At 61.2% G+C, this 51,062-nt stretch carries 46 protein-coding genes (1 of these 46 cut by a window edge); 22 read left to right on the forward strand and 24 right to left on the reverse strand.

Annotated elements, in window-relative coordinates:
• On the forward strand, positions 1-445 hold the 3' portion of the coding sequence (locus CLV74_RS14480) for an SDR family oxidoreductase (protein ID WP_106266084.1). The gene continues 287 nt to the left of window position 1, outside the view; 445 of the gene's 732 nt are visible here — the last part of the coding sequence; the start codon falls outside the window, past its left edge; its stop codon occupies positions 443-445.
• Between the two features lie 35 nt (positions 446-480).
• The gene (locus CLV74_RS14485; RefSeq protein WP_106266086.1) at positions 481-1,209 is read left to right on the forward strand and encodes an SDR family oxidoreductase; all 729 of its coding nucleotides are present in this window, start codon (positions 481-483) and stop codon (positions 1,207-1,209) included.
• 42 nt (positions 1,210-1,251) lie between these two features.
• On the opposite strand, the gene CLV74_RS14490 is transcribed toward CLV74_RS14485, so the two are convergent.
• Entirely contained in the window at positions 1,252-2,127 is an 876-nt protein-coding gene (locus CLV74_RS14490) for a DMT family transporter (RefSeq protein ID WP_106266088.1), read from the reverse strand.
• A 96-nt stretch (positions 2,128-2,223) separates the two neighbouring features.
• Between CLV74_RS14490 and CLV74_RS14495 the strand changes: the two genes are divergently transcribed.
• On the forward strand, positions 2,224-3,093 hold the full coding sequence (locus CLV74_RS14495) for a LysR substrate-binding domain-containing protein (RefSeq protein WP_106266091.1): 870 nt from the start codon (positions 2,224-2,226) through the stop codon (positions 3,091-3,093).
• A gap of 309 nt (positions 3,094-3,402) precedes the next feature.
• Here the strand turns inward: CLV74_RS14495 and CLV74_RS14500 are convergent, their stop codons facing one another.
• The 5 genes from CLV74_RS14500 to CLV74_RS14520 form a co-directional block, all read right to left on the reverse strand.
• Complete coding sequence (locus CLV74_RS14500) at positions 3,403-4,332, reverse strand: SMP-30/gluconolactonase/LRE family protein (protein WP_106266093.1); 930 nt, start codon at positions 4,330-4,332, stop codon at positions 3,403-3,405.
• Positions 4,329-5,258: an ABC transporter permease gene (locus CLV74_RS14505; RefSeq protein ID WP_106266096.1), complete on the reverse strand. Its 930-nt coding sequence runs from the start codon at positions 5,256-5,258 to the stop codon at positions 4,329-4,331. The genes CLV74_RS14500 and CLV74_RS14505 overlap by 4 nt, the downstream gene beginning before the upstream one ends.
• Positions 5,255-6,178, reverse strand: coding sequence for an ABC transporter permease (locus CLV74_RS14510; protein WP_106266098.1), 924 nt, complete (start codon positions 6,176-6,178; stop codon positions 5,255-5,257). The genes CLV74_RS14505 and CLV74_RS14510 overlap by 4 nt, the downstream gene beginning before the upstream one ends.
• Positions 6,178-7,587, reverse strand: a complete 1,410-nt coding sequence (locus CLV74_RS14515; protein ID WP_106266101.1) for a sugar ABC transporter ATP-binding protein — start codon at positions 7,585-7,587, stop codon at positions 6,178-6,180. The genes CLV74_RS14510 and CLV74_RS14515 overlap by 1 nt, the downstream gene beginning before the upstream one ends.
• Before the next feature lie 77 nt (positions 7,588-7,664).
• A complete protein-coding gene (locus tag CLV74_RS14520) occupies positions 7,665-8,672 on the reverse strand; it encodes an ABC transporter substrate-binding protein (RefSeq protein WP_106266103.1) in 1,008 nt (335 codons plus the stop codon).
• Between the two features lie 241 nt (positions 8,673-8,913).
• Here CLV74_RS14520 and CLV74_RS14525 point away from each other — a divergent pair, with 241 nt between their 5' ends.
• On the forward strand, positions 8,914-10,119 hold the full coding sequence (locus tag CLV74_RS14525; protein WP_106266105.1) for a GAF domain-containing sensor histidine kinase: 1,206 nt from the start codon (positions 8,914-8,916) through the stop codon (positions 10,117-10,119).
• Positions 10,116-10,832, forward strand: coding sequence for a response regulator transcription factor (locus CLV74_RS14530; protein ID WP_106266107.1), 717 nt, complete (start codon positions 10,116-10,118; stop codon positions 10,830-10,832). The genes CLV74_RS14525 and CLV74_RS14530 overlap by 4 nt, the downstream gene beginning before the upstream one ends.
• Positions 10,833-10,839: 7 nt before the next feature.
• On the opposite strand, the gene CLV74_RS14535 is transcribed toward CLV74_RS14530, so the two are convergent.
• Complete coding sequence (locus tag CLV74_RS14535; protein ID WP_146134965.1) at positions 10,840-13,767, reverse strand: Hint domain-containing protein; 2,928 nt, start codon at positions 13,765-13,767, stop codon at positions 10,840-10,842.
• A 430-nt stretch (positions 13,768-14,197) separates the two neighbouring features.
• Between CLV74_RS14535 and CLV74_RS14545 the strand changes: the two genes are divergently transcribed.
• Entirely contained in the window at positions 14,198-16,120 is a 1,923-nt protein-coding gene (locus CLV74_RS14545; RefSeq protein WP_106266115.1) for an FAD-binding monooxygenase, read from the forward strand.
• 68 nt (positions 16,121-16,188) lie between these two features.
• Here the strand turns inward: CLV74_RS14545 and CLV74_RS14550 are convergent, their stop codons facing one another.
• On the reverse strand, positions 16,189-17,202 hold the full coding sequence (locus CLV74_RS14550) for a TRAP transporter substrate-binding protein (RefSeq protein WP_106266117.1): 1,014 nt from the start codon (positions 17,200-17,202) through the stop codon (positions 16,189-16,191).
• 157 nt (positions 17,203-17,359) lie between these two features.
• The gene (locus tag CLV74_RS14555) at positions 17,360-18,733 is read right to left on the reverse strand and encodes an NAD(P)H-dependent oxidoreductase (RefSeq protein ID WP_106266119.1); all 1,374 of its coding nucleotides are present in this window, start codon (positions 18,731-18,733) and stop codon (positions 17,360-17,362) included.
• A 259-nt stretch (positions 18,734-18,992) separates the two neighbouring features.
• On the opposite strand from CLV74_RS14555, the gene CLV74_RS14560 reads away from it, so the two are divergent.
• From CLV74_RS14560 to CLV74_RS14570, 3 genes are all read left to right on the forward strand, one after another.
• Entirely contained in the window at positions 18,993-19,886 is an 894-nt protein-coding gene (locus tag CLV74_RS14560) for a LysR substrate-binding domain-containing protein (RefSeq protein WP_106266121.1), read from the forward strand.
• Between the two features lie 95 nt (positions 19,887-19,981).
• On the forward strand, positions 19,982-20,857 hold the full coding sequence (locus CLV74_RS14565) for a dioxygenase family protein (protein WP_106266124.1): 876 nt from the start codon (positions 19,982-19,984) through the stop codon (positions 20,855-20,857).
• A 102-nt stretch (positions 20,858-20,959) separates the two neighbouring features.
• A complete protein-coding gene (locus CLV74_RS14570) occupies positions 20,960-21,850 on the forward strand; it encodes a LysR family transcriptional regulator (RefSeq protein ID WP_106266127.1) in 891 nt (296 codons plus the stop codon).
• A 91-nt stretch (positions 21,851-21,941) separates the two neighbouring features.
• Here the strand turns inward: CLV74_RS14570 and CLV74_RS14575 are convergent, their stop codons facing one another.
• From CLV74_RS14575 to CLV74_RS14625, 11 genes are all read right to left on the reverse strand, one after another.
• Positions 21,942-22,640 carry an ABC transporter ATP-binding protein gene (locus CLV74_RS14575; RefSeq protein ID WP_106266129.1) on the reverse strand — a complete coding sequence of 233 codons (699 nt, stop codon included), beginning with the start codon at positions 22,638-22,640 and terminating at the stop codon, positions 21,942-21,944.
• Positions 22,633-23,376 carry an ABC transporter ATP-binding protein gene (locus CLV74_RS14580; protein WP_106266132.1) on the reverse strand — a complete coding sequence of 248 codons (744 nt, stop codon included), beginning with the start codon at positions 23,374-23,376 and terminating at the stop codon, positions 22,633-22,635. The genes CLV74_RS14575 and CLV74_RS14580 overlap by 8 nt, the downstream gene beginning before the upstream one ends.
• A complete protein-coding gene (locus CLV74_RS14585; RefSeq protein ID WP_106266135.1) occupies positions 23,369-24,373 on the reverse strand; it encodes a branched-chain amino acid ABC transporter permease in 1,005 nt (334 codons plus the stop codon). The genes CLV74_RS14580 and CLV74_RS14585 overlap by 8 nt, the downstream gene beginning before the upstream one ends.
• Positions 24,374-24,376: 3 nt before the next feature.
• Complete coding sequence (locus CLV74_RS14590; protein ID WP_106266137.1) at positions 24,377-25,240, reverse strand: branched-chain amino acid ABC transporter permease; 864 nt, start codon at positions 25,238-25,240, stop codon at positions 24,377-24,379.
• A 58-nt stretch (positions 25,241-25,298) separates the two neighbouring features.
• On the reverse strand, positions 25,299-26,474 hold the full coding sequence (locus CLV74_RS14595) for an ABC transporter substrate-binding protein (protein WP_106266140.1): 1,176 nt from the start codon (positions 26,472-26,474) through the stop codon (positions 25,299-25,301).
• Between the two features lie 40 nt (positions 26,475-26,514).
• On the reverse strand, positions 26,515-27,291 hold the full coding sequence (benD, locus tag CLV74_RS14600) for a benzoate diol dehydrogenase BenD (RefSeq protein WP_106266143.1): 777 nt from the start codon (positions 27,289-27,291) through the stop codon (positions 26,515-26,517).
• Positions 27,288-28,310 carry a benzoate 1,2-dioxygenase electron transfer component BenC gene (gene benC / locus CLV74_RS14605; protein WP_106266145.1) on the reverse strand — a complete coding sequence of 341 codons (1,023 nt, stop codon included), beginning with the start codon at positions 28,308-28,310 and terminating at the stop codon, positions 27,288-27,290. Before benC ends, benD begins: the two co-directional genes overlap by 4 nt.
• 89 nt (positions 28,311-28,399) lie before the next feature.
• Positions 28,400-28,924 carry a benzoate 1,2-dioxygenase small subunit gene (benB, locus tag CLV74_RS14610; RefSeq protein WP_106266147.1) on the reverse strand — a complete coding sequence of 175 codons (525 nt, stop codon included), beginning with the start codon at positions 28,922-28,924 and terminating at the stop codon, positions 28,400-28,402.
• Positions 28,925-28,937: 13 nt separating this feature from the next.
• Positions 28,938-30,326 carry a benzoate 1,2-dioxygenase large subunit gene (benA, locus tag CLV74_RS14615; protein WP_106266149.1) on the reverse strand — a complete coding sequence of 463 codons (1,389 nt, stop codon included), beginning with the start codon at positions 30,324-30,326 and terminating at the stop codon, positions 28,938-28,940.
• 486 nt (positions 30,327-30,812) lie between these two features.
• Entirely contained in the window at positions 30,813-31,520 is a 708-nt protein-coding gene (locus CLV74_RS14620) for an FkbM family methyltransferase (RefSeq protein WP_106266151.1), read from the reverse strand.
• A 189-nt stretch (positions 31,521-31,709) separates the two neighbouring features.
• Positions 31,710-32,678, reverse strand: coding sequence for a substrate-binding domain-containing protein (locus CLV74_RS14625; RefSeq protein WP_245888559.1), 969 nt, complete (start codon positions 32,676-32,678; stop codon positions 31,710-31,712).
• Positions 32,679-32,956: 278 nt separating this feature from the next.
• Here CLV74_RS14625 and CLV74_RS14630 point away from each other — a divergent pair, with 278 nt between their 5' ends.
• From CLV74_RS14630 to CLV74_RS14650, 5 genes are read left to right on the forward strand one after another with little or no spacing between them, the layout of a single operon-like run.
• Positions 32,957-33,991: an ABC transporter substrate-binding protein gene (locus CLV74_RS14630; RefSeq protein ID WP_106266155.1), complete on the forward strand. Its 1,035-nt coding sequence runs from the start codon at positions 32,957-32,959 to the stop codon at positions 33,989-33,991.
• Positions 33,992-34,048: 57 nt separating this feature from the next.
• Complete coding sequence (locus CLV74_RS14635; RefSeq protein WP_106266158.1) at positions 34,049-34,828, forward strand: ATP-binding cassette domain-containing protein; 780 nt, start codon at positions 34,049-34,051, stop codon at positions 34,826-34,828.
• A complete protein-coding gene (locus tag CLV74_RS14640) occupies positions 34,825-36,063 on the forward strand; it encodes a sugar ABC transporter permease (protein WP_106266161.1) in 1,239 nt (412 codons plus the stop codon). Before CLV74_RS14635 ends, CLV74_RS14640 begins: the two co-directional genes overlap by 4 nt.
• 10 nt (positions 36,064-36,073) lie before the next feature.
• Positions 36,074-36,799, forward strand: coding sequence for an SDR family oxidoreductase (locus CLV74_RS14645; RefSeq protein ID WP_106266163.1), 726 nt, complete (start codon positions 36,074-36,076; stop codon positions 36,797-36,799).
• A gap of 1 nt (position 36,800) precedes the next feature.
• Positions 36,801-38,366 (forward strand): FGGY-family carbohydrate kinase, encoded by a 1,566-nt coding sequence (locus tag CLV74_RS14650; RefSeq protein WP_106266165.1) that lies wholly within the window; start codon positions 36,801-36,803, stop codon positions 38,364-38,366.
• 31 nt (positions 38,367-38,397) lie between these two features.
• Here the strand turns inward: CLV74_RS14650 and CLV74_RS14655 are convergent, their stop codons facing one another.
• The 4 genes from CLV74_RS14655 to CLV74_RS14670 are packed head-to-tail and all read right to left on the reverse strand — an operon-like array spanning position 38,398 to position 42,536.
• Entirely contained in the window at positions 38,398-39,441 is a 1,044-nt protein-coding gene (locus CLV74_RS14655) for a Gfo/Idh/MocA family protein (RefSeq protein ID WP_106266167.1), read from the reverse strand.
• Positions 39,441-40,604, reverse strand: coding sequence for a Gfo/Idh/MocA family protein (locus CLV74_RS14660; RefSeq protein WP_106266169.1), 1,164 nt, complete (start codon positions 40,602-40,604; stop codon positions 39,441-39,443). Before CLV74_RS14660 ends, CLV74_RS14655 begins: the two co-directional genes overlap by 1 nt.
• A 12-nt stretch (positions 40,605-40,616) precedes the next feature.
• Entirely contained in the window at positions 40,617-41,528 is a 912-nt protein-coding gene (gene iolE, locus CLV74_RS14665) for a myo-inosose-2 dehydratase (RefSeq protein ID WP_106266172.1), read from the reverse strand.
• A 3-nt stretch (positions 41,529-41,531) separates the two neighbouring features.
• Positions 41,532-42,536: a Gfo/Idh/MocA family protein gene (locus tag CLV74_RS14670; protein ID WP_170108070.1), complete on the reverse strand. Its 1,005-nt coding sequence runs from the start codon at positions 42,534-42,536 to the stop codon at positions 41,532-41,534.
• A 116-nt stretch (positions 42,537-42,652) separates the two neighbouring features.
• Here CLV74_RS14670 and CLV74_RS14675 point away from each other — a divergent pair, with 116 nt between their 5' ends.
• From CLV74_RS14675 to CLV74_RS14710, 8 genes are all read left to right on the forward strand, one after another.
• A complete protein-coding gene (locus CLV74_RS14675) occupies positions 42,653-43,660 on the forward strand; it encodes a LacI family DNA-binding transcriptional regulator (RefSeq protein WP_170108071.1) in 1,008 nt (335 codons plus the stop codon).
• 80 nt (positions 43,661-43,740) lie between these two features.
• On the forward strand, positions 43,741-44,775 hold the full coding sequence (locus CLV74_RS14680; protein WP_106266178.1) for a LacI family DNA-binding transcriptional regulator: 1,035 nt from the start codon (positions 43,741-43,743) through the stop codon (positions 44,773-44,775).
• Positions 44,776-45,122: 347 nt separating this feature from the next.
• Positions 45,123-46,061, forward strand: a complete 939-nt coding sequence (locus tag CLV74_RS14685; RefSeq protein ID WP_106266180.1) for a substrate-binding domain-containing protein — start codon at positions 45,123-45,125, stop codon at positions 46,059-46,061.
• A 111-nt stretch (positions 46,062-46,172) separates the two neighbouring features.
• Positions 46,173-47,246: an ABC transporter permease gene (locus CLV74_RS14690; RefSeq protein ID WP_106266182.1), complete on the forward strand. Its 1,074-nt coding sequence runs from the start codon at positions 46,173-46,175 to the stop codon at positions 47,244-47,246.
• 9 nt (positions 47,247-47,255) lie between these two features.
• On the forward strand, positions 47,256-48,044 hold the full coding sequence (locus tag CLV74_RS14695; protein ID WP_106266184.1) for an ATP-binding cassette domain-containing protein: 789 nt from the start codon (positions 47,256-47,258) through the stop codon (positions 48,042-48,044).
• Between the two features lie 157 nt (positions 48,045-48,201).
• On the forward strand, positions 48,202-49,101 hold the full coding sequence (locus CLV74_RS14700; protein ID WP_106266186.1) for a sugar phosphate isomerase/epimerase family protein: 900 nt from the start codon (positions 48,202-48,204) through the stop codon (positions 49,099-49,101).
• Between the two features lie 12 nt (positions 49,102-49,113).
• Complete coding sequence (locus CLV74_RS14705) at positions 49,114-50,124, forward strand: Gfo/Idh/MocA family protein (protein ID WP_106266188.1); 1,011 nt, start codon at positions 49,114-49,116, stop codon at positions 50,122-50,124.
• An 8-nt stretch (positions 50,125-50,132) separates the two neighbouring features.
• On the forward strand, positions 50,133-50,918 hold the full coding sequence (locus CLV74_RS14710; RefSeq protein WP_106266191.1) for a TIM barrel protein: 786 nt from the start codon (positions 50,133-50,135) through the stop codon (positions 50,916-50,918).
• Positions 50,919-51,062: the final 144 nt, after the last annotated feature.

A 51,062-nucleotide genomic window follows, 5' to 3' on the forward strand; every position in this document is an offset into this window, starting at 1 on the left:
TGAGGGTTATGAGACCGTCATGGGCATCAACCTGCGGGCTGCGCTGATCTGCGCTCAGGAATTCGCTCGCGCCCGTGTGGCCGCTGGCGGTGGCGGGGTGATCCTCAATGTCACCTCAATCGCGGGCCATCGGGGCTTTCAGAGCCACATGGTCTATGCGGCCTCGAAAGCGGGGCTTGAAGGCGCGACCCGCGTCATGGCCCGTGAACTTGGGCCCCACGGCATTCGCGTGAATGCCGTCGCCCCCACTGTCACCATGACCGAACTGGCCGCCGCCGCGTGGTCTGACCCTGCCGCGAAAGACCCGATGATGGTGCGCCACCCCATCGGCCGCTTTGCCGAGGTCGACGACGTGGCCCGATCGATCCTGATGCTGATGGGGGACGATGCGCCGATGGTTACTGGCGCGGTGCTGCCAATCGATGGCGGCTTTCTGTCTGTCTGATCCCTTTTTACCCGATTTTTGAACGGAGAACTGAAATGGCTGAACGCCTGAACGGTAAAATCGCCGCCATCACCGGTGCGGCCTCTGGTATTGGTCTGGCGACCACCAAAGCGCTGCTGGCCGAAGGGGCCACTGTGGTCATGGTGGACCGCGATGCAGCGGCGCTGGAAAAGCTGATCGCTGAGCTAGGGGACAAGGCCATCGCGCAGATCACCGATCTGCTGGATACGGCCAGTTGCGATGCGATGGTCCCTGAAATTCTGGAGAAGGTGCCACATATCGACATCCTCTACCTGAACGCAGGCACGTATATCGGTGGCGATCTGGACCAGACCGATGCGGCCAGCATCGACCGGATGCTGAACCTGAACGTCAATGCGGTGATGAAGAACACCCTTGCCGTAATCCCCCATATGAAGGGGCGTGGCGTGGGCGATATCTGGGTCACATGCTCGGTCGCGGGGCATAGCGCCATCGCGTGGGAGCCGGTCTATTCCGGCTCGAAATGGGCGATCACCTGCTTTGTGCAGACCATGCGCCGCCAGTTGCGGGAGCATGGTATCCGCGTGGGGCAGGTCTCGCCCGGTCCTGTGATTTCGGCCCTGCTGGCCGATTGGCCGGAAGAGAACCTGCGCAAGGCCAAGGAAAGTGGATCACTGATTGAACCTGATGAGGTCGCCGATGCGGTGGTCTTTGCCCTGACGCGGGGCCGGAACGTGACGATCCGCGATATGGTCGTGCTGCCTACCAATTTCGACATTTGATGATTGGCATTGCCCCTCTGGTGACAGAGGGGCAGTGTGGCGTCAGGCAACCGCAGACATGCGCCGCACGCCAGAATAAGCGTTGAAAAGGATGGCCATCAGCACAATCGCTCCGCCAGCAAAGGTGGCTGTGCTGGCCGTCTCGCCCAAGACCAGCCAGACCCAGAAGGGGGCCAAGAGGACCTCGGTGTTCGACAGCAGCGTTAGTTCCGCCGAGGGGACCACGCGGCTGCCCAAGGCATAAAGGGTCATGCCGCCCGCCATTGTCACTGCGCCCATAAGCAGGCACCACATCAGGTCCGTAGCGGGAATGATCAGCGGTGCCCCTTGGGCCGCCGCCCCATGGGCCCCTGCGGCAACGGCGAAGATCGCGCCAAGGATCACTGCGGGCAGGCTACTTTGTGCCCGTTGCCAGCGCAGGGAAACACTGAAGGCCGCAAACCCCAGCGAGGCCGAAAGCGCCGCGATGTTGCCGGTTAGAGCGCCGCCAGACAGCCCTTCGCTGACCATCACGAAGATTCCCACTAGCGCAAGGGCAATGGCGCCCCAAGTGCGTGGCGCCACGGTCTCGGCCAGCACAATCTTTCCAAGGATCGCCGCCAGAAAGGGCGATGCAGCCAGCAAAAACGCGGCATTCGCCACCGTCGTGGTCTGGAACGCAAGGATCGAGCCGCCCATTGCCACTACCAGACCCACGCCGCCCAGAACGCCCGCCAGTCCCACTGTGCGCAAGGCTTGCCAAGGGGCGCGACGCTGGGACCAAGTGAGATAGGCCAGCAAGACCGGAATCATCGCAGCCGAGCGCCACATGAGAACGGTCCATGTTCCCGCAACCTCGATCTGGCGGATGATCAAGGGTTGGACGGACCACATAAGCCCTGCGGTCAAGACGATGACCATGCCTGTTCCGTAGCGCATGTGATGCCTCCTGTGTCTGTGTGGGTCCATGTAAGGGCTAGGCAAAGGCTCAATCAAACGAATAGAATTGAGGTGATGCTTCAGGAAAATTGAATTATGTCCGAACCGTTAGATTTAACCCTGCTGCGCAGCTTTGTGGCTGTGGTCGAATTGGGCAGCATCCAGCTGGCCGCTGTACGAGTAGGACGCAGCCAGTCTGCGGTGAGCATGCAGATCAAGCGGTTGGAAGAGGACGTGGGCTGCGCCTTGTTCCAGCGCGACGGGCGCAATCTGCGCCTGAATGTGGCTGGCGATGATCTGCTGCTGCACGCCCGCCGCCTGTTGCGCCTGTCTGATGAGGCGTTGGCCAGCCTGCGCCGTCCCGACACCGCCGGTATTGTGCGCTTTGGTCTGCCCGAAGATTACGCCGAGCATCTGGCCCTGCCTGCCATCGCGCGGTTTCAGGAAGAGTTTCCTTTGGCAGAGGTTCAGTTGACCTTCGATTCTTCGCCCGATTTGCTGCGGATGTTGGATCTTGGCCAGATTGATATGGCTTTGGTGACGCGCGCGCCTAACCAGCCCTTTGCCGTCCTGCGGCGCGAGCCCTTTGTTTGGGCGGCGGCCCCTGAACACAGCATCTGGCTGCGCGATCCGATTCCGGTTGGTGTTTTCGAGGCCGGAGATATTGCTCGCCGCGTGGCCTTGGAAGCACTGCAAGCGGTTGACCGGCCCTATCGCGTGGTGGCCACGACCCACAGTGTTCTGGGGTTGGTGGCGATTGCGCAAGCGGGGCTTGGGGTGATCGGGCTGGTAGAAAGCTCGGTTCCGCCTAATCTGGTGCGTCTGACCGAAGAGGATGGCCTGCCACCTATGCCGAGCTTTGATCTGAGCCTGATCCCCGGCCCCGGCGAGCCTGCGCCGGTGGTGCGGCTGTTGCAGGAGTTCCTGTTGCGCGAGTTGCGCAATGACGGGGGCGTGGGCGCTTAGACTTTGATCGTTGTGCCGCTTGGCTGGCCTGAGCGGGGCTCTGCCCCGCACCCCGAGGTATTTATGCCAAGATGAACCTAGCGGGTTTTGGACTTTGGGGGGCGTGGGGGAAAAGAAAAAGGCGACACACAAGGGAGGAGGAGATGTGTGCCGCCTGAATTTTCAAGACACCGTCAGGGAGGAGGAGAGACGCTGTCTACCTCTTAACGATAGCCCGAGACGCATGTTTGTCCAAACGGTTTTTCTGCAATGCAGCAATGCGCGTGCGGCATGGCCGCTTTTTTAGGCATGATGTTCTGGTTGTTGGAGTTATTGACCTTTGCCACGCGTCCAAGGCTCGGCCCCTTGGGTGTCGACGAAGACGCGGTAGACGGATGTGGTGGCGGTGATGAACAGGCGGTGGCCGTCATAGCCGCCAAAGCAGATGTTCGAGACCAGTTCGGGCACCAGAATTTTACCCAAGAGGGCGCCGTCGGGGGCAAAGCAGTGGACGCCATCAGCGGCTGAGGACCAGAGGTTGCCTGCGCGGTCGCAGCGGATCCCGTCGGGCAGGCCATTGTCGATGGTGGCAAAAACGCCTTGGTCGTTGAGGGTGCCTTGGTTGACGGAGAATTTCCGGATCACTGAGGGCACGCTTTCGTCATGGCTGGAGCCGCTTTCGGCGATGTAGAGCGTCTTTTCATCGGGGGAAAAGCACAGGCCGTTCGGTTGGGTGAAATCGCCGACCGCGACGCTGAGGGTGCCTTCCGCTGTCAGGCGATAGACGTTGCGGGCGGTTTGTTCGGGTGTGGCGCGGTAGCCTTCGAAATCCGAGATGATGCCGTAGGTGGGATCGGTGAACCAGATCGTGCCATCGGAGGAGACCACCACATCATTGGGCGAGTTCAGGGGCTTGTCTTCAAAGCTGTCCGCTAGCACGGTTAGCGATCCATCATGTTCGGTACGCACCACATCGCGGGCGCCGTGGCGGCAGCCGATCAGACGTCCTTGTCGGTCCCGTGTGTTGCCGTTGTTGAAGCCGGACTCGCCTCGGTAAAGGGTGACGCCCGTGGATTGGGACCACATCATGATCCGCCGTGAGGGGATGTCCGAGAAGAGCAGCGCGTCGCGATCACCGAACCAGACGGGGCCTTCGGTCCATGTAAAGCCGGTGGCGATGCGTTCCAGCTGCGACATGGGGTGGGTGAGGGCGCGGAAGCGGTCGTCGTGAACTTCGAGGTGGGGGGGAAGTGTGATCATTGGCGGCTTCTCCGGGTGCTGGCTGCGATGACGATGGCGATGATGATGGTGCCGGTCAGGACGCTTTTGATGCCGGCGCCTGCGCCGTAGCTGTTCAGCATCGAGACTACGAGGAACATGAAAAGCGCGGCGCCTATGACGCCGGGCACGTTTGAGTTGCCCCCTGCGATGGACGAGCCTCCGATCACGACGACGGCGATGGACATCAAGAGGTACTCGGCCCCCATATTCAGGGCGGCGCCCCCCGAAAAGCTGGCCAGAAGGTAGCCCGCCAGCGCGGCGAAGACGGCGACTGACAGGTAGGTTGCGGCGCGCACGGCTTGCACGGGTATGCCTGCCAGACGTGCGGCCCGTGCGTTTTGCCCCGAGGCCAGCAGCCAGCGTCCCCAGATGGTCCGTTCAAGCAGCAGCCAGACAAGGATGGCAAGGCCAAGGGCGATCCATGCAAGGTTCGGTACGCCAATAAACCGGCCGGTCGAGAAATCTGCCAGCCCTTCGGGGGGTTTGATCCGCAGCCCTCGGTTCGACCAGATGGCCAGCGATTGATAGATCAGGGATGCGGCCAGCGTGGCGATGATCGGCGGCAGGCGCAGCAGCCAGATCAGCACGAAATTGGCGCAGCCCATGGCCAGACCGGTGGCCAGCGCCACGGCAAGGCCCAGAAAGGCGGTGCCGTCTGTGGTCCCCATAGCCTTCAGTGCCAGCGTTCCGGCCAGCGTCATGCAGGCGGGGATCGAGAGGTCTACGTTGCCCGGCCCCAGAGTGATCACCAACATTTGCCCCAGCCCGACGATGGCGGCAAAGGCGCCGAATGAGAGCGCCGCATAGGCCAGCTCTCCGGCACCGCGGCCGGAGGTCAGAAGGACCGTGGCGGCGAATGCCAGAGCGGCGGCGGTCCACGCCCAAACCCAAGGTTTCATGGTCATGTTGCGGCCCCTTTGCGCGAAAACAGCAGGCGGGCGGTCAGCACAAGGATCAGGATCGCCCCTTGTGCGCCGATCTGCCAGTCCGGTGACAGCCTGAGAAACGACAGGAACGAGGCGGCCAGTGTCAGGGTCAGCGCTCCGATCACCGCGCCCGTGGGTGAGACCTTGCCGCCCGTGAACTCGCCCCCGCCAAGGATCACGCCTGCGATGGACAGCAGCGTATAGCGCAGGGCGATATTGGCATCGGCGGAGGTGGTCAGCCCCACCAGCGCCATACCGGCGAGAACTCCGAAAAGGCCCGACAGCCCGTAGGCGGTGGCTTTTAGCGCGGTGACGTTCCAACCTGCCCGCGCGATGGATCGGGTGTTGCCGCCAAGACCGCGCAGCACTGTGCCCAGTTTGGACCGGATCACCAGCAAGTGGGTCAGGGCGGCGATGATGATCGCGGCCAGCACGGCCATAGGGATGAAGGGCGGTTTGATCGTCATCAGCGTGCGGATCCACGCGGGCGAGGCCCCGCCAGGGGTGGGCAGCAGGAACAGCGCCAGTCCGCCCCAGACAAAGGACATCCCCAAGGTGACCACGATGGCGGGTAATTCCAGCATATGGATGACCGCGCCCATGGCTGCATAGGTCAGGATCAGCGCCATCAGCACCAGCACCCCAATCAGCGGGGCATCGTTCAGCCATGTGGCCGTGACACAGGCGACAAGGCTGACGAAAGCCCCAAGCGACAAATCAATGTCGTTCACCATGATGATGATCATCTGCGCGATGGTCGCCAGCGCGATGGGGACCGCCAGATTGAACAGCAGGTTCAGGCCGAAATAGCTCATGGCGCGGGGCTGCATCCAGAAGGTCAGGCACAGCAGCACGGCCAATGAGATAACAGGCAGCAGAATGCGATAGCGGGCCAGCATCAAGAGGCCTCCATCATCTCGAACGAGGCTTCAAGGATGCGGTCTTCGGTGATCTGATCGCCGGTCAGTTCGGCACTGATCTGGCTGTCACGGAAGACAAAGACACGGTCGCATTGGCAGACCTCTTCGGTCTCGGTCGAGTACCACAGGAAGGTGCGGCCCTTGGCGGCCTCGGCGCGGATGATGGCGTAGACATCCTGTTTGGTGCCCACATCCACCCCGCGCATGGGATCATCCATGACGATGATTTCAGCGTCCGAGGCCAAAGCGCGGGCGAACAGCACCTTTTGCTGGTTGCCGCCCGACAGAGATAGGATCGGGTTGGTCAGGTCATTGGTGCGGATGCCGATGCGCTGTTTCCATTCCTCGGCCAGACTGCGTTCGGCGGCGGTATTTACAAAGCCGCCCTTCCCATCGCGCCCCAGTACAGAGATCGAGATATTGCGCAGGATCGACCATAGGGGCAGCACCCCGTCACGAGGCCGGTCGCCGGCCACAAAGACTGCCCGTGCGCCGCGGCCTGCCCGCCAGTCGGATGTTTGCGCCAGATAAAGCCGCGCTAGGGCGGCGGCTTGGCCGTGTCCGGCCAGACCGGACAGCCCGACCACCTCGCCGCGGCGGGCCTCTAGCCCTTCAGCGCGGATGACAACTTCTCCGTGGGCGATGCGGGTGATGGTGGATTGCGTGCCCTCGGCTGCCACATGACCCATGGCATCCACTAAGCCTTGGCGGCTGAAGTCTTGAGCGGGCCGGTCGGCCACGACCTTGCCGTCCTTCAAAACTACGATGCGCGAGGCCACAGCGAAGACCTCTCCCAACATATGCGAGATAAAGATCACCGCGCCGCCCGCCGCGCAGAAGGCGCGGACATGGGACAAGAGCTGGCGGGCGATGCCTTCGTCCAGTGACGATGTGGGCTCGTCCAGAATGACCAGTTTGGCGCTGCCTCCGCGCGGGGCAAAGCCGATGGCGATCTCGACCATTTGTCGCTCGGCGATGGTTAGTTGGTCCACCTCGGCGTCGGGATCAATGTCGTGATCGGGAAAGACCGTATCAAGGCTGGCCAGTATCTCGGCGCGGGCAGGGCGGCGCCAGCCCCGTCCTTTCAAGCCGGAATGGGCGATAGACAGGTTCTCGGCCACGGTGAGGTTCGGGCAGAGGGACAGTTCCTGAAAGACCGACCGTACGCCTTCGGGTCCGCCGGGAAAGGTCACTTCGCCCGATGAAGGGGCAAAGCTACCGTTCACCAGATTGACCAGCGTCGATTTGCCGGCGCCGTTGTGGCCCACAAGGCCCAGACATTCGCCCGGGGCCACCGACAGCGATACGCCGTTCAGCGCTTTTACGGGGCCAAAATGTTTCGCCGCGTCGCGCAAAGCTACGACGGCGGTCCGTTCCAAGTCTGTCATGTCGTCTCCGAAAGGCGATGGCGGCCATAGATGCTCTGCCCCCAAGGCGGGGCAGAGCGTTTTCGGGCAGGGCGGGGTTATTTCGCCCCGGCGATGACCGCCTTCGCATCGTCAAGCGAATAGCTGACGTTCGCGACCGAGCCTTCGGGCGTGGTTTCCAGCGCCGCATCCAGACCGTCCTGATTGATGGTCAGGAAGGGCACGGTCAGTTCTTTGGGCACCTCTTCGCCCGCCAGAATCTGCTGTGCGACCCAGAACGCCAATGAGGCAACACCCGGCGCGATCGAGACCGACATGGTTTCATAACCATTGGCATCGCGCTGCTCGGCCCACCATTTCAACTCGTCCTGACGGTTGCCCATGACGATCAGCGGGGTGGGGCGGCCAGCGGCGGCGAACGCCTCGGCGGCGCCGTAGCCGTCCCCGCCTTGGGTCACGACCGCAACGATATCGGGCAGCGAGGGCAGAATGCCCGCGACGGCCTTTTGCGCCACGTCCTGCGCCCAATCCCCGTGGACCGCGCCAACGATTTCAAATTGCGAGTGCTTGGCCACGCCTTCGTGGATGCCCTTGCTGATAGCGTCATCGGTGGACACACCCGCTAGACCGCGAATTTCCAGCAGGTTGCCCCCTTCGGGCAGGCGGCTGGCTACATAGTCCATTTCCTGACGGCCCATTTCGACGAAATCCACGGCGATCCGCCATGCGCAGGGCTCGGTTACGATGCTGTCAAAGCTGATCACTTTGACGCCCGCGTCGCAGGCCTCTTTCACCGCGCCGTTCAGAGCGGTGGGCGAGGCGGCGTTCAGCAGGATCGCGTCATAGCCCTGAAGGATCATGTTCTGGATCTGGGCGGCTTGCTCGGTGGTCTGGTTTTCCGATGTGGTAAAGGCGTCGGCGGCGGCGACCACCCCGTCGGCAACCGCTGCGCTGGCGGTTTCCTCAAAGGTTTGCAGCATCGCCTGCCGCCAAGAGTTGCCCGCATAGTTGTTGGACAACGCGATGCGCTTGTCCGCCGTGCCCTCGGCGTAAGCCGCACCAGCCAAGAGGGCCAGCGTCGCGGCCCCGGTCATAATGGTCTTCATTGTCTTCCTCCCTTGCGCCGCAGCGCTCTGCCGGTCTGGCGGCGTCCTCCCCGACATGTGCCAGAACCTAGGCGGATCGTGCTGATGCCCTGAAAAGTTGTAAAGGCACCCAGCCGCAGACCTTATGCGGGAACCCGCAATGCTCTTGCGGGTTTAGGTGTTTTCTTTTTCAATTTTACCGCGCAGACTTGCGCAGTCGCGCAGAACCATAGGGAGAGTGGGTCGCGCGGGGAGAGAGGACATGAGCCATCACGACACGAAAGGCTGCCAGAGCGAACATGTTCTGGCGCGGATCGCCGGACGGCTGGCGCAGCAGACCGACGTGCGCACCGCTTTGATGGCGATTGAACGGGATATCGCGGCGCTGATTCCCTTTGTGCATTGTGATATCTGCCTGCTGGACCGGCCCGGATGGGTGGTCAGCCATGAGGTTGGCATCCGCACCCGCTGGTCGCGGGCCTCGGGGCGGATTGATCATGCGCCGATCCGAGAATTGCTGTTCGGCCAGTGTGATTTCATGCTGACCTCGGACGCGACCTGCGATCTGCGCTTTACCTATCCCGGAGCGGCCTGTGAGCCGATCCTGAACCACCAGTTGCGCAGCCGCGTGCATGTGCCGCTGCGGGTGAAGGGGCAGTTGATCGGGGCGCTGAACCTCTCGGACCGGCAGGTCGGGACTTATGGTGCTGGCACCGTGGCGCAGGCGCAAGAGATCGCCGATGTTCTGGCGCCATGGTTCCACATCCTGCATCTGTCGGACAAGGCGCAGCGCAGCGGGCAAGGGGGCGCGATGGGCCCAAGCAGCGAAGAGGGGCTGCGCCGCGGCGCGCTAGAGTTGACCCAAGCGATGGAGCACGAACGTCAGCGCATCGGCATGGATCTGCATGACCAGACCTTGGCCGATCTGTCGCGTTTGCTGCGTGAAGTCACTGCCGAGGCCCCTTTGCCCCGCGCCGAACTGGCCGTCCATCTGCGCGAAACCATCACCGGCCTACGGCGCATCATTGATGAGGCGGTGCCAACGTTGCTGGAACTGTTCGGCTTCACCCACGCGGTGCGGGTGCACCTTGAGCGGGCCTCGGGCGAAGCAGTTCAGGTGGACGTGCAGGACCTGACCCACGGGCTGCCCGATACACTGGACACCACCGTGCGCAGTGCCCTGTTCCATATCACCCAAGAGGCGATCAATAACGCCACGACCCACGCAGGCGCAGGGCGGATCACTGTGAACATCGATCAGCCAACCGCCACCAGCCTGACCGTCACCGTCAGCGATGACGGCTGCGGGATACCGGCGGCCCCTGCGCGGCAGTCGGGCTTGATGCATATGCGCACGCGGGCGCGGCTGATCTCGGCCGGATTGGACATTCTGCCTGATCACGGCACCACGGTGCGCGTCACTCTGCGCGTGCCGAACCAACAGCAAACGGGAAAGGGTGCCGCATGAAGGTGCTTTTGGTCGAAGATGACCAGTTCCACGCCTCATACATGGAAGACGTGCTGGTCGAGACCCTGCCCGAGGTCACCCAGATTTTCCACGCGGTGAATGGCCAAGAGGCCGAGCGTGAGGCCCGCGCTATGTCGATTGAAGCCGTGGTGATGGACCTGCGTATGTCCCAGTGCAACGGGATCGAGGCGGCGCAGATCCTCTGGCAAGAGCGGGCCGACACCCGCATCCTCTTCTGGTCGAACTACGCGGATGAGGCTTATTTGCGCGGCATTAGTGCCATTGTGCCGGAAGACAGCGCCTATGGCTATCTGCTGAAAACCGCCCCCCGAGACCGGTTGAAACTGGCCCTGCGGGCGGTGTTGGTGGAAGGGCAGATCATGGTGGATCGGGAAATCCACCGGTTGCAGCGGCGCACGTCCTCGCCCCGCAATACGCTGGATGACAGCGAATTTGCGGTGCTGTTGGACCTGAGCCTTGGTCTGCAAGACCGCATGATCGCCGAACGTCAGGGCATGTCGTTGCGCACGGTGCAGAACCGGCTTTTGTCCCTTTATGACAAGCTGGGGGTCGAGGATGTCTCGGACGATGAGACACCCATCAACAAGCGCGTCCGCGCCCTGAACCGTGCCTTGATCACGCGCACCCTGAACATCGAAACTCTGGAAACCGCCGAGCGCGAATTCGAGCGTTGGCAATCGTCCCGCGCCTAGCCGGTCTTTAACCGGCCTGACGCAGGGCGCTTAGGTGATCGGGCAGTTGTGAGGTGCGCGAATAGTCCCTTGCAGGTGCGCCATATGCAACGCCTGTGGGTAGGTCGGCCAAGTCCCCGAACAGCTCGAACACCTCATGGCGGGCGGCGGCGTCCATGCTGCCAAGGGCGGTTTGGCCGGGGTAGAGGCTTTCGCTAGGGACGCCGTTGGCAAAGATCACCTCATGCTGGTCGAACAGCAGGTGCATGTATGTCACCGCGCGGCAACCAAGCATCTGGCGCACCGCGCCGCCGGGCAGGCGGGCAAGATGGATGGCCCGATAGAGGATCTCATCCCCGCCGCGGGTGTCGGTCTTTAGCAGAACCCCATGCTGGGGCGAGACGATCAGATCGCGGTCAAACCCGAAAAACTCGTGCCGCAGCAGGATGGGGCGCAGATGGGGCTGTGCGTCCAACTCTTGCGCGTCCAGAGTGCGCTGGCCTACCCAAAGCAAGGGTTTCACGCCATTATCGCGGGTGACGACCAGATCACCGGGGGCCAGCGTTTCAATCGGCACATCGCCCGACGGGGTGCGGATCAAGGTGCCGGGGGTGAAGCACACAACGCCGGTATTGTCGTTGCTAAAGGTCGCGCCGGTGGCGGTGGCACCGGTGACGGTCAGCGAGCCCGCACCGAATTGCAGGTTGTCCGAATAGTCGACCGCCTTGCCTTGGGTGTCGGTGGTGTTCGACTGGTTCAGGATGCCGTCGTCTGCTTGGTCCGCCCAGATTTCCTTCAGTGTGTCGTAGTGGCCCGACAGATCCAGAAAGTCGTTGTTGGTGCTGTCGCCATCGAAAAGCGCACCGGTGTTGCCGGTGTTGAAATCGCTGATGGTGTCATTCCCGCCCGAGATGACAAAGGTGTCATCGCCTGCACCGCCGGTCAGAACGTCACTGTCCAGCCCGCCGTCCAGCGTGTCATTGCCCGCGCCACCATCGATGGTGTCATTGCCTGCGCCGCCGGTCAGACTGTCATTGCCCGCCGCGCTGACCAGATCGGGATCGTTCAGGCCTGTGTCGATGATCGCAACGCCGCTGTCGGCTTCACTGGCCGAAACCAGCAGCCCGCCCGCGATGTCGATATCTTCGGAATCCGCAAGCTCGGCACCGCCTTCGCCAGCATCATTGATCACATGGGTCTGGGTGAGCGTGACCGTTCCATCGCCGTTGACGGTCGGTTTATAGAAGAACAGGCCGCCCTGTTCGCCGCCAACAACCAGCGCACCGCCGTCGTCCGAGGGCATGAACCCCATCGATGAGATATCGGTGACGGTGTTGTCTAGCTGACCGACAAGGGTCAGGTCATAGCTGGTGGTGCCATCGACGCGGAAGATCACCACATCATCATCGGTGCCGCCTACGAACAGATAGGTCTTGCCACCAATCTCGCCAAAGGCTCCGGCCGAGACGTTCCAAAGGCCGGTCTCATTGGGGGCGATCAGGTCGCGTGACAGGCTTTCACCCGCCGGATTGGTGTCACCCGCGCCCGCCGCGTCATCGGCCCGCGCATCCTGCAAGGTCAGCTGGCCGCTGCTGTTCAGGGTCCAAAGGGCGATGCCGTTCTCGGACCCGCCCGAGATGACAAAGGTCTTGCCACTGCTGTTGGTAAAGCTTTCCAGCAGGGACGAGGAACTCTGCCCGCTTTCGGCCAGAAAATTCTCGCCCGCGCCGCCTTGGTCGTATTTGATATCGGTCTGGGTCAGCAGCCCGTCAGAGCCAATGCGGTAGACCGTCATCGCATCGGCCATGCCACCCGCTGTGGCCAGCAGATAGGCGTTACCGCCGACTTCGACCGCTGAAAGCTCGCCCACTTCGTCCAGATTGCTGCCGCTGATGCGGTTCACAAAAGTAAGCGTGCCCATGCTGTTCACGCTAGAGATACCGATGGTGTCCGTGTCGTGGTCAGCGGTGTAGACGTAGCTGGCACCAGTGCTAAGCGTGATGCTGGCCATTGCCTCGATGTTGTGGAAGCCGTTGCTGTGGTCCGCTTGTGTGACCTTGCTGATCTGGCCGCCAAGGATCTGGCCATAGGTCGCCGAGGTCGGGTCGTTGTCGACCTCATAGCTGGCGATGCCGTCTGTGGATGCCAGACGCTCGGACGAGATCAGGATGGTCTTGCCGTTCGCAAGCTCTAGCAGTTCAACCGCGCGGGTCTGCCAGGATTCCGTCTGGCCATTGTCCTGAAGGTTGTCCGAGTTCACTGGGTTCAGCGTGCCATAGGTCGCGCCGCCTTCGGTGTCGCCATAGATCACGTCGGCCCCGTCGCCGCCTGAAATCGTATCGGCCCCGCCGCCACCTTCGATGGTGTCGTTGCCCGCGCCGCCGCTGATCACATTGTTGGTGCCGTCGATCTGGTCCCCATGCACGTCCACATGGCCAAGACGCAGGTTGTCCCCAAGGCTGGTGCCGTCCACCACACCGTTGGTAAAGCCGTTATCGATCCGGTCAGCGGCCATCAGCGCGTCATTCAAGACGACTTCATTCAAGGTCACCGAAGCAATCGGTTTTTCCGCAAGTGCGGCCTGCTCGGCCTCACCGCCGATAGGGTTGGGAAGGATATAGGTTTGGCCGGTGGTGGTTTGTCCGATGCGGATATTATAGCTGATCGAGGTGCCGTCGGTGAACGTCACCGTCGATTGGTAAACCGCGATGCCGTCAAACGTGTAAGTCGTGCCATTAACCGAGAATTGCTCATTCGCCGCATTGTTATTGGTGTCGTAACTATCCCCGACACTTCCAACTGTTGACAGGGTTTGCAGCGAATTGGCCAGAGGGTTGCCAAGACTTCCGAAGGTCAGCCCGCGCAACGCAGTGGCATTTCCCGAAATGTTATCGCCTTCGTTGACATCGATTTGGGTTAGAACACCAAGATAAATGACATCAAAAGTTCTCGACACGGGTCTTCCCTTCTAGTTCCATAAGCTTTCTGCCCGCGAAATCGCTCCGCAGGTTTCTTGGCCATCGGACTAGGAAACGACGCTCAAATGGGCGGTTTTATTGGGACGGGCTTATCCCATACGTAATTGAAAATTACATATGAACGGGTGGCTGAGGCATACGTTTGGCCGTATCCGACGCGCTGCGCTTGGCGCGGTATGGGCCGTTGTACCGGAACTTCAACGCTGAAGCAGGCCGGAATCAAGCCGGTTCGAACGGGTGGATGGCGTTGCGCTGCAGGTTGGTTATGCGGGATTTTCTAGTCGAAAACCTTTCCAACATACTGAGATATCTAGAATTATATTTAGATAGTATGTATACATATTTTTATTTGACGAAAGATGATAAGTACAGTTATCAATGAAGGATCAACCAAGGGGAGGTAGGGCGATGCAATTCTACATGGACGGTTTTCGTGGGGGCGACCCTGATATCAAGAACGCAGCACCAAACCGCCGAGACCGGACGCCTTTTGCACCCCTGCCGGAAAAGGTCGATGTGCTGATCGCAGGCTGTGGTCCGGCGGGGCTGTGTCTGGCGGCGCAACTGTCCCAGTTCCCCCAGATCGACACCATGATCGTCGAGCGCAAGCCCGGCCCGCTGGAAAAAGGGCAGGCCGACGGGATCAACACCCGCACGATGGAAATGTTTCAGGCTTTCGGTTTTGGCGAGAAGGTGAAACGCGAAAGCTATTGGGTCAACCAGACCACCTTCTGGACGCCGAACCCCGAAAACCCCGACCACATCCAGCGGGTCGGGCGGGTGCAGGACGTGCCGGATGACAGCTCGGAGATGCCGCATACGCTGATTAACCAAGCGCGTGTGCATGAGCTGTTCCTCGATGTGATGAAAAACGCGCCCTCGAAACTGGTGCCTGACTATTCGTGGCAGGTGGCGGATTTGACCATTGATCCAGATGCGGAAGATTACCCCGTGACCGTGATCCTTGAGAACACCGGCATCAACGCGGGCGACCGCAAGATCGTGCGGGCGCGCTATGTGGTGGGCTGCGACGGGGCGCGGTCCAGCGTGCGCACGGCGATTGGCGGCCAGCTGCACGGGGATGCGGCCCATCAGGCGTGGGGCGTGATGGATATCCTTGCCAACACCGATTTCCCCGATGTGCGCCAGAAGTGCCTGATCGCCTCGCAGAAGGAAGGGAACATCCTGATCCTGCCCCGCGAAGGCGGCTATCTGTTCCGGATGTATGTGGAACTGGACAAGCTGAACCCGGATGAGCGGGTCGCCAACCGCAACCTCAAGGCCGAGGATATCATCGCGGCGGCCAACCGGATCATGAAGCCCTACACCATCGACGTGAAGCAGGTGGTCTGGTGGTCGATCTATGAGATCGGACACCGCCTGAGCGACCGTTTCGATGATGTGCCCGAGGGCGTGGATCGCAATCCTTGCGTCTTTACGTCGGGGGATGCCTGCCACACCCACAGCCCCAAGGCGGGGCAGGGGATGAACGTGTCCATGCAGGATACCTTCAACCTTGGCTGGAAGCTGATCCACGTGCTGACGGGCCGTGCTGACGCCAGCCTTCTGCGCAGTTACTCCAAAGAACGCTGGGTCGAGGCTAAGCGCCTGATCGACACCGATCATGCGTGGTCGCGCATCATGTCCGCCCCTCCGGGTCAGTCGGAACTGGACGGCGCGGGCATGCCCCGTTTCCAAAAGCAGTTCATTGAGAACCTCGAATTTACCGGTGGTTTGGCGGTGAAATATGACCCCTCGGCTCTGACGGCGCAGCCGGTGCATCAGGATTTGGCCAGCGGCCAGCAGATCGGCCGCCGCTTTCATTCCGCCCCTGTTGTGCGGGTAGCCGATGCCATGCAGATGCAATTGGGTCATGCGGCAGAGGCCGACGGGCGCTGGCGCATCTATGCCTTTGCTGGCGAGGGGGATAGCTCGGAGGCAGGCTCGGGCATTCACAAGCTGGCCGATTGGTTGGAACATGATCCGGCCTCGCCCGTGGTCCGGCACACCCGCAAGGATGAGGATATCGACGCGATCATCGACGTGCGGGCCATATTCCAGCAGACATTTGACCAACTGGCCTATGAGGACATGCCGAGCCTCTTGAAACCCAAGAAGGGCAAGCTGGGGCTGCAGGACTATGAAAAAGTCTTCTGCACTGATCACAAAGGCATGGGCGATATCTTTGACATGCGCGGGATCGACAGGGCGAAAGGCTGCATGATCGTGGTGCGCCCCGACCAGTATATCGCCAACGTCCTGCCGCTGAACGGCACTGCGGAACTGTCGACCTTTTTTGATGGCATCCTGTTGCCCGTGGGCGCAGATTGATCCACCGTCATAGACACCCAAAAGGGTCGCGAGGCATCCCGCGACCCTTAATTTACGTCATGAAACGCTTATTTGTTGCCCAAGCCGATCCGCGCGATAAAGGCTTTGTGGCTGTCCACCAGACTCTGGGTTTCGGGGGTTTTCTTGGCCCATTCGTCCCAGCGGCCAATCGCGGCTTCACGGAAGGTAGCGCGATCCTCAGCGGACCAGTCATAGATCGTGACGCCTTGCTCGGGCAGCTTGGCGAGCGCCTCGCCGTTCTCGACGATGGTCAGAGCCATCAGTTTCAGCCCCAATGAATCCATTGCAGTACGCATGATCGCCTGCTGGCTCTCGTCCAGCGACTCCCACACGCTGGTCGAACAGGCCAGATGGTCCGCCGACATGGAATGGAAGCCCGGATAAGTGGTGTGCTTGGCGATGTCATAGATGCCAAGACCCACGTTATTGGCCAACGTCGAGGCATCGGCCCCGTCAATGATCCCCGTCTCAAGCGAGGTGAAAATCTCGGTAAAGTCCATCACCAGCGGCGTCGATCCGAGGGCGGCGAAAATTTCCGACTCCATGCCGGGGGGCGAGCGGAACTTGAAGCCCTTCAGGTCTTCGATCCCGTTCAGAGGGCGGGTCGAGTTCAGGCTTTCCTGACCACCCAAATAGCCGCCGACAAAGGTCATGCCTTCGGGGCCGTAAAGGGCGTTGATCGCCTCGGCGCCGCCGCCGTATTTCAGCCAAGCGTGCCACTGGATCGGCGTGTCATAGCCGCCCATGGTGTCGGCCACGAACTGGTAGGCGGGGTTCAGGCCGGTCTGGTAGCTGCCGTTGGTCATGTCGCAGTCCAGAATGCCATTTGCCGCCGCCGAGAAGGTCTCGGCCGAAGCGACCACAGCCGAGCTGTAGAACATCTCGATATCGATCGAGCCGCCGGACATGAGTTCGACGTCTTTCACAAAGTCCTGCACCATGCGCCCCGAGGCGGATTCAGGCGCTTGGTGGGTCTGGATACGCAGGTTCACGGTGTCCGCCGATGCGGCGCCTGCGGCCATCAGGGTGCTGCACAGAAGCAGTGTCATTGTCTTGGTCATTGGTCTTCCTCCCTTGGTGGCTGCCCCTTTGGCGGGCATGCCTGTTTTGATCACCGCCGCCCCGTTTGCGGGCGGCGATGTCTTGTGGTGTCGTTTCTCAACAATGCGGCCTCTTGATCCCTGCCGACACAAAAGCGCCGACAGGGAGGAGAGGGCCTTATTCCGCCGCCAGCAGCTGCGGTCTGAACGCGTCTTCCATCGCGCGGCGCACGGTGACGGCCTGACTGTCCGATGCCTCTACATCGTCCCAGCTTAGAACCTGCCCTTCAGGGACATCGCGCTTCAGCTTCATGCCGTGGGCCAGACCGATGGGTAGCGCTTTTGCGGCCAGTGAATCCTCGGCCCGTGCGATGCGGCCCCAGACGGTGTAGCCGCCTTCGCCGTCCAGCATATCGCCCGGCTTCAGGCCCTTTTTCGCGACCGCCACCACGTCCGAGACCAACCCGTTCGTGCGGCCTGTCGGCTCGCCCCGCAGGGCGGCACTGGCGACGCTGATGCCAAGTTCTAGACCGATCAGATGGGACGGGCGGTAAAGCGTTGCGTAGCGACCCGATTTGTCGGTGGTGACCCCGTATTCACGGAAGCAGCGGCGCACATAATCCGCGCCTTTGCCCTCTTCATCGCTGGCTTCAAGGGTCACGTAGACCCCCCAGCGCAGATCGCCAAAGACCTGCCGTCCGTCCCGTTCAACACTTGAGACAACCTCGACCATGCCCGCCTGTTCCAGCACGCCGCCGTGGGCGCGGGGTTTTAGAACCTCGGGCAGATCATGGGTGCCGCAGGGCGGGAACAGCAGACCGTCTTTGGGGGCCAACAGACCCGCCGCGTTCGAGATCGCCGCCATTTCCAGCGAGGATTTGGTGCCATCAAGGAACGAGTTGAACATCTGCGGGTTCATCCCGCCTGCCGCCGCCTCTTCGGGCGTCAGGCCATAGTGGCCCCAGACCGTGTCGGGGGTGGATTGGGCAAATTCCGGCAGGTATTTCGTGCCCTTACCGGCGGCAACCACCTTAAACCCACAGGCGCGGGCCCAGTCGATCTGCTCGCACACCAAAGCGGGCTGGTCGCCGTAGGCCATCGAATAGACCAGACCGGCCTTGTCGAATTCCTGCACCAGATAGGCACCGGCCAGCACGTCGGCCTCGACGTTGACCATGACCATGTGACAGCCATTCTGGGCAGCTAGCAGCGCGTGGCGGATGCCTGCGGCGGGGCTGCCGGTGGCGTCGATGATGACTTCCATGCCAGGGGTGCTGATCAGGGCGGCGCTGTCCTCGGTCAGGCAGGTGCGGCCTGTGTTCATGGCGTCAGAGAGGCTGTCGGTAACCGCTGCATCCGCGTCCCAGCCGGTGTTCACCAGCGCCTTGCGCGCCCGTTCTGGCGACAAATCCGCGATCCCCACCAGATGCATGCCGGGGATATGGCGCACTTGGCTAAGGAACATCGAGCCGAACTTGCCCGCCCCGATCAGGCCCACGCGGATCGGCTTGCCCTCCGCCTGACGGGCGGCCAGCTTGGTGTAAAGGTTCATAAATCACTCCTCGGGAGGGTGGCTGGCCGCGGCATCCGTCTTTGCGGGAAAGCACGTCTTCAGAGGGCGCTAAATTGCGCCAAGCTGCTGAAAACCATGTCATTTCCTGTAAGGTAACCCCATCCAAAGGGGCCGATGCAGCGTTCCGGTCAAAGCCCTCCTCCAACTTTGACCGATCCATCTGATTCAATTTTAGGCGGAACTGAAGCGAAAGAACAAACGACTTTTCAGGCGCGATTCATTAGAATATCTAAAGTGGATGAGCATCCCGTTCCGCGCCATAACCGCCTTTCACGCCGCCGCCCGCACGGGCAGCATGCAGCAGGCTGCCGAGGTTCTGGGCGTCACGCCAAGCGCGGTCAGCCAGCAAATCCAGATCATTGAAGCCCACATCGGCGTGCGCCTTTTCAGCCGAAAGGGCCGCAAATCGGTGCTGACCGAAGCGGGCGAGCGGTATTTCGAGATGATCCGCGATGATGTGGATCGCATCACCGCCGCGACCGAGCGGATGCGGGGTGTGAACTCTTACACCACGCTGAACGTGCGCATCGCGCCGACCTTTGCGACCAAATGGGTGATGCCGCGTCTGGACGAATTTCTGGCACTGCACCCTGATATTGAATTGCGGCTGGACGCCACGAACGAGCCGCCAGATTTCGCCCGCGAGAACATTGATCTGGAGATCCGCCACGGGGCCGGTCCGTGGCACGGGCTACATGTTGAACCGCTGGTCGATGAACCGATGGAGGTGCTTTGCGCCCCGAAGTACGCGGCGGCGCAGTCCCTGAGTGCTGCGCAACTGGACGGACATACGCTGATCCATTCGGTCAAGAATGTGGTGCAGTGGTCGGACTGGTTCCAGCATCAGGGTCACCCCATGCCGACCCAGTCGCGGCGGGTGCTGTTCGACCGTGCCCATATGTCCATCGATCTGGCAGCAAATGGTCACGGGCTAGCGCTGGAATCCCGCCTGACCGCCGCGCAAGAGATCGCCAGTGGCCGCCTTGTGCCCGCGATCCGCGATGCAAAGCCGATTATCCAGCAATCCTTGTGGCTGGTCTGCCCCTATTCGCACCTGAACCGTCGCAAGGTCCGCCATTTCTACAACTGGCTGAAATCGACCCTGACCGAGTTTCCCGCCGCCGCGCACTGATCAGGTATTACGCGATACCTGTTGGCTTATTGGGTCCAGTTGGGTTTTTCGTCAAACCTTCTCTCGCACCAGCGTCGCCAGAGGAGGAGGAGCCAATGGGCATCGTAAATCAGGAAAACATCACCGACGTCGTCATCGAAAGCCTTGGCAAACATGGCGAAATTACCGACCGCCAGCGCGAGATTATGGTCTCGATGCTCGAGCACATGCATGGCTTCATCAAGGACGTGAAGCTTCAGCATTCGGAGTTTCTGGCCGTCTGCGATTATCTGGCCCGCGCCGGTAAGCTCTGCAATGAGAACCGTCAGGAATTCATCCTGCTGGGGGACATTCTAGGGGTCGAGGTTCTGGTCGACATGATGACGAACCCGATCGAAGGAGCGGAAAGTGAATCCACCGTTCTGGGGCCGTTTTATCGTGAGAACCCGCCGGTTCTGCCCAAGGGTGGCTCGGTCATTCTGAAGCATTACGACAACGAAGAGACTGTCTATTACGAAGGCTACATTCGCGATGAGGCCGGAAATGGCATCGCCGGTGTGCTTCTGGATGTGTGGGAAGACGCGCCGAACGGTGTCTATGAGAACCTTGATCCCGACCAGCCCGAATACAACCTGCGTGGCCGGTTCGAGACCGATGAAAACGGCCACTACGCCTTTGTCGCCGTCCGTCCTGTGCCCTATCCGATCCCAGATGACGAAACCGCGGGCGAATTGCTGCGGTATATGGGGCACCACCCGAACCGCCCCGCGCATATGCACTTTATCATCGCCAAAGAAGGCTATCAGCAACTGATCAGCCAGATCTATGACGCCGACAGCGATTGGCTGGAAGATGACAGCGTGTTTGCAGTGAAGGAAAGCCTGATCGGTGAATTCAAACCCGCCGCGCCCGAACTGGGTACTAAGCTGCACTTTGAATTCGACTTCGTTCTGAAGGCAGCCGCCGCCGAAGGCCGGATGTCAGCAGAATAAGGCAACCTGATCAATTGACAGAGGCTCCTGATCAACGGGGGCCTTTTTTCGTTGCGCATTCGTTGTACTGTGCTGCGATCAAGCGCGTTGGGGAGGACGATCTTGAACTTTAGACAACTGACGTATTTCGTCGCCGTCGCCGAGGAATTGCACTTTGGACGCGCCGCCGAGCGGCTGGACATGGCGCAGCCGCCGCTAAGCCGGCAGATCAAATTGCTGGAGGAAGAGCTTGGCGCGGTTTTGCTGAACCGTGGACGCAGCGCGACGACCCTGACCCAAGCGGGCGAGCGGCTCTTGGAACGCTCGAAGTCCATCTTTGCCTTGCTTGAGGACACGCGCCTTGAAGTGCGCCGTTTGGGCCAAGGGGCCGAGGGGCGGCTGCGGATCGGCTTTGTCGGCTCGGCCACATTCGGCATTCTGCCCAATATCGTGAAGTCCTTTCGGGCCAATTATCCGGATGTGAACCTGAGCCTGATCCCGATGAACAACCATCAGCTTCATCGGGCGCTGGTCTCGCGCGAGCTGGACATCGCCTTTGCCCGTCCTGCCTTGAAAGACCCCGAATTTGTGACCCGAGAGTTGGTCGAGGAAAAGCTGGTGCTGGCGCTGCCGGACACCTTGGACACGGGCACCCGCAACTATGCCAAGCTAGAGCGGCTTCAGACCCACTACCTGATCCTCTACCCCGAATTCCCGCGTCCCAGCTACGCCGATACGGTGCTGAACGCCTGCGAGAACGCGGGCTTTCCCGTGCCTCTGCGCATCTTCACCATGGACCTGCAAACGGCTTTAAGCCTTGTAGCGATTGGCGAAGGGGTGTGCATCGTGCCGGAATCCGTACGCAACGCGCCCCGCGCGGGCATCAAGTTCCTGAATATTGAACCAGAGATTGCCCGTACATCTCTATCGGTGAATTACCGTCTGGATGAACAAAGCGTCCACGTTCAGAATTTTGTCCGTTTGGCGCAAAAGGTGGCACGTAAAACCTTCTGAAATGAAAGGCCCCCGCCATGGGAAACGGAGGCCGGTCGAGCAGCGAATGGAGCGCCGCTCTCAAGGCCGGGAGAGCCTTGTCTCGCTGACCTCAAACACCCAGCCAGGTGTGCTGGACCTCTTCGTTCGCGCGGATCTCTGCGGCGCTGCCGGTCCAAACCACTTGGCCCTTACCAACCACTGCAACGTCATCGGCCAGCGATGTGGCAAAGCCGAAGTTCTGTTCCACGATGATCATCGACAGGCCCGCCCGTTTCAGATCGAGCAGCTTGTCGTGGATCAGCTTGACGATGATGGGGGCCAGCCCCTCGGTCGGCTCGTCAAGGATCAGAAGGCGCGGGTTCATAAGAAGGGCGCGGGCGATGGCCAGCATCTGTTGCTCGCCCCCCGATAGCTGGGTGCCGCCGTTGTCCATCCGCTCGCCCAGACGAGGGAAAAGGTCAACGACCCGATCCATCGTCCAGCCGCCGGGGCCGCCCTTGAACCGCTTGGCTGCCAGTTCAAGGTTTTCGCGCACGCTGAGCGAGGGGAAAATGTCCCGCGTTTCAGGCACATAGGCGATGCCGGTTTTCGCAACATCAAAGGGGCGTTCGGGCATGGGTTTGCCGTCAAAGGTGATCTGCCCCGATTTCAGCGGCAAAAGCCCCATGATGGTTTTCAGGGTGGTTGATTTCCCCGCCCCGTTCCGGCCAAGGATCGCGAGCACGCGCCCTTGCTGCGCCGAGAGGTTAAGCCCGTAGAGAACCTGCGTTTCTCCGTAACCGGCTTCAATTCCGCTTAGATCAAGCATCTTCCCAGCTCCCCAGATAGATTTCCTTCAGCAATTTCGATCCCCGCGCCGCCTCTGGCAGACCGTCAAAGACCACTTCGCCGTAGTTCAGCACGGTGATGGTGTCGGCCACGTCAAAGGCCAGATCCATGTCGTGTTCGATGATCAGAATGGTCAGATCACGGGGCAGGTTGTTCAGCAGGTCATGAAAGCCCTTGGACATTTCTGGGCCGACGCCGCTGGTCGGTTCGTCCATCAGCAGCACCATGGGGCGGGTCGCCAGCGCCACGCCAACCTCTAGCTGGCGGCGGACGCCATAGCTGACCTCGGACACTTTGGCGTGCAGATAGGGCATTAGATTTACCTGATTTGCCACCTCTGCCACAATCTCGCGCACCTCGGGTTTGGCCAGACTGTCGGACCACAGGCGCGTGGCGTGGCCGGTGTGGACGGCTGCGGCAAGGCCAAGGTTTTCTTCAACCGTTAGCCCGTCAAACAGGGTGTTCTTCTGGTAGCTGCGCGACAGCCCCTGCCGCGCGCGACCTGCCACTGACAGGCCGGTGACGTCTTGACCTGCCAGATGGATGGTACCCTTGTCTGGGGTTAACTCGCCCACGATCTGATTGAAGAGGGTGGTCTTGCCCGCACCGTTCGGCCCCAGAATGACGCGGCGCTCACCCCGTTCCAGTTTCATCGAGACATTGCGGGTCACATGTACCGCACCAAAGCTCTTGTCTAATCCTTGTAGCTCAAGCATCGCCGGTCACCTCCTGCGCTTCGGTCCCTCGGGTGCTGTCCGCCAGGCGGCGGTCCAGTTTGGCGCCCCAGCGGGCCTCGACCCAGCCGAAGATGCCGTTGGCGCGGCTGAGAACCACTGCGATCAGAATGCTGCCGACGACCAGATGCCAGTAGCTGGTCAGGGCGCTGACCTCATGTTTCAGCACCACGAATGCGGCGGCCCCGACCAGCGGTCCGACCAGCGTGCCTAGCCCGCCAAGGATCACCACCACCAGCGCCTCGCCGGAGACGGTCCAGTTTAGAAGACCGGGCGAGATATACATGCTGTGCTGTGCGGCCAGAACGCCCGCCAGACCCGCGATCATGCCGGAAACGCCAAAGATATCGGCCTTTACGCGCCAGACGGTCAGACCCAAGGCCCGCATCCGCTGCGCGTTGTGCATGACGCCGGACAAAGACCGGCCAAGGCCCGAGCGTAAAGTGATCACCGCCGCCCCATAGACCAGCGTCAGCGCCGCCAGACAGAACAGGGCAAAGCTGCGGCTGTCGTCCAGATCAATGCCCACAAGGCTTAAGTCAGGGCGCGAGATGCCGCCAAGTCCGTCGTCACCGCCAAAGACTGGCGCCTCGAAAACGTAGGAATAGGCCATTTGCCCAAAAGCCAGCGTGGCCATGATGAAATAGATGCCATGGCTGCGGGCACAGACCGCGCCGACGACCCAAGCGCCTGCGCCCGTGATCGCCACGGCGGCGACCATCGATAGCGGCACCGAAATGCCCGCCTTGGTGCTGAGCAAGGCAAAAGCGTAGGCACCTACGCCCATCAGTGCCCCGTGGCACAGGGACACCATGCCGCCGAAACCGGCCACTATGTCCAAAGCCAGCACAAGGATCGCAAGGATCAAAATCTCGGTCAGGATTTCAAGGCCGAAGTATCCGGCGGTGACGGCGTGCGCCACGGCCCCGGCGGCCAGCAGCACCAAAGCGCCGTAGCGCAATGTGTTATGACGGAACATGATTTATCCTTTCGCCGGAAAGAGGCCAGCGGGTTTGATCACCAGCACAGCGGCCAAGAACCCGTAGATCAGCATCGAGGCCAGTTGCGGGGCCAGCACCGCACCGAAGGTCTGCACAAAGCCATAGATCAGCGATCCGGCGATGGCCCCTTTCAACGATCCCAGCCCGCCGACCACGATGACGATCAGGGTTGGGATCAGGATGTGCAGGCCCATGTCGGGCGTCACGCTCAGTAGCGGCGCGGCAACTGTGCCCGCAAGACCGGCTAATGCGCATCCGACGCAGAAGACGATGAAGAACAGACGCTCGACGTTGATGCCAAGACAGGCAGCCATCGCATCGTTATCAACGCCCGCGCGGATCATCGCGCCGATCTGGGTGCGCGACAGCACATAGGCCAGCGCGGCAAAGACCCCAAGGCCAAGGGCCACGACAAAGAGGCGATAGGCGGGATATTCGACGCCTAAAAACGCAACGCGGCCCGACAGGATCTCTGGCGCGTTCATGGGCAGCCCCAGATCGCCCCAGACAATGCGCGTCAGGTCCAAAAGGGCAAAGATCAGCCCGAACGTCACCAGCACCTGCGCCATCGGCCCCGATTTGCGCATCCGCCGGATCAGCAGCGTATAAAGCACCAGCCCAACCGCCATCACCGCCACGGGTGCCAGAAAAAAGCCGGTCCAATAGCCGCCCGTAGCGGCCAGCGAAGCTCCGAAATAGGCCCCCAGCGCGTAGAGCGAGCCGTGGGCCAGATTGACGAAATGCATTAGCCCGAAAATCACCGTCAAACCGATCGAGAGCAGAAACAACAGCATCGATAGTTGCAGCGCGTTCAGCGCCTGTAAGGTCCAGAAACCAAGGTCCATCGAACATATCCCCCTATTGAAAATCGCCCGGCCACGGGATGCGCGGCCGGGCCGTGGATCAGTTGGCGACGGGGGCCATGTCACAGCCGTTCGCGGGGTCACGCTCGGCGGGTAGGGTGGCCAGCACCTTCTGGGTCAGGCCGCCTTCACCAGCAACGGTCTGGTAGACGTAGATCGGCTGGACGATGTTGTTGGTCGCCGGATCGATCGAGGTCGCGCCACGGGGCCCGTCAAAGCTGACCTGACGCAGGGCATTCGCCAAAGACGCGCGGTCGGTGGCACCGGCCTTTGTGGCCTCGATCAAGGCGCGGGCGGCGTCATAGCCCTGTACCGCAAACTCGGACGGCATGCGGTCGGTCTTGGCCTTGAAGGCCGCCACGAAGGCCGCGTTCTCGGGGCTGTCGATCGTAGGAACATAGTGCAGGGCAGTGATCACACCCTCGGCGGCAGGGCCTTCGGCGTTGACATATAGGGGCGAGGTCAGGAACCCCGAGCCATAAAGCGGCATATCCGCCTTCAGGCCAAAGCTGTCATACTGCTTGACGAACGAGATCGCCTCGCCGCCCGCATAGAATACATAGACCGCATCCGCGCCGCTGGCCTTGGCCTGCGCCAGATAGGGGCCAAAGTCCTGTGTCTTCTGGAAGGGTGTGAATTCCTGCCCGACCACTTCGCCGCCCGCTGCGGTAAAGCTGGCGGTGAAGGCGTCGATCATCTGGCGACCGGCCGCATAGTCGGGGGCCAGCGTGAAGACCTTGTTGATGCCTTGCTCCTTCATCCAGCCGCCCATAGGACGGTTCACCTGCTGGTTCGAGAACGACATGCGGGTGATATAGGGCGAACAGGCCGCGCCTGTGGCCTCATCATTGCCAGCGTTCGCTACGACCAGCGGCACGCCTGCGCCGTCAACCATATCGCGAACAGCCCCCAGAACGCCCGAGCTGACGATGCCAACCATCACGTCGACCTTGTCCTGCAAGATCAGCTTTTTGGCTTTGCCCAAGGCGACGGGGGGCTTAACTTCGGTGTCTTCGCTGACCACGGTGAAGGTGGCGTCGGTGTCGCCGCCAAAGGTCTCCATGGCGATGTTAAAGCCGGTCTCGATCTCGCTTCCCAAGGCCGCGTAGACGCCGGAATAGGGCAGCAACATGCCGACTTTGATCTCATCTGCCGATGCGGTGGTCACAGCAAGGCCGGTGGCAAGGCCAAGGCCTGCCAGTAGTGCGCGTTTCATTTTAGTTCCTCCCGTTAAAAAATGGCCCCTCCTCCGGGGCTTAACCAAGGTCTCCGCCGCCCACCGGCACGGTGACGCCGGTGATGTAAGAGGCCTCATCCGATGCCAGAAACAGGATTGGTCCTGCCTGTTCATCAAGGGTTCCGTAGCGCTTCATGAAGGATGACTGGATCGTCTGGTCCACAATGGTCTGGTACCAATCGGCCCGTTGCTCTTCGTCCGCGTTGGGGTTGCGAGGCACCACGCGGGGCGGTGCCTCGGTGCCGCCGGGGGCGGTGGCGATCACGCGAATGCCGCGTTCGGCCACTTCCCACGCAAGGCTTGCAGTGATCGCATTCACGCCGCCCTTGGCCGCCGCATAGGGCACGCGGTTTAAGCCCCGCGTCGCGATGGACGAGACATTGACGATCACACCGCTGCCCTGCGGCAGCATTTGTTCTATCGCGGCGTGGCAGCAATAAAGGGTGGGGAACAGGGACCGGCGCACCTCGGCGTCGATCTGGTCAGGTTCATAGTGTTCGAACGGTTTGGCCCAGATGGTGCCGCCCACGTTATTCACCAGAATGTCGATCCGGCCCCACAGGTCCACCGCCTTGGCGATGGCCTTTTCACAGCCCTTCCACGTTTCCAAATTGACCGAGATCGCCTCGGCCACGCCGCCCGCTTTGCGGATGGCTTGCACCACATCACGGCGGCTGGGCGAGCGGTCGACGATCAACACCTTGGCCCCTTCACGGGCGGCGCGTTCGGCAACGTACCGGCCAATGCCTTGGGCCGCGCCCGTCACGACCATGACTTTGCCTGCAAAGCGGGTCATGCGGCGGCTGCCTCGGTCTCGGTCGGGTTGAACTTTTCAAAGTAGAAGTTCTGGGGTGCCACACCCAAACTGTCGAAATGGGCGCGCACCGCATCCACCATCGGGGGCGGGCCGCAGAGGTACACATCGCAATCACCCTCCACCAGATCGCCTGCGGTCAGGTGATCGGTGACAAAGCCTTTGCGGTCATGTTCCTCATCGGCGGCCGCCAGAATGGTGATGACCTTCACATTGCCAATCTTGGTAGCCAGTTCGGTCACGCGGTCCAGCTCCACCAGATCGGCGGCGCGAGTGACGGCGTAGTAAAGGGTGATCGGGTGATCGCTGCCCTGCACCGCCACCTGTTCCAGCATCGACAGGAAGGGCGCAAGGCCGGTGCCCCCCGCCAGCCAGACCTGAGCGCGGGTGATCGGGCGCAGGTAGAACGCGCCCATCGGGCCGGTTAGGGTCACGGCATCGCCAGTGGCGGCGCGGTCGGCCAGATAGCTGCTCATGACGCCGCCGGGTAGATTGCGGATCAGGAAGGTGCCCGTGTCCGTCCCCGGCAGGGACGAGAACGAATAGGACCGAGGCGCATCAGTACCGGGCACGGTGATGTTCACGTACTGACCGGGCAGAAAGCTGATCGCCTTGTCCATGGTCACCGTCAGCCCGAACGAGGTTTCCGAGAGCCGCTCTACCTCTGCCACCGTCGCGCCAATGCTTTCGGGTGCAGTCTTGCAGGCCGCGGATGAGGCAGGAATGCGGATGACGCAATCGCTTTCCGGCGTCATCTGGCAGGTCAGGACATAGCCTTGTTCTGCCTCTTCCTCGGTCATGGCCTCGTCCATGTAGAACTCCAGATCGTATTCACCCTTTTCGGCAAAGCACTTGCAGGTGCCGCAGACGCCATCGCGGCAATCCATAGGGATGTTGATTTTCTGGCGGAAGGCGGCCTCGGTCACCTTTTCGTCGTCATCGCAGGTGATGACCCGTGTCACGCCGTCTTCGAAGTTCAGAGCAATATTATAGGTCGTCATGGCAGTCTCCTCCCGTTGCCGTGCCTGTCCCATGCCCGTGCCCCGCCAACGCGGAACACGAGGTAGCTTGCTTGGTGTGTCGGGGTGGATCAGACGTGGTAAACGTCGATCACGTGGTGAATGTGATCGTTCTTCAGCACCACCTTCTTCGAGGTAATCAGAGGCCGGTCGCCGCTGACATCAAGCGTGTAGAACGACGTGCCCCAATGCTGGTCGGTCGCCCCGTAGCGGTAGCTAAGGGTCAGCCAGTTAAAGCGCACCTCAATCTGGCTGCCATTGCGGCCCGTGATCTCGATATTCGAGATATTGTGGCCTGTGCGCGGCTCGGGCAGTGATGTGGCCGAGGACCGGTCGGTCTTGATGCGGAAGACGCGATCTTCAATCCCTGCGCGGTCCGGATAGTACATCAGGGACATCTCGTTCAGGGGGTCTTCGGTCAGCAGATCTTCATCGTCCCAGGCGGGCATCCAGAAGGGGCAATCCTTGTGGTAGAAGGACAGCCAATGGTCCCAGTCGCGGTCATCCAGCGCGCGGGCCTCGGCAAAGAGGAAGGCCTGAATGTCGTCAAAGCTGACGGTCTTGGCGGTCGGGCGGTCAAGCGTTGCGGTGGTCATGGTGGTCCCTCCCTTATTCGGCTGCGCTCAGGGCTTCGGGCGCGGTTTCGCGCTCTTTGGTGATGGCGGCGGCCATGCGCTCGGTCCATTGCTTGTGCTGGATCACGAACAGGCCCTCGTCCTCGGTGCGGGCACCGGAAAGGACGGGGTTGATGCCCAGTTCCTTGGCGTCCTCATCAGGGCCTTCGATCCACTGGGTCGCACCGCGGGTCAGATCGTTCCACTTGGCGTGAGCGGCACCGGCGTAACCGCGCTGGGTGGCACGGAATTCTTCGGTATCATCAGGCGTTGCCATGCCAGAGGCGTTAAAGAAGTCCTCATACTGGCGGATGCGGCGGGTGCGTGCCTCTTGGCTTTCACCCTTGGGGGCGATGCAATAGATTGTGACCTCGGTCTTATCGACGCTGATGGGGCGGAAGATGCGCAACTGAGAGCTGAACTGATCCATCAGAAAAACGTTGGGATAAAGGCACAGGTTGCGCAGAACGCCAACCATCCACTGGGCTTTGGTTTCACCGTAAGTCTCGGTCCACTCTTCCAGACGGGGATAGTTGGGGCGGTTGGTCGGATCGGCCCACTGGGTCCACAGCAGCAGATGGCCGTTCTCATAAGAATGGAAACCGCCTCGCTGCTTCGCCCATTTCGAGGCATCCGTGGCCTTGATCTTGTCTTCCTTGCCATCTTCCGAGCGGTGCGCCGTGGTCGCCACATAGTTCCAATGGACTGAGGACACATGGTAGCCATCCGCGCCATTTTCGGCCTGAAGCTTCCAGTTGCCGTCATAGGTATAGGTCGAGGCACCGCGTAGCACTTCCAGACCTTCGTCCGCCTGATCCACCACGATGTCGATCATCTTGCGGGCCTCGCCCAGATAGTCTTCCAACGGCTGCACGTCGGCATTCAAAGACCCAAAGAGGAAGCCGCGATAGCTTTCAAAGCGGGCCACTTTGGTCAGATCGTGGCTGCCGTCCTTGTTGAACTGCTCGGGGTAGCCTGCGCCCTTGGGGTCTTTGACCTTTAAAAGCTTGCCGGTGTTCGAGAACGTCCAGCCGTGGAACGGGCAGGTAAAGGTCTTTTGGTTGCGCTTTTTGAAACGGCACAGCATCGCGCCGCGGTGGGAACAGGCGTTGACCAACGCGTGCAGCTGTCCGTCTTTGTCGCGGGTGATCACAACGGGGGTGCGGCCCATGTGCAAGGTGAAATAATCGCCGGGGTTCGGGATCTGGCTTTCATGGGCCATATAGATCCAGTTGCCTTCGAAGATGTGCTTCATCTCCAGCTCGAACAGTTCTTCATCGGTGAACATGTCGCGGCGGGCGCGGTAAATCCCGTTTTCGGGGTCATCCTGCACCATTCCGTCCAGACGGTGCGTCAGTTCATCAAGGTTCGATTGTGTGAACATGGTGTTCTCCTCCTGAAACCGCGTCCTCCCGAAACGCGGGTGTCGTGTTTGGGCATGGCTTTTCTAGCCGGCCAAGGCCGTTCCCCTGCGGGTCTGTGTGCAGCGGGGTGGTGTGTTTGTCGGGGCCGGTTCGAGGGGTGGCTTGAGGCAGGTATCAAGGCGTTGACGCTGGCTCTGGTTCGTTCCCGTGATCCGGTATTCTGTTGTTCCAAAATCTGCATCCAGAACCCCTTTTAAGTCGATAAGTCGAAGGGTCTTAGGTGATACCGAAATTGGAAGAGGTCTGGGGGTGTTACCTAACCGACTGTAAAGGCGGGTTATTGTCGGCTTCAGCCCTGTGCGCGGGCCGACAAAATCGGGGATGTCAGCGTGCCTATGGACGCGGATCATGCGCAGTGCGCTGGCCGACGGGCCCTTAGCGCGCACCGTCAACCGCCCCATCAGCGGTGCTGGGAGGTAGGGTTCAGCCCGAAGCGGGTGTTCGCGTCAGATCCAGTCCAGATTGACCTTGGTGATCGGGTAGGCCTCGGTCACAGCATTGCGCATGGCAGCAAAGCGCGGGCGCAGGTCGCGGAACTTGTTTTCATGGGTTTCCGCGACAGTCAGACGGATCGGGTCGAACAGACCTTCCGCAAGAAAATGCTCCAAGAGGTCCAACTCCGCCCCTTCGATGTCCATCTTTAGCAGGGCAATCTCGCCATGCTCGGCCACCAGATCGCGGATGATCTGGGGTAGGGACAACAGGGCTACATCGATGCTGGCCTCATCGCGCTCGTCAATCTTGCGGCCACCTTTGATGATCGTGGATTTGACCGATCCACTTTCGGGATCGTCCTCAAAGGTTTCCGTCCGCATCAATTGAATTGTGCCAGAGTCCACCGCGACCGCCGCATTATGAAGCATGACGTTGTCGTAAGAGGCCAGCCGTTTTTTGAGGCGGCCAAAGGCGTAGGGGTCAGGTTCAAAGGCGATCACAGTCGCGCCAGTCTGCGCCAGAGGTTCCGCCACATCCCCGATGTTGGCCCCGCAGTCCAGAACCACGTCACCGGGTTTCAACATCGACAGAATGCCCTGCATCATCCCGTTGGCAAAGGCAGTGCGCAGATGTCTTTTCTGCCGCCGCTCCTGCTTTTTCAGGTCGTCTTGGGAAGCCTCAGTTTCTGTGGTCTGCATTCTCTGGCTTTGAGAGGCCATTCATCTCTCCTGATCGTCGCCTGTGGGACGCTCTTTTCAGGTTACCCAAGGCGGCAACCCGTTGTTGCCAATAAAGGGGAAATGCGAAGTCTGCGCGACCTTTTTTCGAGAAAATATGGATAATTTTTCAATTTACGCGGGTTCTTGCCGAAACATGAGCCCCGCCAGAGACGGCCCAAGGCCCCCCGCTCAGACCGTCGGCATCTCCAGCTGGCAGGGGACCAGTTGCATGGTGTTCCCTTCCGTGCCGTCCTTCATGGTGCGAAACGTCAGGTCCAGAAGGGCGCTGACATCCTGACGGACCATGCCCACGTTCTGGGGCAGCAGCGCACCGAACGGGTCCCAGTCGAACGAGCCATAGCGGATCTGCGCTGCCCGCTCTGGCGCAAGGGATCGCAACCAGAACACGACCCCTTCCAGCGTGATGGTCGAGTTTACAAAGATGCCGTTCGGCACATCCGCCATCTTCAGCAAGGTCTCGCGGGCTTTTTCGGGGGCGTAGCCGTTGGTGATCATCAGATGATCAGGCACGGAGATGCCACGTTCTTTATGGGCCTCAAGAAAGCCGTGACGGCGTTCGCGGGTGTTGTGATCGTCCGAACGGCCCCCGATGAACATCAGGGGTGCACCGCCGCCAAAGTCCCGTTCGCAGGCGTCCAGAATAACCCGCGTCAGGTCCCGTGCGGCGGTGAAGTTATCGGACAGGATCGACGGAGCCTTGGTCCCCGGAAGGTCCAGATTCAGGGTTTTGACCCCTGCGGCGCGGCACAGATCAGTGATCTGGTCGGGATCGGTGGCCCCGGTGCAGATCAGGTAATCCACCTGATAGCTCAGCATTTCACGGGCGGCTTGCAGCTCTAGGGCGGGGTCCCGCTGGGTGCAGGTAATGACGGGAAACAGCCCCGCTTCACGGGCGCGGGTCTCGAATTGTTCGGCCATCGCGCCAAAGAAACGGTTGTCGTATTTCGGCAGGATCATTCCGACGATATTGGACCGGTCACGGCGCAGAACGCTGGCCTGAATGTTGACGGTATAGCCGTGTTCCTGCGCCGCCTTGAGCACCCTGTCGGCCAGCTTCTGGCTGATTCTGCGCTTCTTCCACGACCCGTTCAGAACCGAACTGACCGCCGTGGGCGAGGTGCCGACAAGTTCGGCCAAATCGTAAATCGTTGGCCGCTTTGAAGAATTCGTGTCGGACACTGCTCTGCCTTTTCTTTGTTCATCGCCATATTGACAGGCTTCGATTTCGCTGGCAATCATGCTCCATCGGTTGAGCAGAAGCTAAACATAGATGCTCAATCGAAAGAGCGGCCTTGAGGAGGGCTGTGGGAGAGGTATTGGCGAACCGGCGCTTTACGTTCCGCATCATGCGGGCGGTTTGCCTGATCCCGCGCAGCTTTCTCTCATCAGGTCGCACCATTATGGAGGAGAGAAATATGACCTTTAAACTGATGCTTACCGCGACCGTTGCCGCACTCTCGGCCACTGTTGCTGCGGCGGAAACCGCGACAGTTGCCTTCCTGATGCCCGATCAGGCTTCGACCCGCTACGAGCAGCACGACTATCCCGGTTTTCAGGCCGCGATGTCGGAACTTTGCCCCGATTGCACCGTGATCTACCAGAACGCCAACGCCGATGTGGCGCTGCAACAGCAGCAGTTCAACTCGGTCATCGCGCAGGGTGCGAAGGTTGTGGTTCTGGACCCCGTTGACAGCTCGGCTGCGGCGGCGCTGGTGCAGATCGCCCATTCGCAGGACGTGAAGGTCATCGCTTATGACCGTCCGATCCCCGATATGCCCGCAGACTTCTATGTCTCGTTCGACAACGAAGGCATTGGCCGCGCAATCGCGCAGTCGCTGGTGGATCACCTGACCGCAACCGGCGTTGCCGATGGCGAGGGCGTTCTGCAAATCAACGGCTCGCCCACGGATGCGGCGGCTGGCCTGATCCGCGACGGTATCGACAGTGCGCTGGACAACTCGGCCTATAAAACCCTGTCGGAATTCGACACTCCCGATTGGGCGCCGCCGAAAGCACAGGAATGGGCCGCCGGTCAGATCACCCGCTTCGGCGCAGAGATCAAAGGCATCGTTGCTGCGAATGACGGCACCGCAGGCGGCGCGATTGCGGCGATGAAAGCGGCTGGCGTTGACCCGCTGCCCCCCGTCACCGGCAACGACGCGACCATCGCGGCGCTGCAGCTGATCATCGCGGGCGATCAGTACAACACCATCTCCAAGCCGTCGGAAATCGTGGCCGAAGCGGCCGCCAAAGTCGCCATGACCCTGATCGAAGGCGGCACCCCCGAGGCGACCAGCACCCTTTACGACACGCCCTCGCAGCTGTTCGTGCCTGCGGTGGTGACCAAGGAGAACATCAAGGCCGAGATCTTTGATGCGGGCATCCAGACCGCCGCCGAGGTCTGCACCGGCGAATACGCCGCGGCCTGTGCTGAACTGGGCATCCAGTAACAATCAAGGCAGGGGCGGCGCGTCTGCCCCTGTCAACCTTGGGGAGGGAGAGGACCAATGAACAAAGGCGATCTGATCCTGAAACTGCGCGGCGTGTCCAAGCAGTTCGGCGCTGTCACGGCGCTACAGGATATCGAACTGGACGTCCACGCGGGCGAAGTTGTGGCCCTTGTGGGCGACAACGGGGCGGGGAAATCCACCCTGATCAAAGTGTTGGCGGGGGTCCACCAGCCCACCGCAGGCAGCATCGAATGGTGCGGTCAGCCCGTGACGCTGGACAGCCCTGGCACTGCGCTAGAGTTGGGCATCGCCACGGTGTTTCAGGATCTGGCACTGTGCGAGAATCTAGATGTGGTGTCGAATCTTTTTCTGGGACACGAAATAGACCCTTGGGCGCTGGATGAGGTTCAGATGGAGGTCCGCGCTTGGACCCTGCTGCAAGAACTGGCTGCCCGCATTCCGTCCGTGCGGGAGCCCATCGCGTCCCTGTCGGGGGGGCAGCGTCAGACGGTGGCTATCGCCCGCTCGCTGCTGCTGGACCCGAAAATCATTATGCTGGACGAACCCACCGCCGCGCTGGGTGTCGCCCAAACCGCCGAGGTTCTGAACCTGATCGAACGGGTCCGCGATCGCGGGCACGGGGTCATTCTGATCTCGCACAATATGGAGGATGTCCGCGCCGTGGCCGACCGCATTGTCGTGCTGCGTCTGGGACAGAACAACGGGGTTTTCACCGCTGAAACCTCGCATCAGGAACTGGTGGCCGCGATTACGGGGGCCGCTGAGAATAGCGTCTCCAAGCGTATGGCCCGCAAGCAAGAGGAGGCCAACGCATGAGCGATCTGTCCCCCCAACTGGACCGCGCTGACAGCCGCGTCCGCCATGACGAAGGCATCGCAGGCGCCTTGCGCGCGCTGATTGACCGGGTGAAGTCCGGCGATCTGGGAATGCTGCCGGTGATCATTGGCCTCATCGTGATTTCGGTGGTGTTTTCCACCCTTAATCCGGTGTTTCTGGCCCCCAATAACCTTGTGAACCTGCTGTTCGATGCCGCCGCCATCGGCCTGATTTCCCTTGGTGTGGTCTGCGTTCTGCTGCTGGGAGAGATCGACCTGTCGATTGGTTCGATGAGCGGTTTGGCCTCTGCCCTGATCGGGGTGCTTTGGGTGAATTCGGGCGTGCCGGTGGCACTGGCCGTGATCGGGGCGGTGCTGGCGGGGGCGCTGGTGGGGCTGCTTTACGGCTTTCTGCGCAACCGGTTCGAGATGCCCTCCTTCGTCGCGACCCTCTCGGGCCTGCTTGCTCTGCTGGGTCTGCAACTTTACCTGCTGGGATCGACTGGCAGCATTAACCTGCCCTACACCTCTGGTCTGGTGAAGTTCGGCCAGATCCTGATCATGCCGGCATGGCTGTCCTATCTGGCGGCGGTCCTGCCCGGTGCGCTGATGGTGTTCTTTGGCCTCAAGACCATGGCCCGCCGCCGCGCTGCGAACCTGTCCAGCTCTGGCCGCTCGGTCTTGTTCGCCAAAGCGGGTCTTCTGACGGCTGGCCTCTTGTTCTGTGTCTATTACCTGAACCTCGGGCGCGGTGTGCCGTGGATGTTCGGGGTCTTTACCCTGTTCGTGATCGCGCTGGACTATGCCCTGCGCCGCACCAAATGGGGCCGCTCTATGTTCGCCGTGGGTGGCAACGCCGAGGCCGCGCGCCGCTCTGGCATCAGCGTCCAGAAAATCCGCCTGTCGGCCTTTGCCCTGTGTTCGTCCCTTGCCGCATTAGGGGGTGTCTTTGCCGCGTCCCGTCTGGCCTCGGCCAGTCAGCAGGCAGGCACGGGCGATGTGAACCTGAACGCTATTGCTGCGGCAGTGATCGGCGGCACCAGCCTGTTCGGAGGACGCGGGTCCGCATGGTCGGCGCTGCTGGGGATCATCGTGATCCAAGCAATCTCTAACGGTCTGACGTTGCTGAACCTTTCGTCTTCACTGCGATACATGATCACCGGTGCCGTTCTGGCCATTGCCGTGATCGTTGACAGCCTTGCCCGCCGGTCCCGTGCCCGCCATGGCCGCGCATAAGGAATATCCCATGAGCAAACTGGAAAACAAAACCGCCGCGATTACGGGCGCTGCCTCGGGCATCGGTCTGGCCTGCGCGAAAGCTCTGCTGAACGAAGGTGCCAAGGTCGTGCTGATCGACCGTGACGGCGACAAGCTGCAGTCGCTTTGCGCGGAATTGGGGCCGAACGCCCACCCTCTGGTGCTTGACCTATTTGACGGCCCCGCTGTCAGCGCCATGGTCCCGCAGATCGAGGGTTTGGTCGGCCCGCTTGATATCTTCCACGCGAATGCCGGTTCCTACGTTGGGGGCGCGGCGGCTGAAGGGGATCCGGACAGTTGGGATCGGATGCTGAACCTCAACATCAACGCTGCTTTCCGCTGCGTGAATGCCGTACTCCCGGGCATGATCGCGCGGAAGGGCGGGGATGTGGTGTTTACCTCTTCGGTCGCCGGTGTCGTTCCCGTGGTTTGGGAGCCCGTCTACACCGCCTCAAAATTCGCGGTGCAGGCCTTCCTACACGCAACCCGCCGCCAAGTCGCGCCCCACGGGGTGCGCATGGGCGCAGTGTTACCCGGTCCTGTGGTGACGGCACTCTTGGACGATTGGCCCAAGGAAAAGATGGAAGAGGCACTGGCCAACGGATCGCTCATGCAGCCCGAAGAGGTGGCCGACGCGCTGGTCTTTATGCTGACCCGTCCCAAGGGCGTTGTGGTGCGCGATCTGGTGCTGCTGCCCAACAGCGTGGACCTGTGACATGGGCTGCGTGATCGGGATCGACGTGGGCACCGGCAGCGCGCGGGCAGGGGTCTTTGACCTCTCCGGCGCGATGCTGGGGTCCGGCAAATGCCCCATCGCCTTGCACAAAGGCGCAGGCGGCGTGGTCGAGCAATCCAGCGAGGATATCTGGAACGCGGTCTGCACATCGGTCAAAGCCGCTGTGGCGCAGGCGGGCGTTGACCCTGCCAGCGTTCAGGGCATCGGCTTTGACGCCACCTGTTCGCTGGTGATCTTGGGGCAAGGCGGCACCCCGCTGCCAGTGGCCGAGGATCGGAATATCATCGTCTGGATGGATCACCGTGCGCTTGATCAGGCGCAGCGGATCAACGCCATGGGCCATGACGTGCTGTCCTACGTGGGCGGGCGAATCTCGCCCGAGATGGAGACGCCAAAGCTACTGTGGCTGAAGGAAAACATGCCTGATCTCTACGGCAAGGCATGGCAGTTCATGGACCTGACCGATTTCCTGACGTGGCGAGCCTCGGGCGATCTGGCGCGGTCGATCTGCACGGTGACCTGCAAGTGGACCTATCTGGGCCATGAGGGGCGCTGGGATGACAGCTATTTCCACGCCATCGGGCTTGGCGATCTGGCCGATCAGGGGTTTGAACGCATCGGCAGGAATGTGGTTGAGGCAGGCACGCCCTTGGGCACCGGCCTGACCGATGCGGCTGCTGCCGATCTGGGTCTGCCCGTTGGCACCCCCGTCGGCGCGGGGCTGATTGATGCCCACGCTGGCGGGATCGGCTCGGTCGGGGATGATCCGCAAGCGCGGCTGGCCTATGTCTTTGGCACCTCGTCCTGCACGATGACCAGCACCTCTGAACCGGCCTTTGTTTCGGGTGTCTGGGGTCCGTATTTCAGTGCAATGGTGCCCGGTCTTTGGCTGAACGAAGGCGGCCAGTCCGCCGCCGGTGCCGCGATTGACGAATTGATCCTGCATCATCCCTACGCCCCGCAGGCGCAGGAACTGGCAGATCAGGCGGGACTGTCCCTGCCCGACTGGCTGGCGCAGCAGGCCGAAGGTTGCGATGTACTGGAATGCGTTAAGGGCCTGCATGTGGTGCCCGAGCCCATCGGCAACCGCGCGCCCCACGCTGACCCCAACACCCGCGCGGTGATCAGCGGGATCGGGATGGCGCGGGACCAGCAAAGCCTTGTGGCCCTCTATCTGGCCAGCCTGTGCGGGCTTGGCTACGGCCTGCGCCAGATCATCGAGGCGCAATCGCGCACCGGCACCCATGTGCAAGAGGTGGTGATCAGCGGCGGTGCAGGGAAATCGGCGCTGGTGCGGCAAGTGCTGGCAGACACCACGGGTCTGCCGGTCACGGCCCCCACCACGGATGAGCCTGTGCTGCTTGGCTCGGCCATTCTTGGGGCAGTGGCGGGCAAGGCCCATGCCGATGTGACGTCGGGGATGAAGGCGATGTCATCGCTGGATCAGGTCTACCGGCCCGATCCCACAGCAGTCGCCCGCCACAACGCCCGCTTTGCGATCTATGAGGATTTGCAGGCCACCGCCCGCAGCGCAGTGAGCATATAAGAAAAGGGCGCAGACCTTGCGCCCTTTTCCGTTATTCAGACGCGGCCGCCGAATAGTCGATGTTCAATGCGGCAACCACCTGATCCAGCGCAGTCAGCATGTCTAATGTGGCCTGCTGGGGGCGCGACGGCGCCTGTGCCTTGCCTGCGGCAATGCAACGGGCGACCTCGGCGGCTTCATAATAAAGCCCCTCATAATGGCGGCCCACGGGTTCTTCATAGTGCAGCTGAAAGCTGCCGTCGGCCGAGGCCACGGTGAACGGGCCGGGCAGGTTAAACTCGCTGCCGAACCGGATCGTGCCCTTGGTGCCGACCACCACCGCATTGGTGGGGGTAAAGCCATATAGGGTCGTGGCTAGCGTCGCCTGATTGCCGTTCTCGTTCGCCATTGCCAAAGACAACTGGCCATGCACGCCGCTTTCATCCATCTGGCAAAGGCCCGTCACTTGGCTGGGAACCCCCAGCAGCTTGGTGATGAACGACAGCGGATAGGTCCCCAGATCCAACAGCGGCCCACCCGCCAGAGCGGGATCGAAAATCCGGTGATCGCGGGCGAAATATTCGCCGTACTCCGTGTGGACCGACTTGATCTCTCCCAGCATTCCACTGTCCAGAACCTGCTGAAGCACGTCGAATTTGGGCAGGAAGTAGGTCCATAGCGCCTCGGCCAGAAAGAGGCCTTTGGCGCGGGCCAAACCCACCAGTTCCGCGCCTTGGGCGTGGGTCATCGCCATGGGCTTTTCGATGAACACATGCTTGCCTGCCTCAAGCGCCAGTTTGGCATGGGCAAAGTGCAGGTTGTGGGGCGTGGCCACATAGATCACGTCCAGATCGGGGTCGGCCACCAGTGCCTCATAGGTGCCGTGGGCAGTAGGGATATCCCATGTCTTGGCAAAGGCATCAGCCTTGCCCTGACTGCGTGATCCGACCGCCTGAAACACCTGCCGCGTATGGGCGCGGGCACTGCGGATAAACTGTTCCGCAATCCAGCCCGACCCCAGAATGCCCCAGCGCAGGGCCGGGGCCTCCATCGGATCAGGAATGCGGGACGTGGGTAAATGGTCGGGAAAGCCCATCACACGGTTTCCCACGTGCGGCTGGCCAACGAGCGTTCCATCGCGTCAATGATCCGCTGGTTTTCCAGCCCGAATTCAAAGTTCGGATAGCAGTCATCGGCGGCATAAAGACCGGTGATCAGGTCGCGCACCTCAATCACCTTCACGTCGAAATAGCCAAGGCCACCGCCCGCGAAATCAAACGGGAAGAAGGCCGAGAACTGCGGCACCTGCGATCCGGCCAGCAGGGTCTTGAACCCGCGATCCGGCTTTTCATCATTAAAGCGCGAGACTTTAAGCTCATTGAACCGCTCGCCATCCATCAGGATGGTGCCTTCGGTGCCCGAGACTTCCCAGTAGACGCCAAAGACCTTACCGGCCGAGACGCGGCTGGCCTCGATCGTGCCGCCTGCGCCATTGGCAAAGCGCACCATCGTCTGGATCTGGTCTTCGTTTTCCACCGCGCGACGCTCGGCGTTTGCGTCGGCCTTGGCGCTGTAGTTCGCCGCCCCTGTGGCGACGGGGCGGGTGGGGAAATAGGTCTGGGTCTGGGCCACAGTTTCAGCCACCGGACCCATCAGGTATTGGGCCACCGAGATCACATGGCTGCCCAAATCCCCCAAAGCGCCCGATCCGGCCTCTTTACGGGTGCAGCGCCATGAGAACGGCAGATCGGGATCGTTGAAAAATCCCTGATCGAACCAGCCACGAAAGCGCATGGGCGTGCCGATCTGGCCGCTGTCGATGATCTGTTTGGCCAGCATCGCCGCAGGGGTTTTGACGTTGTTAAACGCCACCATCGTCTTGACGCCCTTGGCCTTGGCGGCGGCGGTCATCTGTTCGGCCTCATCCACGGTGACGGCCAGTGGCTTTTCGCAGTAGACATGCTTGCCCGCGGCAATCGCCGCCATCGCCATGTCAAAGTGCATCATGTTGGGCGAGGTAATATCCACCACATCCACATCGGGATCATTGACCAAGGCGCGCCAGTCGCCGGTGGATTTCTCAAAGCCGAAACGGGCGGCGGCATCGGCGGCCAGCGCCTCGGACGCGTCGGCCAGCATGTAAAGATGCGGGATCGCGGGCAGGTCTTTGTACAGCATCGCCGCACGGCGGAAGGCATCGGCGTGGGCCTGTCCCATAAAGCCCGACCCGATCAGGCCGATGTTCATACGTTGTGTCATGGGTTGGTTCCTTTATTGGCCCTGAAACAGGGTCCGAAGTGTCTGGTGGGCACGCATTACCGCCGGCAGGGGCGGGGCGATTTGCGGGTCTTGTTCGGCCTCGACAATCAGCCAGCCCTGATAGCTGCCGGATTGGACGAAATCCTTGATGGGGGCGAAATCCACGCAGCCGTCACCGGGGACGGTGAACATTCCCGCGCGAACGCCATCGTTGAAGCTGGAGTCATTGCGACGGACATCGGCCATCACATCGGCCCGCATGTCCTTCAGGTGGATGTGGTTGATCCGGTCGCCAAAGCGGTCAATCAGGCGGGCATAGTCAAAGCCCCCCGCCGCCGCGTGCCCTGTATCCAGCAGCAGCCCAAGGCGGCGGCCCGCACGGTCAAACAGGCGGCTGACCTCATCCAAACTCTCGCAGACCATCATCAGATGGTGGTGATAGGCCAGCGCCAACCCGAATTCACCTGCCAGCCACGCGCCGTATTCGCTCAGGCGATCGGCGTAATCGCGGGCCTCGTCAGGGCTCAGGGTCAGGCGTGTGGACATGGGCGCGTCCAAAGGCGCGTCCCCTGCCATCATCGCCACTTCGCCGTAGACCATCACGTCACAGCCCATCGCCTGCAACAGCGCGGCGTGTCCCCGTGTGGCGGCGCATTCCGCTTGCAGATCACGGCTGGCCAATTCGCCCGAGTACCAGCCCGAAGCCAGTTTCAACCAGTGCGAAGACAGCATCGGCCTCAAGGTGACCGCATCGCGGGGAAACAGACGCCCCAGTTCAACGCCCTCATATCCGGCCTTGGCGGCCTCATTCAGGCATGAGGACAATGGGTTATCGCCCCCCAGATCAGGCAGCACATCATTGGTCCAAGACAAAGGGCTGACCCCAAGACGGACCCCATAGGGCAGAAAATCGTTAACACTCACGGGTCAGGGCCTCCAATCCGCGCCAAATTGCACCGGCTGGCCGGTCTTGGCCGAGACGATGGCGGCCTCGACCAGACGTTGCGCCTCATAGCCGTCGCGGATACCTGCCAGAGGGGCGGTGCCGTCACGGATCATGGCGACAAAGGCGGCCATCTCATCTCGGTAGGCTTGGGCGAACCGTTCGATAAAGTAGTTTTCGGGCGCGGCCTGAAGCGCACCGGCAGGGCTGGCGACCGACAGCATGGACTGGGGCTGGTTGCCGATGGTCAGCACCTCATTGGCGCAAAGGGCCTCAAGCCGTTGATCATAGCCCATCGGGCCACGGCGGCAGGCGGTGATCTGGCCCTGACGGCCAGACACAGTGGTGACAGTGATCATCAGGCTATCAATATCCCCCGCTGCACCGATCTCGGGACTGATCAGGCAGGCCCCAACCGCATAGACCGAGGCGATCTCTTCGCGCAGGAAGAACCGCAGCATGTCCGCGTCATGGATGGTGCTGTCGCGGAACATCCCGCCCGAGGTTTCCACATAGCTGCGCGGCGGCGGGCTGGGATCGCGGGACCACATGCTAAGTTGCTCAATGGGGCCGGTAACGCCGCTGTCGATCCGCTGGCGAGCAGCCAGAAAGCTGGCGTCATAGCGGCGCTGAAAGCCAAGCATACAAGGGATGCCACTGGCCTCGACTTTTTCCACGACAGCGGCGGTCAGAGCGAAATCCAGACTGATTGGCTTTTCGCAGAACACCGCTTTGCCGCTGTCGGCCGCTTGCTCTAGTAGGCCCGCGTGGGAATTGGTGCTGCTGGCGATGATGATCCCGTCGATCGAGGCATCCGCGAACACCTCTTCAGTTGAGGTGATCTTCGCGCCGGTTTCTGCCGCCAATGCGGCCCGTTGTGGCGTGTCAATCGGGTCCACCAAAGCGGCCAGCGTGACGCCCTGTTGCGCGGCGGCATTGCGTGCGTGAACGCCGCCGATCCGGCCCGCGCCGAAACAAGCTAGTTTCATCTGATACATCCTCCCATTGCAAAGCCGCAGCCTTGCTTGCCCTCTGGAATACGGTTGCCAAAAGCCGCGCGGCAGTCCCATATTTGATGAAATGTCATCAAAGCGGATCGAAACGGATGGGCAGCAAAGTCACGGCAGCGGATGTGGCACGGGTGGCGGGGGTCTCGCCCGCGACTGTAGACCGCGTGTTGAATGCCCGCGGCGGCGTTGCCAAAGACAAAGAAGCCCGCGTTCTGGCGGCAGCGCGGCAGTTGCGTCTGGATCGGGCGCTGGATCTGCGGGCGGCGCGGACCTTGCGCGTGGCGGCCTTCTTACAACCACCAGAAAACCCTTTTCACGCGGTGCTGGCGCAGGCTTTTGCCGATCAGAACAAGGGGCCGAACCCCTATAACCTGCAAACCAAGGTCTATTACGTGGGCCCTGACGAATCCCCTGCGAAAACCATCTCGAAAATCGCGCCGAACTATGACGCCGTCATCGTGAGCCAGCCTCAAGAGGCCGCTCTGGCCGGTACACTCGAGAAACTGGCGGCCGAGGGCACGCCTGTCATCACCCTCGCTACGCGCATTCTGGCCAAAGGAGTCAGCCACGTCGGCCCTGATGACTATCGCACGGGCCGCGTTGCCGGAGAGCTGGTGGGCCGCTGCCTCGGGCGGGCTGGCGGCACGATATTGGCGATCGCCGGACATATGTCGATGGCAGGGCAGGCCGCTCGGTATCAGGGATTTCGGGATGTCATCGCCGAGAGGTTCCCGGGGTGCAATCTGCTGCCCCTTAGAGAGAGCAGGGATTCAGGATCGCGTGCTGCGGCGCTCGTGGGGGATACGCTCGCGGCTCATCCCGACCTCGCGGCGATCTACAACGCCTCGGCGGGCACGATGCCGATTGCGGACCTACTCAAACGGCAGGGGCTTGCGGGGCAGGTCATGTTTTTCACCCATGAGTTGACATCCGAACGCCGCGCCCTGCTGGCAAATGGGGTGTTGGATGCGGTGCTGGATCAGGACCCCGTGAAAGAGGTGGCCATCGCCTTGCACGTGGTTGCAGATGCCTTTGGGCGCAGTCCGCTGAAAGTGGAAAGTACAGAGCCGCCCGTTCGGATTTATTTTCGGGAAAGCCTCTGAATCGTCATTAGGCCAGTCTTGATGATGCGATCATCTCGGCCCATGATCATTTCGCATCATGGATTTGAGCGGAGGCAGACATGGCAGGACGACCGACGATCAAGGATCTGGCCCGCGCCGCCGGTGTCGGCACAGCCACTGTGGACCGCGCCCTGAACGGTCGCGGCACCGTGCGCGAGGATACCGTGCGCAAGATCGCCGAGGCCGCCCACCGCATCGGCTATCACGCTGCGGCCCTGATTGATCAGCAGATTGACGCGGCTCTGCCAGAGATCACCTTCGGCTTTGTCCTGCACAAGGGAAAGCAGCAGTTCTACCAGAATTTCGCCAAAGAGATCGAGGCCGCCATCGCCGCCCGCACCGATATCAGGGGGCGCGCGATCATCCGGTTTTCGGCCTCGCAAACGCCCGAGGACTTTCTGAAAGAGATCCGCAAGATCGCGCCAAAGATCGACGTGCTTGGCAGCTCGGCGGTGAACCATCAGAACATCACGCAGGAAGTGCGACAGCTGAAAGAGGCCGGAACGCCGACCTTTGCCTTGCTAAATGATTTCGCCCAAGGCATCCGCGAGGCTTATTTGGGCCTTAATAATATGCAGGTTGGCCGTATGGCGGGGTGGATGGTGACCACGGCGGCCAAGGCGCCGGGCAAGCTGGCGGTCTTTGTGGGTGGCAACCGCTGGCACGGCCACGAACTGCGCGAGACCGGCTTTCGCAGCTATGTCCGCGACAGCGCGCCGGGCTTCACGGTGCTGGACAGCCTTGTGAATCTAGAGACGCGGCAACTGACCTATGAATCCACTTTGGACCTCTTGGACCGGCATAACGACCTGCGCGGTCTTTATGTGGCGGGCGGCGGGATGGAGGGGGCTATTGCCGCCCTGCGCGAGGTATCACAGCCCCATCAGGTGGCGCTGGTGGTGAACGAATTGACCATCGACAGCCGCGCCGCCCTGACCGACGGCTTCGTGACCATGGTCATCTCGACCCCTCTTCAAGAGCTGTGCACCGACATGATCGACAAGATGGTGAACGTGGTCAAACACGGTAGCTCCGAGACGCCGGGCCAGAGTTTTATCCAGCCGCAGGTCTATCTGCCTGAATCTTTCGGGTGATGTAATCACATCAAAATTCTCCCAAGAAATACATCATGAATGATGTGATATTTGAGGGTCGGATTGACGCACCCCTATCCGTTCGACCATGGTCCCGCTACCGGCGAGGTTCAGAATCTCGCCAGTCTGGGAGGACAATCGTTTCTGCGAAGACCCCGCCAATCCCCGCAAAGGGAACGGCTGGTGATCCAATCCGCACCAATGTGCGGAAACGATATCCTCTTGCCTGACGATAGGAGGTCCACACGCGGTAATTGTATGGCGTGGGGGTTACGGCAAAGCCCGAGGGCCGCGCCACCGGCATGAGAGCACCGCTGGCCCGCCGGAGCCGGCATGGGAGGAAAGACATGAAAAAGACACTTCTGGCCGCTGGCCTAAGCACCCTGATGGTCACCACCGCAAGCGCCGAAACCATCGGCGTGTCGATGGCGCTGTTCGACGACAACTTTCTGACTGTTCTGCGCAACGGCATGATTGAAATGGCCGACGGCATGGACAACGTCGAAATTCAGGTCGAGGACGCGCAGAACGACGTGGCCAAGCAGCTTGACCAGATCAACAACTTCATCGCTTCGGGCGTGGATGCTGTGATCGTGAACCCCGTGGACACTTCGGCCACTCAGGCGATGACCGCAGCCGCAGAGGCCGCCGGCGTGCCGCTGGTCTATGTGAACCGCCAGCCCATCAACGTGGACAGCCTGCCCGACAACCAGGCGTTTGTGGCCTCGAACGAGATCGAGTCCGGCACGCTGGAAGCCTTTGAAATCTGTAAAAACCTGCGCGCAGCGGGCAAGGGCGGCGGCGCTCGTGCCTATGTCCTGATGGGCGAGCTGTCGAACCAGGCCGCCGTTCAGCGGACCAAGGACGTCGAGGACATTCTGGGCACCGACATGTGCAACTTCATCACCGTTGTCGATCAGCAGACCGCCAACTGGTCGCGCGATGAGGCACAGGATCTGATGACCAACTGGTTGTCGGCGGGCGAGCCCTTTGACGCTGTGATCGCCAACAACGACGAAATGGCCATCGGTGCCATTCAGGCGATGAAAGCGGCAGGCATCGATATGGCATCGGTTGAAGTGGGCGGCGTTGACGCGACCGCAGACGCGCTGGCAGCGATGGCCGCCGGTGATCTGGACGTGACCGTCTTCCAGAACGCAGCCGGTCAGGGCGCAGGCGCGCTGGACGCGGCGCTGAAGCTGGCGGCAGGCGAGGCGGTGGACCAGAAGGTCTACATCCCCTTCGAACTGGTCACCCCTGCGAACCTCTCGAACTACGCCAAGTAAGCAAGAACGGGGCGCCTTCGGGCATCCCCGAGACAAAAGGCAAAGCGGCGGAACAGGCGCCGCTTTGTCCCTGCGCGGGACGCACCGCGCAGCATTATCTGGGAGCAAGACATGTCGCAAAGTTCGCATGGCATCGGGGGTCTGACCTTTGATGAAAAGAAGAAAGCGCGCGCGCCGGAGTGGAACGTATTCTTCGCGCTGCTGCTGATCGTCGGGATCTTCGAAGGTCTTGGCGCTCTGCTGATGGGGCAGAGCCTGCTGTTCGACAGCGCCGACCGCTTTGACAGCATCTTCAACGAGGCACGCCTTAAGATCATCATCCTTCAGGTCGCGATTATCGGGATTATCGCACTGGGATCGACGCAGGTGATCATCCTTGGCGGGATTGACCTGTCACCGGGCTCGATCGTGGGTGTGACCGCCATGATCGCCATGTCTTTCGCTCAGGTCGCTGAAATCAGCGCCGGTGTAGTGAACCCCAAGTTGATGTGGGCGGGGATTTCCGATCTGCCGGTGATCGTGCCGATTGTGATCGGTCTGGCCGTGGGTATCGCGGCGGGCGCGATTAACGGCCTCTTGATCGCCTACACCCGCATTCCGCCCTTTATCGCCACCCTTGGCATGATGGTTTTCGCCCGTGGCGCTGCAAAGTGGTGGTCGAAGGGTCAGCCGATCTCTTTCCCGACTGACAGCTATGCCGCCCTTGGCGCGGGTATGATGCCGGTCTTCATCTTCATCGCACTTGCGATCCTGTTCCACCTGATCCTCAAGTACACCGTCTACGGCAAGCACACCTACGCCATCGGCTCGAACGAGCAAGCCAGCCGCATGTCGGGCATCAAGGTCGAGCACCACAAGGTGCTGGTCTACACCATCGCAGGCGCTCTGGCCGCTCTGGCTGCAATCGTCCTGTCGTCCAAGAACCTGACTGCTCAGGCCGGTATGGGCGTGATGTACGAACTGGACGCCATCGCCATGACCGTGATCGGGGGCGTGTCCCTGTCCGGTGGCCGAGGCTCGATCCTTGGGACTGTGCTGGGGTCGCTGATCTTCGGGGTGATTATCTCTGGTTTCACTTTCCTCAAGCTGGATGCCTACTATCAGGAAATGGTCAAAGGCATCATCATCGTCGGCGCTGTGGTCCTTGACCAGTATCGCCAGAAACGCAACGCGAGCCGGATGTAAGGGACTGATATGCTTGACTATACCAATGCGGAAGTCGTCCTTGAGACGCGCGATCTGACCAAGCACTACGGCGGCGTGCATGCGCTGGAAGGGGCGAATTTCAAGATCCACAAGGGCGAGCATGTGGCCATCATGGGCGACAACGGGGCGGGGAAATCCACCTTCGTGCGCCAGATCACAGCCGTGGAACAGCGCACCCGTGGCGACATCATCCTGAACGGCCAGCCGACCCAGTTCGACAGCCCGATCGAGGCCCGTGAAGCCGGGATTGAAACCGTGTTCCAGAACCTTGCGCTAGCCGATGATCTGGATGTCCCCTCGAACCTGTTTCTGGGCCGCGAGAAGGTCAAATTCAAACTCGGGCCGTTCTCGATCCTTGATAACAAGGCGATGCGGGAAGCGACGATGGCGGGTCTGGTGAAAACGGGCGTGAAAATCCCGAACATCCTGAACTCGATCCAGAACATGTCGGGCGGTCAGCGCCAGTGTGTGGCCATCGCCCGCACCGCCGCCTTCCATTCGAAACTGACCATCATGGACGAGCCCACCGCTGCGCTTGGCGTTCAGGAAACCGCTCAGGTCGAAAACATCATCCGGACCCTGAAAGAACAGCAGGAACCGGTGATCCTGATCAGCCACAACATGCGGCAGGTCTTTGATCTGATGGACCGGATCGTCGTGTTCCGTCGGGGCCGCATCTGCGCGAACTTGACCATCGATGGTTCGATCAAGCCCGAGGATGTGGTCGCCTACATCACCGGCGCGAAAACCGGCGAAGAGTTCCCCGAGGCGATGTAATCGCCAAAGGGCAACCAGCCGGTCAAAGGGACCGCCTTTCCTCCCTCTCCACGGGGGCGGTCCCTGAAATGTCCTGAACGGACACGACTACCCCAGATTTCTGCCCGCGCCTTGCGGGTGGACCTGTCTTCTGCAACCCGACGAAAGGGTCTGACCTATGAAAATCGCACTCGACCCCTTTATGCACCGGCACCTCAGCCTTGAGGATCTGCCCCGCAAGGTCAAAGAGCTTGGCTATGACCATATCGAACTGTCCCCCCGCGGTGACTTTCTGGAATGGTTCAAGGCCCCCCGCGTGTTTCCGGACCGCATCAAAAGCTTCAAGAAAGCTCTGAAAGACGCCGAGGTCGAAGTGGCCACACTGCTGCCCATGTACCGTTGGGCCAGCAACGATGAGGACGAACGTAAAGCGGCCATCAAACACTGGAAACGCGCCATCGAGATCGCGGTCGAAATGGGCGTGGACACCATGAACAGCGAATTCGGCCGTGGCCCGCACCCTGACAAAGGCACCTGCTATTGCTGCCACACCGGCTCCATGATCGAGGCCTGCGAGGATGCATGGTGGCGGTCCATGGACGAGTTGGTCCCCATTCTGGAGCGCGAAGGCATCCAGCTGAACATCGAGCCCCACCCCGAGGATTGGGTCGAAACCCTTCAGCCCTCGGTCGATCTGATCCGCACAGTGAACAGCAAGAACGTCCGGTTCCTCTACTGCACGCCGCACACCTTCTATTTCGGGGATGACACGGTGGCCATGCTGCGCGAATGCGCCGATGTGCTGGCCCACGTGCATATCGCTGACACTTTCAACCACAAGGCCTCTAGCGGGCTGCGCTACATCATCAACCCGCCGGGCAGCAGTGCCCGCGTGCACCAGCACCTGAACATCGGTCAGGGCGAGGTGCCGTGGGATGACTTTTACCGCACGCTGGCCGAGATCGGCTTTGACGGCATCATGACCGCCTGCGTCTTCGCTTGGGAAGAGCGCGCGGACGAATCCGGCATCTTCATGCGCGCGGAAATGCAGCGCTACGTCGACAAATACTTCAAATAAGGAATGCACCAAATGACACTCAAAATCGGTGTAATCGGAACCGGTATGATTGGCCGCGACCACACCCGCCGCATCCAGCAGGTGCTGGCCGGTGTCGAAGTCACAGCCCTGTCGGACGTCAATCTGGACAGCGCCCGCGCGGTCCAAGCGGACCTCTGCCCCGACGCGCAGGTGTTCGAGACCGGACAGGACCTGATCGCCAGTGATACGGTTGACGCAGTGCTGGTCTGCTCGTGGGGTGCGACCCATGAGGAATATGTGCTGGCCGCAATCGCCGCAGGTAAGCCTTGCTTCTGCGAAAAGCCGCTGGCCACCACGGCCGAAGGCGCCAAGCGCATCGTTGACGCCGAAGTCGCCCACGGCAGCCGTCTGGTGCAGGTCGGTTTCATGCGCCGTTATGATGTGGGCTATGTGGCCCTGAAAAAGGTGGTCGATAGCCAGATCGGTGCACCGATCATGGTGCATGCGGCCCACCGCAACCCCACAGTGCCCGAACAATACGTGACGCCCATGGCGATCCACGACACCCTGATCCACGAGATCGACGTGTTCCGCTGGCTGCTGGACGATGACTATGTCTCGGCCCGCGTGACCTTTCCGCGCACCTGCGCTGCCAGCCACGCCAAGCTGCGCGACCCGCAGATCGTGACCCTGAAGACTGCCAAAGGCACCGTGATCAACACCGAGATCTTCGTGAACTGCAAATACGGCTATGACATCCAGTGTCAGGTTGTCGGCGAAGAGGGCATCGCATCGCTGCCCGAACCCATCGCCATCACCAAGCGCCTGAACGCGACCCTGCAAAACGAAATCCTGACCGATTGGAAGGATCGCTTTGTGGACAGCTACGACGTGGAACTGACCGACTTTATCAAGGCCGCCACTGCGGGGACCGCCGCAGGCCCGTCCTCTTGGGATGGCTATATGGCGGCTGTGACCTCGGACGCTTGCGTGACCGCGCAAGAGGACGAAGGCGCATTGGTCGAGATTTCCTACCCCGCCCGTCCGGCGCTTTATAACTGAGGCTTCCCATGGACTTTGCAATCAACCACATCTGCACGCCGAAAAAGTCGCTGGAAGAGTTCTTTGCCATGACTAAGGCGCTAGGGTGCTCGAAGGTCGAAATCCGCAACGACATCCCCGATGTCGTCGGCACCCGCACTCCCGAAGAGGTCAAGGCAGCCGCCGAGGCCGCAGGGGTCACAATCCTGTCTATCAACGCGCTTTACCCGTTCAACGTCTGGTCCGGCGATCTGCCCGCCCGCGCCGAGGCAATGGCCGATTACGCCGCCGCCTGCGGGGCAATGGCGCTGGTCATGTGCCCGCTGAACGACGGTACCGAGGTTTCGTTTGACGATCTGGTAGCAAGCCTGAAAGCCATGAAGCCCATTCTGGATGCGCGCGGCCTGACCGGTCTGGTCGAGCCTCTGGGCTTTCCGGTTTCCTCCATGCGTAAGAAGTCGGTCGCGATCGAGGCCATCAAGGCGGCAGGCGGCGAGGGCACCTACAAGCTGATGCATGACACCTTCCACCATCATCTGGCAGGCGAGACCGAGTTCTTTCCCGAATGGACCGGCCTTGTGCATATCTCGGGCGTCGTCGATCCCGATGTGGTGGTGGATGACATGCTGGACGCCAATCGAGTGCTGGTCGATGGCGCGGACCGTCTGGAAAACATCCCCCAGATCAAGGCGCTTTTGGCGGCAGGCTATGACGGCCCCTTCAGCTTTGAACCCTTCGCAGAAGAAGTCCACGCCTTGGCCGATGGTCAGGCAGCATTGGCCGAGAGCATCGGGTTTATCAAAGCTTCGCTTTGATCGGGGTAGGGGGCTCTGCCCCCTCTTGGCCCATTTTGGGCCAATTCACCCCCGCGGTATTTTTACCAAGCTGAATGTTTGGTGCATGGAGGGAATTTGGGATGCTTGATTTGGATGTAATCACCATTGGGCGTGCTGGTGTTG

Origin of the sequence: Donghicola tyrosinivorans (assembly GCF_003003355.1) — a bacterium.
GTDB classification, from domain to species: Bacteria; Pseudomonadota; Alphaproteobacteria; order Rhodobacterales; family Rhodobacteraceae; genus Donghicola; species Donghicola tyrosinivorans.

What these genes read in the sequence shown, in the direction of transcription:
- CLV74_RS14485 (WP_106266086.1), top strand. Translation starts at nt 481, where the DNA reads ATGGCTGAACGCCTGAACGGTAAAATCGCCGCCATCACCGGTGCGGCC.
- CLV74_RS14490 (WP_106266088.1), bottom strand. Translation starts at nt 2,127, where the DNA reads ATGCGCTACGGAACAGGCATGGTCATCGTCTTGACCGCAGGGCTTATG.
- CLV74_RS14495 (WP_106266091.1), top strand. Translation starts at nt 2,224, where the DNA reads ATGTCCGAACCGTTAGATTTAACCCTGCTGCGCAGCTTTGTGGCTGTG.
- CLV74_RS14500 (WP_106266093.1), bottom strand. Translation starts at nt 4,332, where the DNA reads ATGATCACACTTCCCCCCCACCTCGAAGTTCACGACGACCGCTTCCGC.
- CLV74_RS14505 (WP_106266096.1), bottom strand. Translation starts at nt 5,258, where the DNA reads ATGACCATGAAACCTTGGGTTTGGGCGTGGACCGCCGCCGCTCTGGCA.
- CLV74_RS14510 (WP_106266098.1), bottom strand. Translation starts at nt 6,178, where the DNA reads ATGCTGGCCCGCTATCGCATTCTGCTGCCTGTTATCTCATTGGCCGTG.
- CLV74_RS14515 (WP_106266101.1), bottom strand. Translation starts at nt 7,587, where the DNA reads ATGACAGACTTGGAACGGACCGCCGTCGTAGCTTTGCGCGACGCGGCG.
- CLV74_RS14520 (WP_106266103.1), bottom strand. Translation starts at nt 8,672, where the DNA reads ATGAAGACCATTATGACCGGGGCCGCGACGCTGGCCCTCTTGGCTGGT.
- CLV74_RS14525 (WP_106266105.1), top strand. Translation starts at nt 8,914, where the DNA reads ATGAGCCATCACGACACGAAAGGCTGCCAGAGCGAACATGTTCTGGCG.
- CLV74_RS14530 (WP_106266107.1), top strand. Translation starts at nt 10,116, where the DNA reads ATGAAGGTGCTTTTGGTCGAAGATGACCAGTTCCACGCCTCATACATG.
- CLV74_RS14545 (WP_106266115.1), top strand. Translation starts at nt 14,198, where the DNA reads ATGCAATTCTACATGGACGGTTTTCGTGGGGGCGACCCTGATATCAAG.
- CLV74_RS14550 (WP_106266117.1), bottom strand. Translation starts at nt 17,202, where the DNA reads ATGACCAAGACAATGACACTGCTTCTGTGCAGCACCCTGATGGCCGCA.
- CLV74_RS14555 (WP_106266119.1), bottom strand. Translation starts at nt 18,733, where the DNA reads ATGAACCTTTACACCAAGCTGGCCGCCCGTCAGGCGGAGGGCAAGCCG.
- CLV74_RS14560 (WP_106266121.1), top strand. Translation starts at nt 18,993, where the DNA reads ATGAGCATCCCGTTCCGCGCCATAACCGCCTTTCACGCCGCCGCCCGC.
- CLV74_RS14565 (WP_106266124.1), top strand. Translation starts at nt 19,982, where the DNA reads ATGGGCATCGTAAATCAGGAAAACATCACCGACGTCGTCATCGAAAGC.
- CLV74_RS14575 (WP_106266129.1), bottom strand. Translation starts at nt 22,640, where the DNA reads ATGCTTGATCTAAGCGGAATTGAAGCCGGTTACGGAGAAACGCAGGTT.
- CLV74_RS14580 (WP_106266132.1), bottom strand. Translation starts at nt 23,376, where the DNA reads ATGCTTGAGCTACAAGGATTAGACAAGAGCTTTGGTGCGGTACATGTG.
- CLV74_RS14585 (WP_106266135.1), bottom strand. Translation starts at nt 24,373, where the DNA reads ATGTTCCGTCATAACACATTGCGCTACGGCGCTTTGGTGCTGCTGGCC.
- CLV74_RS14590 (WP_106266137.1), bottom strand. Translation starts at nt 25,240, where the DNA reads ATGGACCTTGGTTTCTGGACCTTACAGGCGCTGAACGCGCTGCAACTA.
- CLV74_RS14595 (WP_106266140.1), bottom strand. Translation starts at nt 26,474, where the DNA reads ATGAAACGCGCACTACTGGCAGGCCTTGGCCTTGCCACCGGCCTTGCT.
- benD (WP_106266143.1), bottom strand. Translation starts at nt 27,291, where the DNA reads ATGACCCGCTTTGCAGGCAAAGTCATGGTCGTGACGGGCGCGGCCCAA.
- benC (WP_106266145.1), bottom strand. Translation starts at nt 28,310, where the DNA reads ATGACGACCTATAATATTGCTCTGAACTTCGAAGACGGCGTGACACGG.
- benB (WP_106266147.1), bottom strand. Translation starts at nt 28,924, where the DNA reads ATGACCACCGCAACGCTTGACCGCCCGACCGCCAAGACCGTCAGCTTT.
- benA (WP_106266149.1), bottom strand. Translation starts at nt 30,326, where the DNA reads ATGTTCACACAATCGAACCTTGATGAACTGACGCACCGTCTGGACGGA.
- CLV74_RS14620 (WP_106266151.1), bottom strand. Translation starts at nt 31,520, where the DNA reads ATGGCCTCTCAAAGCCAGAGAATGCAGACCACAGAAACTGAGGCTTCC.
- CLV74_RS14630 (WP_106266155.1), top strand. Translation starts at nt 32,957, where the DNA reads ATGACCTTTAAACTGATGCTTACCGCGACCGTTGCCGCACTCTCGGCC.
- CLV74_RS14635 (WP_106266158.1), top strand. Translation starts at nt 34,049, where the DNA reads ATGAACAAAGGCGATCTGATCCTGAAACTGCGCGGCGTGTCCAAGCAG.
- CLV74_RS14640 (WP_106266161.1), top strand. Translation starts at nt 34,825, where the DNA reads ATGAGCGATCTGTCCCCCCAACTGGACCGCGCTGACAGCCGCGTCCGC.
- CLV74_RS14645 (WP_106266163.1), top strand. Translation starts at nt 36,074, where the DNA reads ATGAGCAAACTGGAAAACAAAACCGCCGCGATTACGGGCGCTGCCTCG.
- CLV74_RS14650 (WP_106266165.1), top strand. Translation starts at nt 36,801, where the DNA reads ATGGGCTGCGTGATCGGGATCGACGTGGGCACCGGCAGCGCGCGGGCA.
- CLV74_RS14655 (WP_106266167.1), bottom strand. Translation starts at nt 39,441, where the DNA reads ATGGGCTTTCCCGACCATTTACCCACGTCCCGCATTCCTGATCCGATG.
- CLV74_RS14660 (WP_106266169.1), bottom strand. Translation starts at nt 40,604, where the DNA reads ATGACACAACGTATGAACATCGGCCTGATCGGGTCGGGCTTTATGGGA.
- CLV74_RS14670 (WP_170108070.1), bottom strand. Translation starts at nt 42,536, where the DNA reads ATGAAACTAGCTTGTTTCGGCGCGGGCCGGATCGGCGGCGTTCACGCA.
- CLV74_RS14675 (WP_170108071.1), top strand. Translation starts at nt 42,653, where the DNA reads ATGGGCAGCAAAGTCACGGCAGCGGATGTGGCACGGGTGGCGGGGGTC.
- CLV74_RS14680 (WP_106266178.1), top strand. Translation starts at nt 43,741, where the DNA reads ATGGCAGGACGACCGACGATCAAGGATCTGGCCCGCGCCGCCGGTGTC.
- CLV74_RS14685 (WP_106266180.1), top strand. Translation starts at nt 45,123, where the DNA reads ATGAAAAAGACACTTCTGGCCGCTGGCCTAAGCACCCTGATGGTCACC.
- CLV74_RS14690 (WP_106266182.1), top strand. Translation starts at nt 46,173, where the DNA reads ATGTCGCAAAGTTCGCATGGCATCGGGGGTCTGACCTTTGATGAAAAG.
- CLV74_RS14695 (WP_106266184.1), top strand. Translation starts at nt 47,256, where the DNA reads ATGCTTGACTATACCAATGCGGAAGTCGTCCTTGAGACGCGCGATCTG.
- CLV74_RS14700 (WP_106266186.1), top strand. Translation starts at nt 48,202, where the DNA reads ATGAAAATCGCACTCGACCCCTTTATGCACCGGCACCTCAGCCTTGAG.
- CLV74_RS14705 (WP_106266188.1), top strand. Translation starts at nt 49,114, where the DNA reads ATGACACTCAAAATCGGTGTAATCGGAACCGGTATGATTGGCCGCGAC.
- CLV74_RS14710 (WP_106266191.1), top strand. Translation starts at nt 50,133, where the DNA reads ATGGACTTTGCAATCAACCACATCTGCACGCCGAAAAAGTCGCTGGAA.